The 57671-nt window shown below is 72.2% G+C and carries 39 protein-coding genes and 1 rRNA gene (1 of these 40 running past the window's edge); 17 read left to right on the forward strand and 23 right to left on the reverse strand.

Going from position 1 to position 57671, the window contains the following annotated elements; all coding sequences use genetic code 11:
* The first annotated feature begins 164 nt into the window (after positions 1-164).
* Positions 165-281, forward strand: a 5S ribosomal RNA gene (rrf, locus tag ABT070_RS25880).
* A gap of 110 nt (positions 282-391) precedes the next feature.
* Here the strand turns inward: rrf and ABT070_RS25885 are convergent.
* Genes ABT070_RS25885 through ABT070_RS25905 form a run of 5 tightly spaced genes read right to left on the reverse strand, consistent with a single transcriptional unit; the run spans position 392 to position 6122 of the window.
* Positions 392-1702: a DUF58 domain-containing protein gene (locus ABT070_RS25885; protein ID WP_351764258.1), complete on the reverse strand. Its 1311-nt coding sequence runs from the start codon at positions 1700-1702 to the stop codon at positions 392-394.
* A complete protein-coding gene (locus tag ABT070_RS25890; RefSeq protein ID WP_351764259.1) occupies positions 1702-2691 on the reverse strand; it encodes an AAA family ATPase in 990 nt (329 codons plus the stop codon). Before ABT070_RS25890 ends, ABT070_RS25885 begins: the two co-directional genes overlap by 1 nt.
* On the reverse strand, positions 2691-3887 hold the full coding sequence (locus tag ABT070_RS25895) for a DUF4350 domain-containing protein (RefSeq protein WP_351764260.1): 1197 nt from the start codon (positions 3885-3887) through the stop codon (positions 2691-2693). Before ABT070_RS25895 ends, ABT070_RS25890 begins: the two co-directional genes overlap by 1 nt.
* On the reverse strand, positions 3884-4735 hold the full coding sequence (locus tag ABT070_RS25900) for a DUF4129 domain-containing protein (RefSeq protein ID WP_451099027.1): 852 nt from the start codon (positions 4733-4735) through the stop codon (positions 3884-3886). The genes ABT070_RS25895 and ABT070_RS25900 overlap by 4 nt, the downstream gene beginning before the upstream one ends.
* A gap of 4 nt (positions 4736-4739) precedes the next feature.
* The gene (locus ABT070_RS25905; protein ID WP_351764261.1) at positions 4740-6122 is read right to left on the reverse strand and encodes a glycerophosphoryl diester phosphodiesterase membrane domain-containing protein; all 1383 of its coding nucleotides are present in this window, start codon (positions 6120-6122) and stop codon (positions 4740-4742) included.
* Between the two features lie 140 nt (positions 6123-6262).
* Here ABT070_RS25905 and mtnA point away from each other — a divergent pair, with 140 nt between their 5' ends.
* On the forward strand, positions 6263-7414 hold the full coding sequence (gene mtnA, locus ABT070_RS25910; RefSeq protein WP_351764262.1) for an S-methyl-5-thioribose-1-phosphate isomerase: 1152 nt from the start codon (positions 6263-6265) through the stop codon (positions 7412-7414).
* Between the two features lie 91 nt (positions 7415-7505).
* Here mtnA and ABT070_RS25915 read toward each other — a convergent pair whose 3' ends face one another.
* Positions 7506-8432 carry a GNAT family N-acetyltransferase gene (locus ABT070_RS25915; RefSeq protein WP_451099029.1) on the reverse strand — a complete coding sequence of 309 codons (927 nt, stop codon included), beginning with the start codon at positions 8430-8432 and terminating at the stop codon, positions 7506-7508.
* Positions 8433-8804: 372 nt separating this feature from the next.
* The gene (locus ABT070_RS25920) at positions 8805-9143 is read right to left on the reverse strand and encodes a carboxymuconolactone decarboxylase family protein (RefSeq protein WP_351764264.1); all 339 of its coding nucleotides are present in this window, start codon (positions 9141-9143) and stop codon (positions 8805-8807) included.
* Positions 9144-9590: 447 nt separating this feature from the next.
* Here ABT070_RS25920 and mtrA point away from each other — a divergent pair, with 447 nt between their 5' ends.
* The 6 genes from mtrA (at position 9591) to ABT070_RS25950 (ending at position 17641) form a co-directional block, all read left to right on the forward strand.
* On the forward strand, positions 9591-10280 hold the full coding sequence (mtrA, locus tag ABT070_RS25925) for a two-component system response regulator MtrA (protein ID WP_187281934.1): 690 nt from the start codon (positions 9591-9593) through the stop codon (positions 10278-10280).
* A gap of 1 nt (position 10281) precedes the next feature.
* Complete coding sequence (mtrB, locus tag ABT070_RS25930) at positions 10282-12519, forward strand: MtrAB system histidine kinase MtrB (protein ID WP_351764265.1); 2238 nt, start codon at positions 10282-10284, stop codon at positions 12517-12519.
* A complete protein-coding gene (locus tag ABT070_RS25935; protein WP_351764266.1) occupies positions 12509-14344 on the forward strand; it encodes an LpqB family beta-propeller domain-containing protein in 1836 nt (611 codons plus the stop codon). Before mtrB ends, ABT070_RS25935 begins: the two co-directional genes overlap by 11 nt.
* 393 nt (positions 14345-14737) lie before the next feature.
* Positions 14738-15682, forward strand: coding sequence for a ComF family protein (locus tag ABT070_RS25940; protein ID WP_351764267.1), 945 nt, complete (start codon positions 14738-14740; stop codon positions 15680-15682).
* A 313-nt stretch (positions 15683-15995) separates the two neighbouring features.
* On the forward strand, positions 15996-16688 hold the full coding sequence (gene hpf, locus ABT070_RS25945; protein ID WP_351764268.1) for a ribosome hibernation-promoting factor, HPF/YfiA family: 693 nt from the start codon (positions 15996-15998) through the stop codon (positions 16686-16688).
* Between the two features lie 206 nt (positions 16689-16894).
* On the forward strand, positions 16895-17641 hold the full coding sequence (locus ABT070_RS25950; protein ID WP_020133042.1) for a response regulator: 747 nt from the start codon (positions 16895-16897) through the stop codon (positions 17639-17641).
* A gap of 84 nt (positions 17642-17725) precedes the next feature.
* Here ABT070_RS25950 and ABT070_RS25955 read toward each other — a convergent pair whose 3' ends face one another.
* Positions 17726-18925 carry a winged helix-turn-helix domain-containing protein gene (locus ABT070_RS25955; RefSeq protein WP_351764269.1) on the reverse strand — a complete coding sequence of 400 codons (1200 nt, stop codon included), beginning with the start codon at positions 18923-18925 and terminating at the stop codon, positions 17726-17728.
* 248 nt (positions 18926-19173) lie between these two features.
* Positions 19174-19794 carry a GNAT family N-acetyltransferase gene (locus tag ABT070_RS25960; RefSeq protein ID WP_351764270.1) on the reverse strand — a complete coding sequence of 207 codons (621 nt, stop codon included), beginning with the start codon at positions 19792-19794 and terminating at the stop codon, positions 19174-19176.
* 281 nt (positions 19795-20075) lie between these two features.
* Here ABT070_RS25960 and secA point away from each other — a divergent pair, with 281 nt between their 5' ends.
* Positions 20076-22922 (forward strand): preprotein translocase subunit SecA, encoded by a 2847-nt coding sequence (gene secA / locus ABT070_RS25965; protein WP_351764271.1) that lies wholly within the window; start codon positions 20076-20078, stop codon positions 22920-22922.
* Positions 22923-23135: 213 nt separating this feature from the next.
* Here secA and ABT070_RS25970 read toward each other — a convergent pair whose 3' ends face one another.
* Complete coding sequence (locus tag ABT070_RS25970; protein WP_351764272.1) at positions 23136-23843, reverse strand: Rv3235 family protein; 708 nt, start codon at positions 23841-23843, stop codon at positions 23136-23138.
* A gap of 332 nt (positions 23844-24175) precedes the next feature.
* On the opposite strand from ABT070_RS25970, the gene ABT070_RS25975 reads away from it, so the two are divergent.
* Both ABT070_RS25975 and ABT070_RS25980 read left to right on the forward strand, forming a co-directional pair.
* Entirely contained in the window at positions 24176-24691 is a 516-nt protein-coding gene (locus ABT070_RS25975; RefSeq protein ID WP_351764273.1) for a DUF6912 family protein, read from the forward strand.
* Positions 24692-24917: 226 nt separating this feature from the next.
* Complete coding sequence (locus tag ABT070_RS25980; RefSeq protein WP_351764274.1) at positions 24918-25589, forward strand: HAD family hydrolase; 672 nt, start codon at positions 24918-24920, stop codon at positions 25587-25589.
* 213 nt (positions 25590-25802) lie between these two features.
* Here ABT070_RS25980 and ABT070_RS25985 read toward each other — a convergent pair whose 3' ends face one another.
* The gene (locus ABT070_RS25985; RefSeq protein WP_351764275.1) at positions 25803-26369 is read right to left on the reverse strand and encodes a DJ-1/PfpI family protein; all 567 of its coding nucleotides are present in this window, start codon (positions 26367-26369) and stop codon (positions 25803-25805) included.
* Positions 26370-27160: 791 nt separating this feature from the next.
* Between ABT070_RS25985 and ABT070_RS25990 the strand changes: the two genes are divergently transcribed.
* Complete coding sequence (locus ABT070_RS25990) at positions 27161-32119, forward strand: NAD-glutamate dehydrogenase (protein WP_351764276.1); 4959 nt, start codon at positions 27161-27163, stop codon at positions 32117-32119.
* 103 nt (positions 32120-32222) lie between these two features.
* Here ABT070_RS25990 and ABT070_RS25995 read toward each other — a convergent pair whose 3' ends face one another.
* Positions 32223-33074: an ABC transporter ATP-binding protein gene (locus ABT070_RS25995; RefSeq protein ID WP_351764277.1), complete on the reverse strand. Its 852-nt coding sequence runs from the start codon at positions 33072-33074 to the stop codon at positions 32223-32225.
* On the reverse strand, positions 33067-33984 hold the full coding sequence (locus ABT070_RS26000; RefSeq protein WP_351764278.1) for an ABC transporter permease: 918 nt from the start codon (positions 33982-33984) through the stop codon (positions 33067-33069). Before ABT070_RS26000 ends, ABT070_RS25995 begins: the two co-directional genes overlap by 8 nt.
* 173 nt (positions 33985-34157) lie before the next feature.
* Between ABT070_RS26000 and ABT070_RS26005 the strand changes: the two genes are divergently transcribed.
* Positions 34158-34796, forward strand: coding sequence for a TetR/AcrR family transcriptional regulator (locus ABT070_RS26005; RefSeq protein ID WP_351764279.1), 639 nt, complete (start codon positions 34158-34160; stop codon positions 34794-34796).
* A gap of 34 nt (positions 34797-34830) precedes the next feature.
* Positions 34831-35475, forward strand: a complete 645-nt coding sequence (locus ABT070_RS26010; protein ID WP_351764280.1) for a response regulator — start codon at positions 34831-34833, stop codon at positions 35473-35475.
* A 147-nt stretch (positions 35476-35622) separates the two neighbouring features.
* On the opposite strand, the gene ABT070_RS26015 is transcribed toward ABT070_RS26010, so the two are convergent.
* Entirely contained in the window at positions 35623-36120 is a 498-nt protein-coding gene (locus tag ABT070_RS26015) for a MarR family winged helix-turn-helix transcriptional regulator (RefSeq protein ID WP_351764281.1), read from the reverse strand.
* Positions 36121-36262: 142 nt separating this feature from the next.
* On the opposite strand from ABT070_RS26015, the gene ABT070_RS26020 reads away from it, so the two are divergent.
* On the forward strand, positions 36263-36676 hold the full coding sequence (locus ABT070_RS26020; RefSeq protein WP_351764282.1) for an organic hydroperoxide resistance protein: 414 nt from the start codon (positions 36263-36265) through the stop codon (positions 36674-36676).
* Positions 36677-36763: 87 nt separating this feature from the next.
* On the opposite strand, the gene ABT070_RS26025 is transcribed toward ABT070_RS26020, so the two are convergent.
* From ABT070_RS26025 to ABT070_RS26065, 9 genes are all read right to left on the reverse strand, one after another.
* On the reverse strand, positions 36764-38323 hold the full coding sequence (locus ABT070_RS26025) for a hypothetical protein (protein WP_351764283.1): 1560 nt from the start codon (positions 38321-38323) through the stop codon (positions 36764-36766).
* A 192-nt stretch (positions 38324-38515) separates the two neighbouring features.
* Positions 38516-39775 (reverse strand): hypothetical protein, encoded by a 1260-nt coding sequence (locus tag ABT070_RS26030; protein ID WP_351764424.1) that lies wholly within the window; start codon positions 39773-39775, stop codon positions 38516-38518.
* A gap of 26 nt (positions 39776-39801) precedes the next feature.
* Positions 39802-42021, reverse strand: coding sequence for a bifunctional glycosyltransferase/CDP-glycerol:glycerophosphate glycerophosphotransferase (locus tag ABT070_RS26035; protein ID WP_351764284.1), 2220 nt, complete (start codon positions 42019-42021; stop codon positions 39802-39804).
* 8 nt (positions 42022-42029) lie between these two features.
* On the reverse strand, positions 42030-44234 hold the full coding sequence (locus ABT070_RS26040; protein WP_351764285.1) for a bifunctional glycosyltransferase/CDP-glycerol:glycerophosphate glycerophosphotransferase: 2205 nt from the start codon (positions 44232-44234) through the stop codon (positions 42030-42032).
* Positions 44235-44454: 220 nt separating this feature from the next.
* Positions 44455-46731: a bifunctional glycosyltransferase/CDP-glycerol:glycerophosphate glycerophosphotransferase gene (locus ABT070_RS26045; protein WP_351764286.1), complete on the reverse strand. Its 2277-nt coding sequence runs from the start codon at positions 46729-46731 to the stop codon at positions 44455-44457.
* Positions 46732-46893: 162 nt separating this feature from the next.
* On the reverse strand, positions 46894-47745 hold the full coding sequence (locus ABT070_RS26050; RefSeq protein ID WP_351764287.1) for a carbohydrate ABC transporter permease: 852 nt from the start codon (positions 47743-47745) through the stop codon (positions 46894-46896).
* Complete coding sequence (locus ABT070_RS26055) at positions 47742-49085, reverse strand: carbohydrate ABC transporter permease (RefSeq protein WP_451099040.1); 1344 nt, start codon at positions 49083-49085, stop codon at positions 47742-47744. The genes ABT070_RS26050 and ABT070_RS26055 overlap by 4 nt, the downstream gene beginning before the upstream one ends.
* Positions 49086-49092: 7 nt before the next feature.
* Entirely contained in the window at positions 49093-50475 is a 1383-nt protein-coding gene (locus ABT070_RS26060; RefSeq protein WP_351764289.1) for an ABC transporter substrate-binding protein, read from the reverse strand.
* 346 nt (positions 50476-50821) lie between these two features.
* Entirely contained in the window at positions 50822-54457 is a 3636-nt protein-coding gene (locus ABT070_RS26065) for an FHA domain-containing protein (RefSeq protein WP_351764425.1), read from the reverse strand.
* A 334-nt stretch (positions 54458-54791) separates the two neighbouring features.
* Between ABT070_RS26065 and ABT070_RS26070 the strand changes: the two genes are divergently transcribed.
* Together ABT070_RS26070 and ABT070_RS26075 are read left to right on the forward strand one after the other, a co-directional pair.
* Positions 54792-56498, forward strand: a complete 1707-nt coding sequence (locus ABT070_RS26070; RefSeq protein ID WP_351764290.1) for a serine/threonine-protein kinase — start codon at positions 54792-54794, stop codon at positions 56496-56498.
* 158 nt (positions 56499-56656) lie between these two features.
* A protein-coding gene (locus ABT070_RS26075) for a serine/threonine-protein kinase (RefSeq protein WP_351764291.1) crosses the window boundary here: on the forward strand, positions 56657-57671 show its 5' portion. Its footprint extends 233 nt past the window's final position; only the first 1015 of its 1248 coding nucleotides appear in the window; its start codon is at positions 56657-56659; the stop codon falls past the right edge of the window.

Raw genomic sequence — 57671 nt, forward strand, 5'->3', positions numbered from 1 at the left:
GTTGATAGGCCGGATGTGGAAGCCCAGTAATGGGTGAAGCTGACTGGTACTAATAGGCCGAGGGCTTGTCCTCAGTTGCTCGCGTCCACTGTGTTGGTTCTGAAACCACGAACGGCCCCATGCCATGGTCACGGTATGGTGCGGCTGTATGTGTTTCACAGTGTTTCGGTGGTCATAGCGTGAGGGAAACGCCCGGTTACATTCCGAACCCGGAAGCTAAGCCTCACAGCGCCGATGGTACTGCAGGGGGGACCCTGTGGGAGAGTAGGACACCGCCGAACAAATATTACGGGAAACCCCCGCACCTTATGGTGCGGGGGTTTTCTGCGTTTAGGGGTATGGATATTTCGACGGGCTCTTCGGGCTCTCTCCGTGAGAGAGCCCGTTTGATCTACAGGCGTCCCGCTGCCTTGAGGGCCAGGTAGGCGTCTGCGAGTGCGGGGGCCAGTTGGTCAGGTGTCGCGTCGACGACGGTGACGCCGTGCCGGCGGAGTTGGTCGGCTGTGCGATGGCGTTCTGCCTGGGCCTGGGCTGCCGCCGCCGCCTCGTAGACCGCCTCGGTGTTGCCGCGGGCGGTGGCCATACGGGCGATGTGGGGGTCGGCGACCGACGCCACCAGGACCGTATGGCGCTGGGTGAGCGGGGGGAGGACGGGGAGAAGGCCTTCCTCGACCGGGGCGGCGTCCAGGGTCGTCATGAGGACGATGAGGGAGCGTCGGGGGGCCGTGCGGAGGGCTGTGGCGGTGAGGCCGCGGGCGTTCGTCTCGACCAGTTCGGGTTCGAGCGTGGCCATGGCGTTGACCAGGGACGGGAGAACATCGCGTGCTGTGCGGCCCTGGACGAGGGCGCGTACTCGCCGGTCGTAGGCGAGGAGGTCGACGCGGTCGCCGGCGCGGGATGCCAGCGCGGCGAGGAGGAGCGCCGCGTCCAGGGAGGAGTCGAGGCGGGGGGCGTCGCCGACGCGCCCGGCGGAGGTGCGGCCGGTGTCGAGGACCAGGAGGATGTGGCGGTCGCGTTCGGGGCGCCAGGTGCGGACCGCGACCGATGCGTGGCGGGCCGTGGCACGCCAGTCGATGGAGCGGGTGTCGTCGCCGGGGACGTATTCGCGCAGGCTGTCGAACTCCGTGCCCTCGCCTCGGGTGAGGACGCTGGTGCGACCGTCCAGTTCGCGCAGGCGGGCCAGCTTCGACGGGAGGTGCTTGCGGCTGGTGAACGGGGGGAGGACACGCACGGTCCAGGGGACCTTGTGGGTGCCTTGACGGGAGAAGAGGCCGAGGGGGCCGAAGGAGCGGATCGTGACGCGGTCCGTCCGGTGGTCGCCGCGGCGGGTGGGGCGTAGGCGGGTGGTGATGCGGCGGCGTTCGCCGGGCGGGACCGTCAGGCGGTGGCGGGAGGCCTCCGTCTCCGTCCCTGGTTGCCAGCTGCTGGGGGGCCAGGCGTCGCGGAGGTGGGCGCGCAGGGGGCGGCGGGACGGGTTGGTGAGGGTGAGGGTGACGTCCGCCGCTTCGCCGAGACGGGCGGAGGTGTCGCCTGAACGGGTGAGGCCCAGTCGGCGTACCGGGGCGGCCAGGGCGAAGTCGCAGGCGCAGGCCACCGCCAGGGGGGCGTTGACGGCGAGGATGCCCGTCCAGCCGGGGTCCCAGATGCCGACGGGGAGGGAGCCCAGGGCCGCGAGGAGCGCGGTGCGTCCGGTGAGCGCCATCAGCGGGGTACGGGGACGTGGGCGAGGATCGCGGTGATGACGGAGTCGGCCGTCACGCCTTCCATCTCGGCTTCCGGGCGGAGCTGTACGCGGTGGCGGAGAGTGGGGAGGGCGAGGGCTTTGACGTCGTCGGGGATGACGTAGTCGCGGCCGGTGAGCCAGGCCCAGGCGCGTGCGGTGGCGAGGAGGGCGGTCGCGCCTCGGGGGGAGACGCCCAGGGTGAGGGACGGGGACTCGCGGGTGGCGCGGCAGATGTCGACGACGTAGGCGGTGATCTCGGGGGAGATCGTCGTCTTGGCGACGGCGGCGCGGGCCGCTTCGAGGTCGGCCCGTCCTGCGACGGGGCGTATGCCGGCGGCGTGCAGGTCGCGCGGGTCGAAGCCCTCGGCATGGCGGGTGAGGACGTCGATCTCCTCCTGGCGGGAGGGGAGCGGGATCGTCAGTTTGAGGAGGAAGCGGTCCAGCTGGGCTTCGGGGAGGGGGTAGGTGCCCTCGTACTCGACGGGGTTCTGGGTCGCCGCGACCAGGAACGGGTCGGGGAGCGGACGCGGGATGCCGTCGACGGTGACCTGGCGTTCCTCCATGGCTTCGAGGAGGGACGACTGGGTCTTCGGCGGGGTGCGGTTGATCTCGTCGGCGAGGAGGAGGTTGGTGAAGACCGGGCCGGGCTGGAAGGAGAACTCGGCGCTGCGGGTGTCGTAGACGAGGGAGCCGGTGATGTCGCTGGGCATGAGGTCGGGGGTGAACTGGACGCGCTTGGTGTCGAGTTCGAGTGCCGAGGCGAGGGCGCGGACGAGCAGCGTCTTGGCCACTCCGGGGACTCCTTCGAGGAGAACGTGTCCGCGGCACAGGAGGGCGACGACGAGGCCGGTCACGGCGGGGTCCTGGCCGACCACGGCCTTGGAGATCTCGGCGCGCAGGGCCTCCAAGGAGGCGCGGGCGCGGCCCGGATCCCCGGTGCTCCCGGCGATGTCAGTGGTCGGGTCCATCATGGACGGCGTACCTCTCTTTCGAGGGCGTCGAGTTGGTCGGCGAGCGCGATCAGGGCCGCGTCGTCGCCCGGCGGTGGGCCGAAGAGAAGGAAGTGCAGGGGCTGTCCGTCGCCGTGGAGATGGGCGGACAGGGCGGGGACGAGTGCCTCGGGCGCGTGCGCCTGGGTGACGGGGACGCCCAGGAGAGGGGCGAGGCGGATGCGGGTGGTGGAGCGAAGAGCGGCGGCCGCGCGGTCGCGGGCGTCGGCTTTGCGGTAGAGGCGGGCGCGGCCTTCGACGGTTTCGGAGGCGCGGATCGCCACGGGGAGTCTTTCGGGCACGAGGGGGCCGAGTCGGCGTGCCCGCCAGAGGGCGGCCAGGGCTGCGGCGACGAACAGCTGAAGTGTGCCCCAGAGCCAGCCGGAGGGGAGCAGGTCGAAGAAGCCCTTCTCGTCGTCCGGGTCGGTGGCGGCGGTGTCGGAGAGCGAGGGGAGGTACCAGACCAGATGGCTGCGGGAGCCGAGGAGTTGGAGGGCGAGCGAGGCGTTGCCCTGTTCGTCGAGGCGGTTGTTCTGGAGGATGTCGGGCGCGCCGAGGACCACGGTGTCGCCGTCGCCGGAGGTGTCCGGGATGCGGAGCAGGGTGGCAAGGCGCTCGCTGGGGTAGCACTCGTCGGCGTCGAGGTGGCGGGTGGTGTAGCGGATGCCGCCGGTCTCCGCGGTGCCGGCGCGGCGGGCGGCGGGCAGCGCGCAGTCGGGGGAGAGCGCGGAGCCGCGGCTGGTGGCGGGGTCCGCGGTGACGCCGGGGGCGAGGGTTCCCACGGACCAGCCGCTGGGGGCGACGAGGACGGTCCGGCCGCCGGAGCCGGCGAGCGCCGTGTGCAGCAGCCGTTGTTGACGTTCCGCCAGGAGATCAGGGGCGGCGACCAGGAGAGTGGTGTCCGGGCGTGCCGCGGCGCGGGCCTCGGCCAGGGTGGTGACCACGCGGGTGGACACGCCGCGGTCGGCGAGGAGTTCGGCTGCCGCGCGGCTGCCGTAGGGGTCGGCGGAGCGCGGGTCGAGGGCGCCGTGGCGGGCGTCGGACTGGAGCGCGGCGAGTGTGACGGCCCCCGCCAGGAGCAGTACGAGCGCGAGAGCGATGCCCCGCGCGCGGGTCCACAGCCGCAGGGCGGTGGGCGAGGCCGAGGTGGACGGGAGCGTGGCCTCGGTCGTCATCCGGCGGCTCCCCGGTGGGCGGGGTGGTTCGTCGTGGTGTGGGTGCTGCTCGCCGTCAGCCGGGGCTTGGCGCGTTCCAGGTCGAGGTCGAGTTCGGCCATGCGTCCGTACGCCTGCTGGGTGGCGCGGCGGCCGCCGTACGTCACGTCGTCGAAGTCGCGGGCGGCGGCGCGGAGTCGGTCGGTGTGGGCGGGCAGGGTGCGGCCTGCGTCGGCGGCGGCCTCGTCGGCCGTGCGGCCGGGGCGGGTGTCGAGGAGGGCGCGTTCCTCCAGGGAGCGGACGATGGCGCGCATGCGTTCCTTGACGGCCTGGTTCCAGTGGCCCTGGGCGGCTTGTGCCTCGGCGGCCGCGCGGTGTTCGGCGGCGCTGCGGGGACGGTCGTCGAAGAGGGCGGAGGCGGAGGCGGGCGGGCGGCGCGGGGAGCCCAGGCGCCACCACAGGGCGCCCACGACGGCCGCCAGGGCCAGGACGACGACCACCAGGCCGAGTGTGCCGCCGGGGGTGGCCGTCGAGGCGGTGTCGAACAGGTCGCCGATCCAGTCCCAGAGGGCGTCCAGGGCGCGCTGGAACGGGCTCGGGTCGTTCTGGTGGTACAGGTCCTTGGACAGTTCACGGCGGGCCGCCTCGCGCGCGGGGTCGCGCGGGACGGTGAGCGGCGGTTCGTCGTCCGAGCGGGCCGCCAGGGACAGCGTGGCTGCGTCGCCCGCTCGGAGCAGCGCCGCCACGGCCCTTGCGGCGACGCCGGGCAGGGCCGCCGGGCCGGCGTCGGTGAAGCCGGGCAGCGGTGCCCTCACGGGCAGGGCGCCCGGGAGCGGTACCGCTGTGAGAACTCCCCCCGCCAGGCTCACCGCATCAACTCCCCGGGGTCGTGCCGGGAGCGGAGGCGCCGTAGCCCTGGAGGCCCGCGGCGCGGGCCAGGTCGAGGTCGAGGGCCTCGCGGCGGATGCGCTGGTCGACGTAGAGGAGCACGGTGACTCCGGCCGAGATCGGGAAGGTGATCATGGAGCCGATGACCGAACCGATGCCGCTGACGATCAGGTAGGTCCAGCCGTAGTCGCTGGTCGCGTCGACCATGCCGCTGACTCCCCCGTCGCTCAGGGCGGCGCCGAGGAGTGCGAAGGGGACGACCACGATCATCGCGACGATGTTCGCGATGATCAGGGCGAGCAGCTGAATGCCGAAGACGCGCCACCAGGAGCCGCGGGTGAGCTTCAGGGAACGGCCCAGCGCCTTCTTGATGCTCTGCTTCTCCAGCATCAGTGCGGGCGAGGCGAGGGAGAGGCGGATCAGCAGCCACAGCACCAGGACGATCGAGCCGAGGATGCCGAGGGCCTTGAGCGCGGCCCCCGCGTCGGAGTTCCCGGCGGCGCTCACGAGGATGCCCGGCAGCAGGCATACGAGGACGGTGGCGGCGGCGGCGACCATCAGCAGGAAGATCAGGCCGAACAGCTTGAGCACCTGGGGGCGGGCGTCGCGCCAGGCCTCGCCGAGGGCGACCGGTTTGCCGAGCACCGCCCGGCTGGTGACGGCGGTGAGCAGGGCGGTCGCCGTGATGGTGCCGATGAGGGTGATGAGGAGGACGGGACCGGAGGCGCGCAGGGCGTCGCCCATGGCGTTGAGCTGCTCGTCGGCGGTGGCGCTCGGGTCGCCGAGCGCGGTCGTGTCCGTGGTGGCGTCCAGGACGAGGCCCTGCAACAGGACGACGAAGATCTCGGTGATGACGGCGACGGTCAGCGAGATGCCCAGGACCGTGCGCCAGTAGGTGCGCATCGTGGCGACGGCGCCGTCGAGGATCTCGCCCACGGCGAGCGGACGCAGCGGGATCACGCCGGGCTTCGCCGCGGGCGGAGGGCCGCCCCAGCCCGTGCCCCAGCCGGGAGCGCCGTAGCCGCCCGGCCCGGGGCCCGTGGGGCCGCCGGGGTATCCGCCGCCGGGGCCGGCGGGCGGGTAGGTGCCCCAGCCGGGGCCGGGCGGCGGAGGCGGTGGGGGCGGCGGGGTCTGGCCCGTGCCGCGGCCCGGGTTCTGGGGGCCTGCGGGCGCGGACCACTGGCCGGGGCCGGGCGGGGGCTGTTCCTTGGACCACTTCGTGCCGGGGCTCTGCGGGTTCGCGCCCGGCTGGTCCGCGGGCTGGGCGTCGGCGGGGCGGTCCGTGGGCTCGGCGGGGTGGGACGCGCCGGGCTCCTGTCCGTCGGACGGGGCGGATCCGGGCGAGGCCCAGCCCGGAGTGTCTTTCATCGTCGCTCCTTCACGGTGCCCGTCCGCGGGCGCGGCGGCAGGTTGGGAGCCATCGTGCCATGGGGCGTTGATCGGGTGACCGGCCGCGGTAGGGGCTGCACACCTTCAATTGTCCGCCGGATCGGGGGCAGACTGACCGCATGGCTGATCAGTACGCGCAATCCGGCGAGGACAAGCGGCCGGCCGAGATACCTGCGATCCGTTGGGAGGAGCTACCGGAAGGTCCCGTGCTGGTCCTGCTCGACCAGACGAGACTGCCGGCCGAGGAAGTCGAGCTGGTGTGTACGGACGCGTCCGCGCTGGTCGAGGCGATCCGTTCGCTGGCCGTGCGCGGGGCACCGCTGCTCGGGATCGCCGGGGCGTACGGTGTCGCGCTCGCCGCCGCACGCGGCTTCGACGTGGACGAGGCCGCGAACGCGCTCGCGGGCGCCCGCCCCACGGCGGTGAACCTGTCCGTGGGTGTGCGCCGGGCCCGGGCCGCGTACCGCGCGGGGATCGCCGAGGGCGGCGATCCGGCGCAGGGCGCGCGGGCCGCGCTGGCGGCCGCGCGGCAGCTGCACCGGGAGGACGCCGAGGCCAGTGTCCGGATGGCCGGGCACGGGCTGGCGCTTCTCGACGAGCTGCTGCCGGGCGGCGGGCACCGGGTCCTCACCCACTGCAACACCGGTGCGCTGGTGTCGGGCGGGGAGGGGACGGCGTTCGCGGTGGCGCTCGCGGCGCACCGGGTGGGCCGGCTTCGCAGGCTGTGGGTGGACGAGACGCGTCCGCTGCTCCAGGGCGCCCGCCTCACGGCGTACGAGGCGGCCCGCAACGGCATGGCGTACACCCTGCTGACGGACAACGCGGCGGGTTCGCTCTTCGCGGCGGGGGAGGTGGACGCGGTGCTGATCGGGGCGGATCGCATCGCGGCCGACGGGTCGGTGGCGAACAAGGTGGGGAGCTATCCGCTCGCGGTGCTGGCGCGGTATCACCATGTGCCGTTCATCGTGGTGGCGCCGGTGACGACGGTGGACCTGGAGACGCCGGACGGGGCGTCCATCGAGGTGGAGCAGCGACCCGGGTTCGAGGTGACGGAGGCCATGGCGGCCCAGGCGCCGGTGACGGGAGCGGGCGGCGGGATTCCGGTGGCGCCGCTGGGGACCCAGGCGTACAACCCCGCGTTCGACGTGACGCCGCCCGAGCTGGTGACGGCGATCGTCACGGAGGAGGGCGCGGTGTCGCCCGTGACGGCCGACGCGCTCGCCGAGCTGTGCGGCAGGGCGCGCCAGGGAGGTGCGGGGGCGGCACTCTGACCGCCCGTCGACGCCCCGTCGGTCACCCGCCGGCCGCCCGTGGATCAGCTGTCGATCAGCCGTCGGCCGGCCGGGTGTGCCGGGCTCGGACCTACGAGCGTGCGGGCTGGTCGGCGATCAGGAGGGTCGTGCCCGCGGGGCGGAAGCCGAGGCGGGCGTAGATGCGGGCGACGGTCTCCTCCGCGTAGGCGAGGAAGATCGTCTCGACGCCGTGGGCGCGGGCGTGGGCGACCAGGGCCGCTGTCACGGCGGCGGCCAGTCCCTGGCGGCGGGCGGAGGGGAGGGTGCCGACGCCGCCGATCTCCGTGGTGGCGTTCGCCGGGTGGTAGTGGCCGGTGGCCAGGGGGGTGCCGTCCGGGGCGAGGGCGGCGACGAGGGTCTTGTGGCCGGCGCGGATCGTGGAGCGGACCGCGGCCACCGTGCCGTCCCCGGTCAGCACCTCGGACCGCCTCGACAGGGCCGCGCGGTCCCTCTGGCCCGCCGCGGGGGCGGACTCCTCGGCGAGGGGCTCCCCGGCGAGGCGCTCCTTGGCGGAAGACTCCTCGGCGAGAGGCTTCCCGGCGAGGCGCTCCTTGGCGAAGGCCAGGTGCGGGACGGCGAGTGCCGCGGGCAGGGCGGGGTCGTCCGCGGTCAGCGCGCGCACTGTCACGCCGTCCGGCACGGGTTGCGGGGGCAGCGGACGGTGCGGCGGCAGCACCATCAGCGGGCGTCGCAGCACCACGAGGCCTGCGGCCTCGAGCCGGGCCCGCAGCGCGGGTGCCGACTCGGCCAGCCATTCGAACGCCTCCGGCACACCGAGCTCACGCTGCCGGGCACGCACCCGGGCGATGTCGGCGGCGTCCACGGGGGCCGCGCCGGTGGGCCGGGCATGGCTCGGGCCGCCGTAGTACGGGGCGCCGGGCTCCTTGCGTACGAACAGGCACAGGGGGCCGAAGTCCTCGGCGTCGGCGAACAGAAGGGGCACGGTGGCGTAGTACCGCTCGATGCGGTCGCGCAACGGGTCGCTCATGCGGCGCATCCCACCATTGGACGGCGCCGACCGCACCGAGATTTCCCGCCGGGGCCGCTGTCACACCGGCGGCGGCGGAGGGCGGGGCGGGCGGGGCGCACTGGGCGGGGGCGGGGCGGACGGGGGCGGACAGTGACCGCTCCGCAGGACCGTCGTCACTGGCAGGTGCCCTTGCTCGACCCGTTCACCTGCGTGTCCTTCACGGTGATGAGACGTGGTGAGAAGGGGATGCGCCGGGCCCGACAGCCGCACACCGTGCGCAGCACCGTCGGTTCCGGCGACGTCAGCCCCGCAGTGAACCGGCCCTGCCCCGTTGCCGGCCACGGGGCACAAGGCGATGAATCTGCTGCGGATCGGTGTCGCGGCCCGGCTCCTGGTACTTCAGCTTCCGGCCTCGATCTCGGCCTCGATCTCCGCGTCGGCCACCGCGATGGCGATGCCGAGCGCCGCGGTGAGGTTGCCCGCCGCCGTCATCACACGGGCCGTGCCCACGATGGGGGCGATGGCGACCAGGACGTCCTGTACCTGAGCGGCGGTCAGATCGGCCCTGAGCGCGGGGTCGACGTGGGCGAGGTAGGAGACGGGGGGCGCGTCCGAGGCCGCGAGCGCGGCGATGCGGGTCAGGATGAGCGTGTCCGGGGGCAGACCGCATCGCTCGAGTGAGTCGATCGTCATGGCGGCGAGGGTGTCCAGGACCGGGGTGTCGGATGCTGTGGACATGCCGAATGGCCTCCTTAGGCGCCTGCGACGCCGAGATGGTGTGCGGCGGAGGCGGACGGAAACGGGCATCCGCGGGCGCCACGTCCTCGTTCAACCGTAGGAGCGTTCGGGGCGGCGCGCGCGTGGGAACTCCCTCCGGGCCCGATGCCACCGGCTCTCCCGGGAGCCCCGGAGCCCGGGGCGGATCGGCGGATCCTCACCCGGCTCGCCCCGGTGGATCCTCACCCGGCTCACCCCGGCCCCTCGGAGCCCCGCGTCGTCACGCGACGGCTGCGTAGGCTTGCGCTGAGTCACGACGTCCCTGTGCAGTCGTGTGTCCGGACCGCCTGACACCGGTGCTGACATCGACGTCGGCGGCCCCGGGCAGACAGTGACCGCCTCGTACGACTATCGTCACTGGCCGGTGAGCCTTCTCACCTGCGCTGCCTTCACCGTTATGAGAATGGGATGATGTCGTTTATGAAGGGACGAGTCCTTGTCGTCGACGACGACACCGCACTGGCCGAGATGCTCGGCATTGTGCTGCGTGGTGAAGGTTTTGAGCCGTCTTTCGTAGCCGACGGTGACAAGGCGCTGGCCGCTTTCCGTGAGGCGAAACCCGACCTGGTGCTGCTGGACCTGATGCTGCCCGGCCGGGACGGCATCGAGGTGTGCCGCCTGATCAGGGCGGAATCCGGCGTGCCGATCGTGATGCTCACGGCGAAGAGCGACACCGTCGACGTCGTCGTCGGTCTGGAGTCCGGCGCCGACGACTACATCGTGAAGCCGTTCAAGCCGAAGGAGCTGGTCGCCCGGATCCGGGCGCGGCTGCGGAGGTCCGAGGAACCGGCGCCCGAGCAGCTCGCCATAGGCGACCTCGTCATCGACGTGGCCGGTCACTCCGTGAAGCGGGAAGGTCAGTCGATCGCGCTGACGCCGCTGGAGTTCGACCTGCTGGTCGCGCTGGCGCGCAAGCCCTGGCAGGTGTTCACCCGCGAGGTGCTCCTCGAGCAGGTGTGGGGCTACCGGCACGCCGCCGACACCCGCCTGGTGAACGTGCACGTCCAGAGGCTGCGCTCCAAGGTCGAGAAGGACCCCGAGCGACCGGAGATCGTGGTGACCGTCCGTGGCGTCGGATACAAGGCAGGACCGAGCTGACATGTCCGGAGACAGTGCCGCTTCGGCCCCCGGTCGCTCCGGGGCCCGTCCGGAGCGGCCTGTCGGCCGTAGGACGCCGCGTTCGCGCTTCGCACGCCTCCTCGAAGGGGGGCTGTTGCAGGGCGGGGTGCAGGGCAGCCCCGTCCTGAGGCTGCTGCTGCGCTGGGTGCGCCGGCCGCTGCTGCCCGTCATGCGGCTGTGGCGGCGCAACATCCAGCTCAAGGTCGTCGCCACGACACTGCTGATGTCGCTGGGCGTCGTCCTGCTGCTCGGCTTCGTCGTCATCGGACAGGTGCGCAACGGACTGCTGGACGCCAAGGTGAAGGCGTCCCAGAGCCAGGCCACCGGCGGATTCGCCGTGGCCAAGCAGAAGGCCGACGAGGCCGCCGGCGCGGGCGCCGACGACGGGACCCCGGCCGACGGCGGCGCCTCGCAGAACGTCATCGAATGGATGAGCGAGCTTGTGCTGTCGCTGTCCAGCGGCGGCCAGGGCGCCTTCGACGTGGTCACCCTGCCCCCCGGCGACGTCAGCGGCGTCGCCCGCGGGCCACGCGCCTCCGGCTTCGTCGACCCCGACAAGAGCGTCCCGGAGAAGCTGCGCGAGCAGGTCTACAGCAGCACCGGCGCGGCCCAGAGCTACTCCCGGATCATCTACCTCAACGACAAGGAATCCCAGCCGGCCCTGGTCATCGGCAAGCAGGTCAACGACCCCAACGGCGATCCGTACGAGCTGTACTACCTCTTCCCGCTCACGCAGGAGGAGAAGTCGCTGAGCCTGGTCAAGGGGACGCTGGCGACCGCCGGGCTGTTCGTCGTCGTCCTCCTCGGGGCCATCGCCTGGCTCGTGGTGCGGCAGGTCGTCACACCGGTGCGGATGGCCGCCGGGATCGCCGAGCGGCTGTCCGCCGGGCGGCTCCAGGAACGGATGAAGGTCACCGGCGAGGACGACATCGCCCGCCTCGGCGAGGCCTTCAACAAGATGGCCCAGAACCTCCAGCTGAAGATCCAGCAACTGGAGGACCTGTCACGGATGCAGCGACGGTTCGTGTCCGACGTCTCGCACGAGCTGCGGACGCCGCTGACGACCGTCCGCATGGCCGCCGACGTCATCCACGACGCCCGGGTCGACTTCGACCCCATCACCGCGCGGTCCGCCGAACTCCTCGCCGACCAGCTCGACCGGTTCGAGACACTGCTCGCGGACCTGCTGGAGATCAGCCGCTTCGACGCCGGCGCCGCCGCCCTCGAGGCCGAGCCGATCGACCTCAGGGAGGTCGTCCGGCGGGTCGTCAGCGGGGCCGCGCCGCTCGCCGACCGCAAGGGGACGAACGTACGCGTCATCGGCGACCAGCAGCCCGTCGTCGCCGAGGCCGACGCCCGGCGGGTGGAGCGGGTGCTGCGGAACCTGGTGGTCAACGCCGTGGAACACGGCGAGGGCAAGGACGTCATCGTCAAGCTGGCCGCCGCGGGCGGGGCCGTCGCGATAGCCGTGCGCGACTACGGCGTCGGCCTCAAGCCCGGCGAGGCCACCCGTGTCTTCAGCCGGTTCTGGCGCGCCGACCCGGCACGCGCGCGTACCACCGGCGGTACCGGTCTGGGGCTGTCCATCGCCCTGGAGGACGCACGACTGCACGGCGGCTGGCTGCAGGCCTGGGGAGAGCCCGGCGGCGGCTCGCAGTTCCGGCTGACGCTGCCCAGGACCGCCGACGAGCCGCTTCGGGGTTCGCCGATACCCCTCGAGCCCAAGGACTCCCGTCGCAACCGGGGAGACCTCGACGACGCCGGTCTGCCGCGCGGCGGCGGCCAGAAGAGCGCGACGGTGCCGATACAGCCCGTCGGCGAACAGCTGTCGGCCGCCCGGAGCACGCTCACCCCCCGGATGGGCGCCGCGACCCCCACGGCCGACCCGACGGCACTGCCCGGCAACGGCGCGCGCGTGGTGCCCCGGCCCGCCCCGGGCACGGGCGGCGGCGGACGCGGGGAGGACGAGTCCCGGGATGCGGGGATCGGCGGGACCGGCGGGACCGGCAGGGCCGGCAAGGCTGATGGGGAAGTGCACGGCGAGAACCCGGAACAGCCGGAAACGGGCGGTACGGGGGAAACGGCCGGCCCGGATGACGCGCGGGAAACGCGGGACACGCAGGACACGCGGGAAACGGCGCTGAGGGGGACTTCGGACCGGCAGAGCGCCGGGGCGAAGGGCTCGAACGAGCAAGGGGAGGCATTTCGTGGGCGCTGAGTGGCGCGAGGGGGGAACCCGGCGCACGCCGGTGCGCGCGGTGGCGTACGCCACCTGTGGCGTCGTCCTGCTGGCCGGGTGCGCCTCGATGCCCGACAGCGGGGATCTGCGCGGCGTCGAGTCCACACCGCGCCAGGACACCCAGGTACGGGTGTTCGCGATGCCGCCCCGGGACGACGCCCAGCCCCTGGAGATCGTCCAGGGCTTCCTCGAAGCGCTCACCAGCGACGACCCGGGCTACGCGACGGCCCGCCAGTACCTGACCGACAGAGCCGCCCAGAAATGGGAGCCCGAACGGTCCACGACGGTCCTCACGGACGGGCCGGCGACCGACGCCGGACCCACCGGGACCCGGGACGACGGCGACGACTACTCGTACACCCTGACCGGCACACGGGTCGCCACCGTCGACGCACAGCAGTCGTACGCGCCTGCCTCGGGCAACTACGGCCAGGTGGTCCACCTCAGCCGCGACAAGAAGAACGGCCAGTGGCGCATCGACGCCCTTCCCCAGGGCGTCGTCATGGGCAAGTCGGACTTCCAGCGCAACTACGTGTCCGTCAACAAGTACTACTTCGCCTCCAACAGCACGGCCGACGGCTCCCGGCAGCCCATGGCCGTCGCCGACCCCGTCTACGTCCGCGAACGCGTCGACCCGATGACGCAGATGGTGCGCTCCGTGCTCACCGGACCCACCAGCTGGCTCCGCCCCGTCGTCAGATCCAGCTTCCCCACCGGAACCGCGCTGCCCAAGGGCGTCACCGCACTGGCCCTCGACGACCAGAACAAGCTCACCGTGCCGCTGAACGACAAGGCCGCCCACATCGGGCAGGGCAAGTGCGACGAGATGGCCGCCCAGCTGCTGTTCTCCCTGCGCAGCCTGACCCCCGCCGTCGACGAGATCGCGCTGCGCGCGGGCGGCACCCAGCTGTGCTCCCTCAGCGAGGAGCGGGCCGGGGCCGTCGCCGCCCGCGGCTCCGAGACCAACCCCGGCTACCTGTACTTCATCGACGGCCAGCACCGCCTCGCACGGATGACGAGCGGCAGCGGCAACACCAAGGGCGACCCCGTGCCCGGAGCGCTCGGCGACGGCACCAAGGCACTGCGCTCGGTGGCCGTGGCCCGCGACGAACACAGCGCCGCCGGAGTCGCCCTCGACGGCAAGACGCTCTACGTCACCTCCACCGTCTCCGGCAGCTCCATCGGCGACCCCGTACTCCAGAGCAAGGGCAAGACGGAGACCGACCGGCTCACCACCCCCAGCTGGGACGCCCAGGGCGACCTGTGGGTCGCCGACCGCGACCCCGCCGCGCCCCGGCTGCTCCTGCTGGAGAAGGGCGGCGGCCAGCCCCTGGAGGTGCTCACGCCGGGACTCGACGGCCGTATCAACGCCGTACGGGTCGCCGCCGACGGGGTGCGGATCGCGCTCATCGTCGACAAGGGCGGCAAGCAGTCCCTGCTCATCGGACGGATCGAACGAGGCCCGGGCACCGGCGAGCAGCAGTCCGTGTCGCTCCAGGAACTGCGGTCCGCGACACCGGAGTTGGAACAGGTCACGGCCATGTCCTGGGCCGGGGACAGCCGGCTCGTGGTCGTCGGGCGCGAGGCCGGCGGCGTGCAGCAGGTGCAGTACGTGCAGTGCGACGGCTCGATCCCCGAGGCGGGCACCCTCCCCGGCCTCACGGAGGTCACGAGCATCGCCGCCTCCGAGGACAGCGACATCCCGCTCTTCGCGACCTCCAAGGACGGGCTGCTGTGGCTGCCCGGCGGAAGCGGGTGGCGGACGCTGAAGGAAACCGCCTCGGTCGCGTTCTACCCCGGGTGATCTTTGCCCCGGGTGCGGGGCTTCAGGTGGTGGGTGCCGGGTGCGGGGCTTCAGGTGGTGGGCATCGGGCGCGCGAGGCGGGGGTGCAGGGCGGCTCGGGGCGGCCTGGGGCGGCCTGGGGTGCGGAACTCGCGGGGCTGGAGTGGGCCAGGGGTTCGGGGAGAACTCCTCGGACTCCTTCTGCCTTTGGGCCGGGGTTTCCCGGGGGCCGTATTTCGCCTGCTGCTTTTGGTGTTCCGAGGGCCATCGGTCTGTCTTCGGTCTGTCTTCGATCGGCCTTCGGTCTGTCTTCGGGCCGCCCTTGTTCCCGTTCCCGAAAGTTTTCCACAGGGCTCTCCGGGTGGTTTTCCACAGGGGTGGCGGGCCGCTTCCCGCATCGGCACAGTAGGGGGCGTGGAAGGCGTTCGCAGGTGGTGGCAGGAGCTCGCCGGCTTGGTGCTGCCCGCCGAGTGCGGGGGCTGCGGAAGCGCGCGTACGGTGCTCTGCCCGCAGTGCCGTGCGGCGCTGAGCGGGGCCGCGCCGTTCCGGGTCCGCCCGGTGCCGGAACCGCCCGGGCTGCCCGCCGTGCACGCGGCGGCCCGGTACGCGGACGAGGTACGGGCGGCGCTGCTGGCCCACAAGGAACGCGGCGCGCTGACACTGGCGCGACCGCTGGGCGCGGCGTTGGCGGGGGCTGTGCGGGCAGGGGTGGGGGAGGTGGGGTGGGGGGAGGGGGAGGGCCCCCACCCCCTCGGAGACCTCCTGCTCGTCCCCGTCCCCTCCACCCGGGCGGCGGTGCGGGCGCGTGGGCATGATCCGGCGCGGCGGATCGCGTTGGCGGCGGCCGGGGAGCTGCGGCGGGCCGGGGTGCCGGCGCGGGTGGCCGCGGTGCTGCGGCAGCGGCGGGCCGTGGCCGACCAGTCGGGGCTCGGCTCCAGGCAGCGCCTGGACAACCTGGTGGGCGCGCTGACGGTGGTGCCCGGGGGCGCGCGGGTGCTGTGCGGTGGGCCGGTGGTTCTGGTCGACGACGTGGTCACGACGGGCGCCTCGCTGGCGGAGGCTGCGCGGGCGGTGCGGGAGGTGCGGGCGGTTCGGGTGCCTGCGGCGGCGGAGTGGGCGGGACAGGGGGAGAGTGTGCGGTGTGGGGAGGAGACGAAGGGTGCGTTGTGTGGTGAAGGGGCGACTGCCGGGTACGTGGGTATCACTCGGGAAGACAGTAGGAAGCTGTCGGGAGCGGAGGAGGGAGGCGCGGACGTGGTGTCGGTGAGACCGCCGGACGACGTCGGCGGAGCCGGTGACGTGCTCTGCGCGGCCGTGGTCGCCGCGTCGCCGGACTCTTTCGAAATAAACCGGAACTGAGCGGGAAGTTGCGTCGTTGCAGGTAATGAGAGGGCCAATTCGCCTGAACGGAGGTACGCCGCAGTAGAGGGTGACGACATCCGTCCGGGCGAGATATGTTCGGTTGTGAGGGAAAGCCGCAGGCCACACCTCTCATATCCGAATGCCGTGCTGCGGTTTTCGTAATCTTCCGCAGCACCTGGGGTGTAGATCTCGCCCATGGGGGAGGAGGAGGTGGAAGTCACCGAGTCCGAGGTTCCGGTGCTCACCGGAGCCTGGTGCAAAAGGGAGACGCTCCGCACCGAAGCGGAGTGATCCGGGAACGGAGTTCTGCGTGGACATCGTCGTCAAGGGCCGCAAGACCGAGGTGCCCGAGCGGTTCCGCAAGCACGTGGCCGACAAGCTGAATCTGGAGAAGATCCAGAAGCTCGACGGCAAGGTGATCAGCCTCGACGTGGAGGTGTCCAAGGAGCCCAACCCCCGACAGGCCGACCGGTGCGACCGAGTGGAGATCACGCTCCGCTCCCGCGGCCCTGTGATCCGGGCGGAGGCGGCGGCCAGCGACCCGTACGCGGCACTCGACCTGGCGGCGGAGAAGCTCGATGCCCAGCTGCGCAAGCAGCACGACAAGCGTTACACGCGCCGCGGCGCCCGCAGGATCTCCGCGGCGGAGGTTTCCGACTACGTCCCGGGTGTGGCGACGCTCAACGGCAACGGCCGTCCCGTCCCCGCCGGTGAGTCGGACAGCGTGCCGACGAAGCGGATCGGCTCGCTTGAGGTGCAGGGCGACGGCCCCCTCGTGGTGCGCGAGAAGACCCACGTCGCCGCTCCGATGACCCTCGACCAGGCCCTCTACGAGATGGAACTGGTCGGACACGACTTCTATCTGTTCGTCGACTCCGAGACCAAGCAGCCCAGCGTCGTCTACCGACGTCACGCCTACGACTACGGCGTGATCTACCTCGACACCGACCCGATGGTGGCCCAGGCGCACGCGCCCGAGGCGGGCGGCACGTTGGGCGGCTGACGCTGCCCGGTGACAGCTGAGCGGTGTGCCCCTGGAGCGCTGTGTGCGCCCCCAGGGGCACCCGTGTGCGACCCCTTGGGGCCCCACTCTGTCACCGCGTTGTCGTCCGGGCATGGAATCATGGCCAGGGCGGCTCAACCGGTGGGCCGCTGCCTTGGGTTGGCGACGGCACAGGACCACGGCCACAGCCTTCAGGGGGAGGAACGATGGCGGACAGCTTCGGACCGATGCGGGACGACGATGCCGACGACGGCGTCGTCGGCATGGGCCCGGACGGGGGCACCTCACGCAAGGAGCCGATCAGAGTCCTTGTCGTGGACGACCACGCCCTGTTCCGCCGTGGACTGGAGATCGTGCTCGCGGCCGAGGAGGACATCCAGGTCGTCGGCGAGGCCGGTGACGGCGCCGAGGCCGTGGACAAGGCGGCCGACCTGCTGCCGGACATCGTGCTGATGGACGTACGGATGCCCAAGCGCGGCGGTATCGAGGCGTGCACCTCCATCAAGGAGGTGGCTCCCAGCGCGAAGATCATCATGCTGACGATCAGCGACGAGGAGGCCGACCTCTACGAGGCGATCAAGGCCGGCGCGACCGGCTATCTCCTCAAGGAGATCTCCACGGACGAGGTCGCCACCGCGATCCGCGCGGTCGCCGACGGGCAGTCCCAGATCAGCCCCTCCATGGCGTCGAAGCTGCTCACCGAGTTCAAGTCGATGATCCAGCGGACCGACGAGCGTCGCCTCGTCCCCGCGCCGCGGCTGACGGACCGGGAGCTGGAGGTGCTCAAGCTGGTCGCCACGGGGATGAACAACCGTGACATCGCCAAGGAGTTGTTCATCTCCGAGAACACCGTGAAGAACCATGTGCGCAACATCCTGGAGAAGCTTCAGCTGCACTCCAGGATGGAGGCGGTCGTGTACGCGATGCGGGAGAAGATTCTCGAGATCCGGTGAGCCGGGTGAGCCGGGTGAGCCGTCGAGCGAGGCGGTCCGTCGAGCCGGGCCCGGGCCCGAGTCCGAGTCCGGCTCGGACCCGGGTCAGGCCAGTGCGCGGGTGAGTTCTCTGGCGAGGGGCTCGCGCAGTTCCGGGGCGTCCACACGCTCCACGCGTACGTCCGTGCAGTCCACCCAGGTCGCCGCCTCCAGCAGGGCCTGGGCCACCGCCGAAACCGCCTTCGGGCCGTCCAGGGTGACCTGTCTGGCGATCAGGGTGCGGCCCTCGCGGGCCGGGTCCACACGGCCGACGAGCCGGCCGCCGGCCAGGACCGGCATCGCGAAGTAGCCGTGGATCCGCTTCGGCTTGGGGACGTAGGCCTCCAGGCGGTGGGTGAAGCCGAAGATCCGTTCGGTGCGCGCCCGCTCCCAGATCAGGGAGTCGAAGGGCGACAGGAGCGTGGTGCGGTGGCGCCCGCGCGGGGGCGCTTCCAGGGCCGACGGGTCGGCCCAGGCGGGCTTGCCCCAGCCTTCGACCGTGACCGGGACCAGGCCCGAGTCGGCGATCACGGTGTCGACCTGTTCGCCCTTGAGACGGTGGTAGTCGGCGATGTCCGCGCGCGTGCCCACGCCGAGCGACCGGCCGGCCAGGCGGACGAGGCGGCGCAGGCACTCGGTGTCGTCCAGCTCGTCGTGCAGCAGGTCGGCGGGTACGGCGCGTTCGGCGAGGTCGTACACGCGCTTCCAGCCGCGGCGCTCCACGCAGACCACCTCGCCGTACATCAGCGCGCGTTCCACGGCGACCTTGGTGCCGGACCAGTCCCACCATTCGCTGGTCTTCTTCGCTCCGCCCAACTCGGTCGCGGTGAGGGGGCCTTCGGTGCGGAGCTGCTTGACGACCTGTTCGTACGTGCCGTCCGGGAGCGCGTGGTTCCAGTGCGGGCGGGCCCGGTAGGCGCGGCGGCGGAAGGCGAAGTGGGGCCACTCCTCGATGGGAAGGATGCAGGCGGCGTGGGACCAGTACTCGAAGGCGTGCGGTCGTGCCGCGGGGGTGCCCGCCGACTCGGGCTTCCAGTACGCGTCCTCGATCGTCCTGCGGCCTACCGCTCCCAGTCGGGCGTAGGGGATCAGCTCGTGGGAGCGGGCGAGGACCGAGATGGTGTCGAGCTGGACCGCGCCGAGGTGACGGAGGACGCCGCGGACGCCGGTCTTGCGGTCGGGTGTGCCGAGGAAGCCTTGCGCGCGCAGGGCGATGCGGCGGGCTTCGTCTGCCGAGAGCGCGGTGTCGGGGCGCGGGGTCGTCATGGCTCGCACGATAGGGGGTGGGACTGACAGTGCGGGGTGAGCTGGGGGTTGGGGGTGCAGGGGTGGGAGCGAGGGCGGCTTCGCCGCGGTCTTCTCCCCCGTCGCCGCCCCCGCCCTTTCCGTCCCTTGGGGCTGCCGCCCCCCAGGCCCCAGCCGCCCCCAGGCCTCAGCCGCCCCCGGGCTCCGGCCGCCCCTCCCAGACCCCAGCCGCCCCCAGGCCCCCGCTTTCGGCCTGGACGGCCTCGTCCTCAGACGGCGGACGGGCCGGCTGGGCCCCCGGACGCTCCGGGCGGGCTGGAGAGTGCCGGAACATACGGCGCCGTCGAGGGCAGTCCCAGGTCCGACGGGAGCAGTGAGGCCAGCCAGCAGTCGCGTCGTACGCCCTTGTTGGCGATGGCGGAGCGCAGGGTGCCTTCCAGGGTGAAGCCGGCGTTCTCGGCGACCGCGCGGGAGGCGGTGTTGCCGAGCTCGGCCCGCCATTCGACGCGGTCGACGGGGAGCGTGGTGAAGGCCCAGCGGGCCGCGGTGAGGGTGGCCTCGGTGGTGTAGCCGTGGCCGCGGTGTTCCTTGGCCGACCAGAAGCCGACCTCGGCCGTGCCCGGGGAGCGCATGGTGAGGCTGAGGACGCCGGTGAGGGCGCCGTCGGGGAGGAAGACGCCGAAGGTGAACATGGAGCCGCTCGTCCAGCCTTCCGGGGCGAGCAGTTCGACGAAGCTTCGGGCGTGCTCGGGGAGGTAGGGGGAGGGGATCGTGGTCCAGCGCTGGATGTCGGGGTCCTGGGCGGCGGTGTACACGGCGTCGGTGTCCCGCGGGCCGAGGGGGCGCAGGACGAGGCGGGGGGTGGTGAGGGTGACGGGCTCGGGCTCCATCGGCCGATTCTGCGCGGGGTGCCCCGGCGGCGCCATCTTTTTCGCCGCGTGTGAGCGCGTGATCACAATTCGCGCAATTCGTCCGGCGGGCGCGGCACCATCGGCGGGGCCCGGCCGTTGTCCTGTTTGAAGAAGATTTTGGAGCAGGCGCGCAGCAGTGTGTGGTCCTCGTGGCGGCAGGCCTCCCGGGGCGGCGGGGTCCTCGCATACGATGGCCGTTGCTCAGCAAGTCCACTGGAAACCGACCGTCCCAGGCCCGACCGGCAAGGAGACCAACCCCCGTGTCCGTCCTCTCGAAGATCATGCGTGCAGGCGAAGGCAAGATCCTGCGCAAGCTGCACCGCATCGCGGACCAGGTCAACTCCATCGAAGAGGACTTCGTCGACCTCTCCGACGCCGAGCTGCGGGCCCTCACCGATGAGTACAAGCAGCGGTACGCCGACGGTGAGAGCTTGGACGACCTGCTGCCCGAGGCCTTCGCCACCGTGCGCGAGGCCGCCAAGCGTGTCCTCGGCCAGCGGCACTACGACGTGCAGATCATGGGCGGTGCCGCACTGCACCTCGGCTACGTGGCCGAGATGAAGACCGGTGAGGGCAAGACGCTCGTCGGCACGCTGCCGGCGTATCTGAACGCGGTGTCCGGCAAGGGCGTCCACCTGATCACGGTCAACGACTACCTGGCCGAGCGCGACTCCGAGATGATGGGTCGCGTCCACAAGTTCCTGGGCCTGGAAGTCGGCTGCATCCTCGCCAACATGACGCCGGCGCAGCGCCGTGAGATGTACGCGTGCGACATCACGTACGGCACGAACAACGAGTTCGGCTTCGACTACCTGCGCGACAACATGGCGTGGGCGCAGGACGAGCTGGTCCAGCGAGGCCACAACTTCGCCATCGTCGACGAGGTCGACTCCATCCTGGTCGACGAGGCGCGTACGCCGCTGATCATCTCCGGTCCGGCCGACCAGGCCACCAAGTGGTACGGCGACTTCGCGAAGCTGGTGACGCGCCTGAAGAAGGGCGAGGCCGGCAACCCGCTCAAGGGCCTCGAGGAGACCGGCGACTACGAGGTCGACGAGAAGAAGCGCACGGTCGCCATTCACGAGACCGGTGTCAGCAAGGTCGAGGACTGGCTGGGCATCGACAACCTGTACGAGTCGGTGAACACCCCTCTGGTGGGCTACCTGAACAACGCCATCAAGGCGAAGGAGCTCTTCAAGAAGGACAAGGACTACGTCGTCATGGACGGCGAAGTCATGATCGTCGACGAGCACACGGGCCGTATCCTCGCCGGCCGCCGCTACAACGAGGGTATGCACCAGGCGATCGAGGCGAAGGAAGGGGTGGACATCAAGGACGAGAACCAGACGCTCGCGACGATCACCCTGCAGAACTTCTTCCGCCTCTACAAGCGTCACGATCATGACGAGAAGGAACAGCCCGGCCTCTGCGGCATGACCGGTACGGCGATGACCGAGGCCGCCGAGTTCCACCAGATCTACAAGCTCGGCGTGGTCCCGATCCCGACGAACAGGCCGATGGTCCGCAAGGACCAGTCCGACCTGATCTACCGCACCGAGGTCGCGAAGTTCGAGGCGGTCGTCGACGACATCGCGGAGAAGCACGAGAAGGGCCAGCCGATCCTCGTCGGTACGACGTCGGTCGAGAAGTCCGAGTACCTGTCGCAGCAGCTCTCCAAGCGGGGTGTGCAGCACGAGGTGCTGAACGCCAAGCACCACGAGCGTGAGGCGTCGATCGTCGCCCAGGCCGGCCGCAAGGGCGCCGTGACGGTCGCGACCAACATGGCCGGCCGTGGTACCGACATCAAGCTCGGCGGCAACCCGGACGACCTCGCGGAGGCGGAGCTGCGTCAGCGCGGCCTCGACCCCGAGGAGCACATCGAGGAGTGGGCCGCCGCGCTGCCCGCCGCTCTGGAGAAGGCCGAGCAGGCGGTCAAGGCCGAGTTCAACGAGGTCAAGGAGCTGGGCGGCCTCTACGTGCTGGGTACGGAGCGGCACGAGTCGCGTCGTATCGACAACCAGCTGCGCGGTCGTTCCGGCCGTCAGGGCGACCCGGGCGAGTCCCGTTTCTACCTGTCGCTGGGCGACGACCTGATGCGGCTGTTCAAGGCGCAGATGGTCGAGCGCGTGATGTCGATGGCGAACGTGCCGGACGACGTGCCGATCGAGAACAAGATGGTCACGCGCGCGATCGCGTCCGCGCAGTCGCAGGTGGAGCAGCAGAACTTCGAGACGCGTAAGAACGTCCTGAAGTACGACGAGGTGCTCAACCGTCAGCGTGAGGTCATCTACGGTGAGCGGCGCCGCGTTCTGGAGGGCGAGGACCTCCAGGAGCAGATCCACCACTTCATGGACGACACGATCGACGCGTACGTCGGCGCGGAGACCGCCGAGGGCTTCCCGGAGGACTGGGACCTGGACCGGCTGTGGGGCGCCTTCAAGCAGCTCTACCCGGTGAAGGTCACCGTCGAGGAGCTGGAGGAGGCGGCCGGTGACCGGGCGGGTCTGACCGCCGAGTTCATCTCCGAGTCCATCAAGGACGACATCCGTGACCAGTACGAGTCGCGGGAGTCGCAGCTCGGTTCCGAGATCATGCGTGAGCTGGAGCGCCGGGTCGTGCTGTCGGTCCTGGACCGCAAGTGGCGCGAGCACCTCTACGAGATGGACTATCTCCAGGAGGGCATCGGCCTGCGGGCGATGGCGCAGAAGGACCCGCTGGTCGAGTACCAGCGCGAGGGCTTCGACATGTTCTCCGCGATGATGGACGGCATCAAGGAGGAGTCCGTCGGCTACCTGTTCAACCTGGAGGTCCAGGTCGAGCAGCAGGTCGAGGAGGTCCCGGTGGAGGACGCCGCGCCGGTCGACATGGAGAAGCAGGACGTGGTGCCGGCGCAGGCGGGTTCGCGTCCGGAGATCCGGGCGAAGGGGCTGGACGCTCCGCAGCGTCGTCAGCTGCACTTCTCGGCTCCGACGGTGGACGGCGAGGGCGGCACGATCGAGGGCGACTTCGACAGTGACGAGGACGAGCCGGTGCGCTCCGAGGCCGATGGCCTCACGCGCGCGGAGCGCCGCAAGCAGGCGAAGGCCGGGCGGCGGCGCAAGAAGTAGGGCACGAGTAGGGCACGGCTGCCTGCGGCGCCGTCTGCCGGGCGTGACGTGTGATGCGTGGCGTACGGACGCGGCGTACGACGTGACGGACGCGGCGTATGACGTGACGGACGCGGCGTATGACGTGACGGCGCTGTGGGCTCCGTAGCGGCTTGAGGGCCGGGTCACCTTCGGGTGGCCCGGCCCTCTGCCGTTCGGCGGCCGCAGGGCGGTTCAGTCGTCCTGGGGGTGGGGCCTGCGGGTGCCGTCGAGTTCCACCGCGGTGCAGCGCCAGCGGTGGTCGGTGCCGAGTTCCAGGCGGAAGGCCATGGCCCGTACGCGGTCGCCGGCGCCGATGCGGGCGAAGGCCTCGATGGCGCCGGGGCGTGGGACGTAGTAGCCGATGTCCCGGACGACGGGACGGACGCCGTGGGTGGTGCGCAGGGGGCCGCGTTCGGCGAGGTGGGCCAGGTCGTCGTAGGCGTGGCCGAGGGTGTGCCGGAGCATGAAGTGCACGGGGCGCCGGCCGGTCAGGACCGCGAGGAGGCGGTCGGCGAAGAGGTCGGTGGGGCGGGGCTGGGAGACGGGGCGGCGGGGGGTCTGGGCGGGGACGGACGGGGAGCCGGTGGGGGCGTTGGCATCGGCGGGGGCGACTGTGCCCGTGCCCGTGCCCGTGCCGGTGCCCGTGCCGGTACCGGCCCCGGGGTGGGTCGTCGGGTGGTGGGTGAGGGACCGGGGGGTTGTGGGGCGGCCGTCGGCCGGGCGGGTGCGGGTGGGGGAGCCGGCGCCGGGGGGACCGGGTGGGCGGCCGCCCGCGGGTGCCGTACGGGGGGCGCCGCCGCTCGGGGTGCGGGGTGGGGCGGCCGCGGGGCGGCGGGTGTCGCGGCGGCCGGGAGGGCGGGCGCCTGGGTGGTGCTGCGTCCGTGTCATGACCTTGTCCATGGGTGTCCCCGTTCGCTGGGCTCGGCTCTACCGGTCGGTAACTTGCCGTTGCGGATCTTGTACGGGGTCACGGTCCGTGACGGCAAGGAAGCGGGGCGTCCGTGGCGGGGGCGGGGAAAGTTCACCTATCAGGGTGGCCGGCGGTGGTGGGAGACCGGCGTGGCGGGGGTGGGCAGGGTGAATCGGGCGGCCCGGGTTGACGCCGGTGAGGGTGTGGGCGGGGGCCCGAAAGGGGACGGCCGCACGTATCCTGAAGGCTCTCGGGGAGACGCGGAACCGCCCCTCCCCGGAGCACCGAGTCCGAGCCTGCGACCACGAAAGAGCGGCCACCCATGCGCGTCTACGTCCCCCTGACCCTCCCCGGTCTCGCCGAGGCGCACAAGACGGGTGAGCTGGGGTCCGGGCCGCTCGTCGCGTACGCCGTCACGCCCGCGTTGCGCGAGTGGTATCTCTCCGAGGACATCGAGGAGCTGGAGTACGCGGCGCTCAGCAGGGCCGCGCTCGCCTCGCTGCGGTTGCTCGCGGCGGATCAGGGCGCCCCGCGGCGCCGGGTCGTCGTCGCCGTGGACGTACCCGACCGTGTGGCCGCCGTGGACCCCGACCGGGGGCTCGATCCGGCGGCGCTGGGCGAGGTGCGGGTGACGGGCGCCGTGCCGCTGGCCAAGGCGGCCGCGGTCCACGTCGACGCCGGGGAGGCGGAGGCGGACGTGACGGCCGCGGCGGAGGCGCTCGCGGCGGCGGACGGCGGGGACGACGACGCGCAGTTCGTCGTGGACGGGGCCGAGGACCATGAGCTGTTGTGGTTCGCCAGGCAGGAGATCCCGACTCTGGTGGGGTCGGGCGACTGAGTTCGCCAGGCCGGCTGCTGATTGTCGGCCGACGGCTGCTGCTGCCGCCGCTGCCGCTGCTGGCGTTGCCACTGTCACTGCCACTGGTGCCGACTGCCGACTGGCGACCGCTGACGTGCTTGTTTTTGTCGGCTGTCCGCCTGCCTGGTCAGGTGGCTTCGAGGGCGATCGGCCGTCGCTTCGGTCGGTCACTTGATTGTCGGTGGTGGCGGGTACGTTTGCAGGTATGGGGAAGCAGGAAGCGGCGCACATCGTCTGGGACTGGAACGGGACGCTGTTCCACGACAACGACGCGATCATCGGGGCGACGAACGCGGCATTCGTCGAGCTGGGGCTGGAGCCCATCACGCTGGAGCGGTACCGGGCGCTGTACTGCGTTCCGGTGCCGAAGTTCTACGAGAGGCTGATGGGAAGGCTGCCCACCGATGCCGAGTGGGAGGTCATGGACGACGTCTTCCATCGGTACTACGCCGAGCACCGGGTGGGGTGCGGGCTCACCGAGGGCGCGGTGGAGCTGCTCGCGGGGTGGCGGTCGGCGGGGCACAGCCAGTCCCTGCTGAGCATGTACGTACACGATGAACTCGTGCCGCTGGTCCGGGGATTCGGGATCGAGCCGCACTTCGTACGGGTCGAGGGGCGGACCGGGCCCTCCGGGGGCAGCAAGGCCGAGCACATGGTGCGGCACCTCGAGGCGCTGACCGGGGTGCAGGCGGCACGCACGGTGGTGATCGGGGATGCCGCCGACGACGCGGTGGCCGCGTTGCATGTGGGCGCGCGGGCCGTCCTGTACACCGGCGGGTCGCACAGTCGGGCCAGCCTGGAGGGGGTGGGGGTGCCCGTGGTGGACACGCTGGGGGAGGCGGTGGAGCTCGCGGGGCGGTTGGCCACGGCCGCGTAGGGGGCTCCAGGGTTTGGCGTAGGCGTCTCAAGGGTTTGGCGTAGGGGTCTCAGGGGTTTTGTGGGTGGCCGCATCCAGCGTCGGATCGGGTGCGGCGTCCTGAGGGCGCCGCACCTGTTGAGGCCTGGGGGCTTGGGGGGCCGGGGGCCAGGGGGTCGCAGTCCCGGGACCCGGGGGCCTGGGGTCGGGCCGCGTGGGGTGGGTCAGGTCAGGTCACGTCACCGGTGCCTTGCTGCGCAGCACCTTCAGGAACTCACGCATCCAGGCCGGGTGGTCCGGCCAGGCGCGGGCGGAGACCAGGGTGCCGTCGACCACCGCCTCGGCGTCCTGGAAGGTGGCGCCCGCCGACTGCATGTCGAGCTCCAGCGCCGGGTACGCCGTGACGCGTCGGCCATGGAGCGCGTCGGCGGCCGCGGTGAGCAGGGGGCCGTGGCAGATCTGGGCGACCGGTTTGTCGGCGTCGAAGAACGACTTGAGGATCTTGCGGAGCTCGGGGTCGTTGCGGAGGTACTCGGGGGCCCGGCCGCCGGGGATGACGACGGCGGCGTACTGGCCGGGGTCGACCTCGGAGAAGGCGAGGTCGGCGGGCCAGGTGTACCCGGGCTTCTCGGTGTAGGTGTCGAAGCCGGGTTCGAAGTCGTGGACGACGAACTGGAGCTTCTTGCGGGCGGGGGCGGCGATGTGGACCTCGTAGCCCTCCTCGCGCAGACGCTGGTAGGGGTAGAGGACTTCCAGGGATTCCGCTGCGTCGCCGGTGACGATGAGGATCTTCGCGGTCATGGTGGGTGGCTCCTCTCGGGCGGGCGTTGCCATGGGGCAACGTGCCTCTTGGGGGGTGGGCTTGCCAAGAGGGCGCTTTCAGCGTCCCGCGGGGTGGGGTCGGCGTCGACTTTTCTCGCCCCCGCCGCCCCTACCTGTCCCATCCCAGGGGCTCCGCCCCAGCGACCCCACCAGCGGCTCCGCCCCTGCACCCCTGCGGGGACTGCGTCCCCCGCACCCGCGGGCGGCCTCTGTGCCGTGCACCCCTGCGCGACTCCGTTCCTCCGTCTCCCCCCGTCCACTCCCCCCGTCCACTCCCCCCGTCCCCCCCGTCTCCCCGTCCCCTTGCCACCCGCCCCATCCCACGTCTCACCCCGGTTTGGCTCTGTGCAGAACGGCAAAGTTGGGGGCTCTGTTTTGTACACATACGGCTCATGACGGGAGGCCCGGGAGGGGCGATAGCCTTGGTGGCGTGATCAGCGCGATAGCTCGCGGGGGCGTTGTTGCCCCTGCCCTGCGCCCGGTGTGTGCGGACCATCTCCGCAGCCGGGCGGCGGACGCTGGTCGGCGCGGGCGGGACGGGGCCGAAAGGGCCCCCAGGACGCCGTGCACCCCCCGGATGCATCTGGCGCGGAGAGCAGCGTCACACCCGGGAGCGGTGTCGAGAATGGCTGATAACCCCCCGCTCATCTCACCTTGCGGCATAGCGTCGGAGCAGACCGGAGACCCCGGGCCGTGGCGTCGAGCCGCAGGGGAAGAGACCGTACTTCCTTCTACGTCACGCAACGGCGCGCGACAGGAGCCAGAGGACAATGCAGACCAAGCTGGACGAAGCCAAGGCCGAGCTGCTCGAGAGGGCGGCGCGGGTCGCTGAGAACAGCCCGGTCGGGGGGCATCTACCGACTGGGACGACGGGCGAGGGTGGCGTTGCTCCGGGGACCCCGGACCACGACTCCCTCCTCGCGTTCCTGCAGCGCTACTACCTGCACACCGCCCCGGAGGACCTGAGCGGCCGTGACCCGGTCGACGTCTTCGGAGCCGCGCTCTCGCACTACCGGCTGGCCGAGAACCGGCCGCAGGGGACGGCCAACGTAAGGGTGCACACCCCTACCGTCGAGGAGAACGGGTGGACGTGCAGTCACTCGGTCGTCGAGGTCGTGACCGACGACATGCCGTTCCTCGTCGACTCGGTCACCAATGAGCTGACCCGGCAGGGGCGGGGGATCCACCTCGTCATCCACCCGCAGGTCGTCGTGCGGCGGGATGTGGCCGGCAAGCTCATCGAGGTGCTCAGCACCCCGCCCGCCGTGGGGGACCTGCCGCACGACGGGCATGTCGAGTCGTGGATCCACGTCGAGATCGACCGTGAGACCGACCGTGCCGACCTGAAGCAGATCACCGCCGACCTGGTGCGCGTCCTGTCCGACGTGCGGGAGGCCGTCGAGGACTGGGAGAAGATGCGGGACACCGCGATGCGGGTCGCCGATCAGCTCCAGGAGGAGCCCGTCCCCGGTGATCTGGCGCGGCCGGAGGTCGACGAGGCCCGCGAGCTGCTGCGCTGGCTGGCCGCCGACCACTTCACGTTCCTCGGCTACCGGGAGTACCAGCTGCGCGGGGACGACTCCCTCGCCGCCGTCCCCGGTACCGGGCTCGGCATTCTGCGTTCCGACCCGCAGCACGCCGACACCGACAGCCACCACAGCCACCCCGTCAGCCCTTCCTTCGAGCGGCTGCCCGCCGATGCCCGTGCCAAGGCGCGTGAGCACAAGCTGCTGGTGCTGACCAAGGCGAACAGCCGGGCCACCGTGCACCGGCCCTCCTACCTCGACTACGTCGGAGTGAAGAAGTTCGACAAGGACGGGAACGTCGTCGGGGAGCGTCGGTTCCTCGGGCTGTTCTCCTCCGCCGCCTACACCGAGTCCGTGGTGCGGGTGCCGGTCGTGCGGCGCAAGGTCGCGGCGGTGCTGAAGGGCGCCGGCTTCTCGCCCAACAGCCACGACGGGCGCGACCTGCTCCAGATCATGGAGACCTACCCGCGCGACGAGCTCTTCCAGACGCCGGTGGACGAACTCCGGGCCATCGTCACGTCCGTGCTCTATCTCCAGGAGCGGCGCAGGCTGCGGCTGTACCTGCGGCAGGACGAGTACGGGCGCTACTACTCGGCGATCGTCTACCTGCCCCGCGACCGCTACACGACGGGTGTGCGGCTGCGGATCATCGACATCCTGAAGGAGGAGCTGGGCGGGACGAACGTCGACTTCACCGCCTGGAACACCGAGTCGATCCTGTCCCGGCTGCACTTCGTCGTCCGGGTCCCGCAGGGCACCGAGCTGCCGGAGCTGTCCGACACCGACAAGGAGCGCATCGAGGCGCGACTCGTCGAGGCGGCCCGTTCCTGGGCCGACGCCTTCCAGGAGGCGCTCAACGCCGAACTCGGCGAGGAGCGGGCCGCGGAGCTGCTGCGCCGCTACAACAGTGCCTTCGCCGAGGGCTACAAGGCCGACCACAGCCCGCGTTCCGCCGTCGCCGACCTCTGCCATCTGGAGCGGCTCACGGAGGAGCGGAACTTCTCGCTCAGCCTGTACGAGCCGGTGGGCGCCGCGCCCGGCGAGCGCCGTTTCAAGATCTACCGCAAGGGTGACGCGATCTCCCTGTCGGCCGTGCTGCCGGTCCTGAACCGGCTCGGTGTCGAGGTGATCGACGAGCGGCCGTACGAACTGCGCTGCTCGGACCGCAGCAACGCCTGGATCTACGACTTCGGTCTGCGTATCCCCAAGTCGCTGGCGGGTCCCGGCGGGGGGCTCGGTGACGACGGGCGTGAGCGGTTCCAGGAGGCGTTCTCGGCGACCTGGACCGGCAAGGCGGAGAACGACGGGTTCAACGCGCTGGTGCTGGGCGCCGGGCTGCACTGGCGGCAGGCGATGGTGCTGCGCGCGTACGCCAAGTACCTGCGCCAGGCCGGGTCCACGTTCAGCCAGGACTACATGGAGGACACCCTCCGGACCAACGTCCACACCACGCGGCTGCTCGTGTCGTTGTTCGAGGCGCGGATGTCGCCCGACCGGCAGCGTGCCGGGCACGAGATCGTCGACGCGCTGCTCGAGGAGCTGGACGCCGCTCTCGACCAGGTGGCGTCGCTCGACGAGGACCGGATCCTGCGGTCCTTCCTCACCGTCATCAAGGCGACCCTGCGGACGAACTTCTTCCAGGAGCGCGCGGGCGGCGAGCCGCACGACTACGTGTCCATGAAGTTCGACCCGCAGGCCATCCCGGATCTGCCGGCGCCCCGGCCCGCGTTCGAGATCTGGGTGTACTCGCCGCAGGTGGAGGGCGTGCACCTGCGGTTCGGGAAGGTCGCGCGCGGTGGTCTGCGCTGGTCCGACCGGCGTGAGGACTTCCGTACCGAGGTGCTCGGGCTGGTGAAGGCGCAGATGGTGAAGAACACCGTCATCGTGCCGGTCGGCGCCAAGGGCGGCTTCGTCGCCAAGCAGCTGCCCGACCCGGGTGTGGACCGTGACGCGTGGCTGGCCGAGGGCATCGCCAGCTACAGGACGTTCATCTCGGCGCTGCTCGACATCACCGACAACATGGTCGGCGGGGAGGTCGTGCCGCCGGCCGACGTCGTGCGGCACGACGAGGACGACACCTACCTGGTGGTCGCCGCCGACAAGGGCACGGCGACGTTCTCGGACATCGCCAACGAGGTCGCCGAGTCGTACAACTTCTGGCTCGGCGACGCCTTCGCCTCCGGCGGCTCGGCCGGCTACGACCACAAGGGCATGGGCATCACCGCCCGCGGCGCCTGGGAGTCCGTGAAGCGGCACTTCCGGGAGCTGGGCGTGAACACGCAGGCCGAGGACTTCACGGTCGTCGGCATCGGTGACATGTCCGGTGACGTGTTCGGCAACGGCATGCTGCTCAGCGAGCACATCCGTCTGGTCGCCGCCTTCGACCACCGGCACATCTTCATCGACCCGAGGCCGGACGCGGCGACCTCCTACGCCGAGCGCCGCCGGCTGTTCGAGCTGCCCCGCTCCAGCTGGGCGGACTACAACGGCGATCTGATCTCCGCCGGCGGCGGTGTCTTCCCGCGTGCGGCGAAGGCGATCCCGGTCAACGGTCACATCCGGGAGGCCCTGGGCATCGAGGCGGGCGTCACCAAGCTGACCCCGGCCGACCTGATGAAGGCGATCCTGCGGGCGCAGGTGGACCTGCTGTGGAACGGCGGCATCGGCACGTACGTGAAGTCCGGCGCGGAGTCGAACGCGGACGTCGGTGACAAGGCCAACGACCCGATCCGGGTGGACGGCGCCGATCTGCGCGTCAAGGTCGTCGGCGAGGGCGGCAACCTGGGACTGACCCAGCTCGGCCGGATCGAGTTCGCGCTGCACGGCGGCAAGATCAACACGGATGCCATCGACAACAGCGCGGGCGTGGACACCTCCGACCACGAGGTGAACATCAAGATCCTGCTGAACGGTCTGGTCCGTGAGGGCGACATGACCGTCAAGCAGCGCAACAAGGTGCTCGCGGAGATGACCGACGAGGTCGGCGCTCTGGTCCTGCGCAACAACTACGCGCAGAACACGGCGATCGCCAACGCCCTCGCCCAGTCCAAGGACATGCTCCACGCCCAGCAGCGCTTCATGCGTCACCTGGTGAGGGAGAAGCACCTGGACCGGGCCCTGGAGTTCCTGCCCACCGACCGGCAGATCCGTGAGCGTCTCGGCGCCGGCCAGGGCCTCACCAGCCCGGAGACGGCCGTCCTGATGGCCTACACGAAGATCACGGTGTCGGACGAGCTGCTGCACACCTCGCTGCCCGACGACCTGTACCTGCGCGGTCTGCTGCACGCGTACTTCCCGACGGCGTTGCGCGAGCGGTTCCCCGAGGGCATCGACAGTCACCCGCTGCGCCGTGAGATCACCACGACCGTCCTGGTCAACGACACGGTCAACACGGGCGGTACGACGTATCTGCACCGGCTGCGGGAGGAGACCGGCGCCTCGCTGGAGGAGATCGTGCGGGCCCAGACCGCGGCCCGGGCGATCTTCCGCTCGTCGCCGGTGTGGGACGCGGTGGAGGATCTCGACAACCAGGTCGAGGCCGAGGTGCAGACCCGTATCCGGCTGCACTCGCGGCGGCTCGTCGAGCGCGGTACGCGCTGGCTGCTGAACAACCGGCCGCAGCCGCTGCAGCTCGCCGAGACCGTCGACTTCTTCGCCGAGCGGGTCGAGCAGGTGTGGTCGCAGCTGACGAAGCTGCTGCGGGGCGCGGACCTGGAGTGGTGGCAGCGGATCCACGACGAGCTGGCCGACGCCGGTGTCCCGGACGAGCTGGCCACCCGGGTGGCCGGGTTCTCCTCGGCCTTCCCGGCGCTGGACATCGTCTCGGTGGCCGACCGTATGGGGCGGGACCCGCTGGACGTCGCCGACGTCTACTACGACCTCGCGGACCGTCTGCACATCACCCAGCTCATGGACCGCATCATCGACCTGCCGCGTGCCGATCGCTGGCAGTCCATGGCCCGCGCCTCCATCCGTGAGGACCTGTACGCGGCCCATGCGGCGCTGACGGCGGACGTGCTGGCCGTCGGCAACGGCACCTCGACGCCCGAGCAGCGTTTCGAGGCGTGGGACGAGAAGAACGCGGCGATCCTGGGCCGGGCGCGTACGACGCTGGAGGAGATCCAGAGCTCGGAGACGTTCGACCTGGCCAATCTGTCGGTGGCCATGCGGACGATGCGTACGCTGCTGAGGACGCACTCGTAGGCGCCGCCCGTAAGCACGCGTAAGGGCAGGTCAGCACACGGGAGACAGGGGTGCCCCCGAGCCGTCGAGGCTCGGGGGCACCCCTCGTGTGTCCGTCGTTCCGTCAGGCGGGCTTCGGCCTGGGCTTCTTCTTCTTGTCCCCGGTGAAGTCCTCGTACGCCTCGAGGACTTCCTCCGTCGGGCCGTCCATGCGCAGTTCGCCGCGCTCCAGCCACAGCACGCGGTCGCAGGTTTCGCGGATCGCGGCGTTGCTGTGGCTGACCAGGAAGACCGTGCCGGCGTGCGCGCGCATCTCCTGGATGCGCTCCGCCGACCGTGCCTGGAACCGCGCGTCGCCGGTCGACAGCGCCTCGTCGATGAGGAGTACGTCGTGGTCCTTGGCGGCGGCGATGGAGAAGCGCAGCCGGGAGCCCATGCCGGAGGAGTAGGTGCGCATCGGCAGGGAGATGAAGTCGCCCTTCTCGTTGATGCCGGAGAAGTCGACGATCTCCTGGTAGCGCTCCTTGATCTGCTCGCGTGTCATCCCCATGGCGAGCCCGCCGAGGTAGACGTTGCGTTCGCCGGTCAGATCGCCCATCAGGGCCGCGTTGACGCCGAGGAGCGAGGGCTGGCCGTCGGTGTAGATCTTGCCGTTCTCCACCGGCTGCAGGCCCGCGATCCCCTTGAGCAGGGTCGACTTGCCGGAACCGTTGGTGCCGATGAGGCCGATCGCCTCGCCCTTGTACGCGACGAAGGTGACGTTCTTGACGGCGTGCACCACGCGCATGCCGGCGGCCTTCTGGGCCTGCCCGGGGCGGATGATGCGGTTGAGGGCCGCCGTCGCGCTGCCCCGGCCGCTGCCGGTGCCGTTGATCCGGTAGACGATGTCGACGCCGTCCGCGATGACGGTGGGGGCCCGCTCGTCGACGGGCTCGGTGGGCGCGGTGGGCGCGGTGCGCGTTGCGTTCTCAGCCACGGCCGTACGTCTCCTCAGCCTTCCAGAAGTAGATGAAGCCGCCGACGCCGGCGAGCAGCGCCCAGCCGGTCGCGACCAGCCACACGTGGGGCGGCAGCTGGCTCGCGTGGAAGCTGTCGATCAGCGCGAAGCGCATCAGGTCGATGTAGACGGCGGCGGGGTTGGCCCGCAGCAGGTCGGCGACCCAGGCGGGCATGCCCTGGTGCTTCTCGAGCAGGTTGTCGATGCTCCACATCACGCCCGAGATGTACATCCAGGTGCGCAGGATGAACGGCATCAGCTGGGAGATGTCCGGGGTGTTCGCGCCGAGCCGGGCCAGGATCATCGAGACGCCGGCGTTGAAGACGAACTGGAGCGTCAGGGCCGGGATGACGAGGACCCAGGACAGCGCCGGCGGCACGCCCACGGCGAACAGGATGATCAGCAGGGCGGCCATCGAGAACAGCAGCTGCTGGAGCTGCTGGAGGCAGAACGAGATCGGCAGGGCGGCCCGGGGGAAGTGCAGGGCCCGCACCAGACCGATGCTGCCGCCGATGGCCCGGGTGCCCGCCATGATCGAGCTCTGGGTGAACGTCCAGACGAACACGCCCGTGACCAGGAACGGGATGAAGTCCGCCACGCCCTTCTTGGTCTCCAGCAGGACACCGAAGATGAAGTAGTAGACCGCCGCGTTCAGCAGCGGGGTCATCACCTGCCAGACCTGGCCCAGCTTCGCCTGGCTGTACTGGGCGGTGAGCTTGGCGGTGGCGAACGCGGTGATGAAGTGGCGGCGCGCCCAGAGCTGGCGGATGTACTCGGGCAGGGACGGGCGGGCACCGCTGACCGTGAGGCCGTGACGGGCGGCCAGAGCCGCGAGGTCGCCGTGGGGGGCGGCCTGTGTCTGGGGCGGTGTGTGGAGGACCTGACTCACATCCGCTGCTTTCGCTCGGGGGAAGGGGGTGCGGGCGGCGGCGTTTCCGTGGCCGCTCGACGTTTCCTTACGCTTTTCTTTACGTTTTCTTACGTCGGAACGGGACCGTATCGTCGCAACGTGAGAGTAGGCCGATTCGTCGTCGGAACGCAACCGTTTCGTCGTAACGCCCTATGCTGGTACGCATGACGACGAACGCCGATGGACCCCAGGTGCGCCCGCGCCGCCGGGCCCCCGCGGGCGCGGCCGTGCTCCGCGAGGACGTGACGGAGGCCATCCGGGCCGCCGTGTTCGAGGAACTCGCGACCGTCGGCTACGCGCGGATGTCCATCGAGGGCATCGCCCGGCGCGCCGGGGTGGGCAAGACCGCGGTGTACCGGCGCTGGCGCTCCAAGCTGCACCTGGTCCTCGACATCGTCTCGGTGATCGCCGTGCAGGGGCTGCCGGCCCCGGAGACGGGCAGCCTGGAGGGTGATCTGCGCATGCTCTACGAGGTGAGCTCCCGGGCTCTGCGGCATCCGGTGGCCTCGCAGATCATCCCCGACCTCCAGGCCGAGGCGGCCCGCAACCCGGAGATCGCCGAGGCCCTGCAGAAGGCGCTGAAGCAGGGGCAGGAGGAGGTCGCCCTGAAGATCGTGGCCGCCGCGGAACAGCGCGGCGAGGTCCGCCAGGGCCTGAACGAGGAGCTGGCGCTCGATCTGATCTCGGGTCCGCTTTACTGGCGTTCGGTGGTGATCCGCAGCCCGAAGCTGCCCAAGGGGTACCTGGGCGCGCTGGCTCGTGCGACCACCGAGGCGATCAAGGCGCTGTGAGCGGCGCGGACGCCGTGACGGGAGTCGAGGTGGCATGAGAGTCGTTTTGGCCGAGGACAACGCCCTGCTGCGGGAGGGTCTGGTCCTGCTGCTGACATCGGCGGGACACGAGGTGGTGGCCGTCGTCGGCTCCGGCCCCGAGGTCCTTCCGGCGCTGCTCCAGCACCGGCCGGACGTGGCGGTGCTCGACGTACGGATGCCGCCGGGCTTCCGCGACGAGGGGCTGCGGGCCGCGCTGGAGGCCCGCGAGAGGATTCCCGGCCTGCCGGTGCTGGTGCTCTCCCAGTACGTCGAGGAGTCCTACGCCGCCGAGCTGCTGGGCGGGGGCGCGAGCGGGGTCGGCTATCTGCTGAAGGACCGCGTGGGCCGGGTCGACGAGTTCCTCGACGCCCTGGAGCGGGTCGCCTCCGGCGGTACGGCGCTCGACCCCGAGGTCGTCACGGAGCTGATGTCCCGCCGCCGCGACTCGCCGCTGGACTCGCTCACACCGCGTGAGCGCGAGGTGCTGAAGCTCATGGCCGAGGGCCGCGACAACACGACCATCGCCGGCGCCCTCGTCATCACCGAACGGTCCGTCAGCAAACACATCGGCAACGTGTTCCTGAAGCTGAGTCTCCCCCCGAGCGACAGCGGCCACCGACGCGTGCTGGCCGTACTGGCGTATCTGAACAACGCCTGACCCGGGTGGACCGTCGCTCGGTTCGGACCGTCGCTCGGCTCGGACCGGCGCTCGGTTCGGACCGCCGCGGCGCTGTCGGTCCCGGCGCTGTGGGTCCCGGCGGCCACGGCGTCCGGCCGCCGGAGCCGCGCGGTGCGGGCCGGGGCGTCACGCGTTCTCCGGCTCCTCCTCCAGGGCCGCCGCGTCGAGGGCCGAGGTGAGCTGGTCGAGGTGTTCGCGCAGGTCGCGGATCTCGTCCAGGTCGAACCCGGTCGCCGAAACGATCCGGCGCGGCACCCGCAGCGCCCGCTCGCGCAGCGCGACGCCCTCCTCGGTGAGCCGGATCTCCACCGAGCGCTCGTCACGGGAGCTGCGCTCCCTGCGCACCAGGCCGGCCGTCTCCAGCCGCTTGAGCAGCGGGGAGAGCGTGCCGGAGTCGAGGCGCAGGTGCTCGCCGAGCTTCTTGACGGGCAGCTCGCCGTGCTCCCACAGGACCAGCAGCACCAGGTACTGGGGGTAGGTCAGTCCGAGTTCCTTGAGGATCACGCGGTAGACGCCGTTGAAGGCGCGCGAGGCGGCGTGCAGGGAGAAGCAGATCTGGCTGTCCAGGCGGAGCCAGTTCTCCTCGGCGTTCTCCTGCGCTGCGGGTGTGGGCGTCGCGGTCATGTCTCCAGGGTAGCTCCAGCGAGCCATTTAGTTGTGCACAACTTAATTGTGTGCTCTACTTATCTCCGTGAGGCGGTCCGGACGCGAACGGCGCGAGGGCCGGCCACCCCCCGACACGACTTCCGAGAGGGATGGTTCATCCATGGACGCGCTCTACACCGCAGTCGCCACCGCCACCCACGGCCGCGACGGTCGCGCCGTCTCCTCCGACGGCAAGATCGACCTCCAGCTGGCCCCGCCGGTGGAGCTGGGCGGCAACGGTCAGGGCACCAACCCCGAGCAGCTCTTCGCCGCCGGTTACGCGGCCTGCTTCGGCAGCGCCCTTGGTCTCGTCGGCCGTCAGGCGAAGGTCGACGTCACCGACGCCGCCGTGACCGCGGAGGTCGGCATAGGCAAGCAGGGCGAGGGCTTCGGCCTCAAGGTGACGCTGCGCGTCGAGCTGCCCGAGGGCCTGGACGAGGCGACCGGCCGCAAGCTGGTCGAGACCGCCCACCAGGTCTGCCCCTACTCCAACGCCACCCGCGGCAACATCGAGGTCGACCTCGTCATCGAGTAGTCACCGGCCGCTGTGACCGCCGACCCGCATCCGAACGGTACGGCGGTCCAGCGGCTCAGTGGTGCGGCGGTTCAGGGACGCAGCGATTCAGTGGTTCCCGACCCGTGCCAGCACCTCCCCCGTCCGCCGGCTCCACGCCACCACCACGGCCTCCTCGGGCACCGGGTGCCAGCGCGTCAGGAGCAGCCAGCGGATGCGGTAGCGGTGGGCGATCCCCACCCGCTCGGCGCGGGTCGACCCGCGGGAGAGGTAGGTGTGCACGTCGTCGAGCCGCCGTAGCCGCTCCCGTTCGTCCAGGGCCGCGTCCGGCCAGGCCGGCGCGGCCAGGTTCGGCCCGTACCCGGCGATCGTGTGCACCGCGTAGTACCCGTCGGTGACCACCACCTCGCCGGGCCCGATGTACCGCGCGGCCCAGTCGTACGAGGGCCAGCGCGGCGGCGGTTCGAAGCCGACCGGGTCCAGCGCGCGCGGCACGACCGCCCCCGCCTGCACCGTGAGGAAACCGAGGCAGGCCGCGCCCGCCGCGACCGCGCCCAGCACCCGCCGCCCAGGCCGCCACGGCCGGGGCGCCGCCAGTGCCACGGCCGGGGCGAACTGGAGCGGCACCAGGGTGAGCCCGAGGATCCGCCCGTAGGTGTAGTGGCCGCTGACGAAGCCGTACGCCACCACCAGGCACTCCAGGACGAACATCAGCACCAGTGGATCGCGCACCGAGCGGCGGCCCCGCGCCCACAGCGCCGGCAGTCCCAGCAGCGCCAGCCAGAAGTGGCCGGCCAGCCCGTCGTACAGCCGCCGGTGCATCGCGTCCACGCTGCCGTCCCCGGCCAGCTCGAACACGTCGAAGTACGGCCAGACCGCGGCCACCAGCAGCGCCGCGGCTCCTGCCGCCGCCCACCGGGCGGCAACCGCGGCCCGCCGGCCCCGCTGCCACCCCACGACGAAGGCCGCGCCCCCGGCCCCCGCCGCGACCGCCGTGATCGGATGCACCAGCAGGATCACCCCGTACAGCAGGCCCAGGGCCACGTACCCGGTGTAGCCGCGCAGCCCGCTCGGCCCCACGTACCGCACCCGACGCGCGTCACGCGCGCGCGTGCCCGTCAGCGCCCACGCCCAGAAGGCGAGCCCGATGGCGAAGGTGGACGGGTAGCCGAGGTTGCCGGTCATCGACATCAGACCCAGGTAGCCGCTCCACCAGGCCCGCTCGGTGCCCCACAGCAGTGTCATCGCCGCCAGTGCGAGCACCGGCGCCCACGGCCTCGGCGTCAGCACGCGCGTGAAGCGGCCGATGCCGGTCAGCAGCACCAGCAGGTTCACCGGGCCGGCGACCCGCAGCACCTCCCAGCCCGTCAGCCCGGTCACCCGGGCGAACGCGCCCTCCGCCACCGCGTACGGCGAGTAGTACGGGCTGCCCGCACCCGGCAGATCGCCCATGGGGTGCCGCGGGTCCAGCAGGCGGTCCTTCAGGCGCTCGACGACCGCCGCGTGCTGGCCGGCGTCGCAGCACTGCGGCACCCGCCAGTACGCCAGCGACATCACCAGCCAGAACAGGAAGCCGAGGGCCTGGTACGGGGTCGGCCGCCACCCCCGCCCGCCGTGCAGCGCCGTCACGCCGAGCGCGGGCCGCCGGGTCAGGACACCGGTGCTCAACGGACCGCACCGGACCGGACCGCACCGGACCCGGCCGGGCCGCATCCGGCCGTACCGGACCGGGCCGCGCCGGGGAGGGAGGGGAACAGGGAACCGGGCAGGGAACGCGACCGCGCACCGTACCGGGGTCCGAGCTGGGCAAAGAGGGGCATTGGCCGTATCTTCCCGCCCGGTCAACGGCCTTGCCGAAAGTCACCTCAAGGAGTGAGCCCGATCGGCCCCTTCCTGGACCGGCAGGGCCACCCGCCCCCGCAGCACGGGCTCGAGCAGCAGCGGCACCCCCAGCACCGGCAGCAGCCACGCCAGCACGATCAGCCGGTCGCCCCAGATGGTGATGTCCGGGTGTCCGGCCTGGGTGAGGACCCCGGTGCAGGCGGCGCCGAGCACGAACACGCCGAACGCCCGCCGCCGTCCCCGGGCCACACCCCGGGCCCCGGCCGCCAGCGCGGCCACGAACAGCGGCTCCCACAGCTGCCGGCGCAGCCACTCCCGCCAGAAGTTTCCCTCGAGGCTCAGGAACTCCGGCCACACGCGCGTGCGGTCGGGCCGGTCGAAGTGGTGGGTCAGCAGATCCTGGAGGCTCTCCGCCTCGGACGGATAGTGCAGCAGCCTCGCCAGTACCAGCGTCCCCAGCACCCCGAAACCACCCGCGACGGTCACCGCGACCACCCCGGGCCCCGGCGGCCGGCCGCGCCGTGATCGCCGTACGGCGATCAGCGCGCCCGCCCCCGCGAGACACAGCCCGAGGAACAGCGCCTGCGAGTGCTTGACGGTGAACAGGGCGGCCAGCGAACCGCCGACCAGCCACGCCCCCGCACGCACCGCGCCGTCCAGTGCCAGCGCGCACCCCCACACCGCCGCCAGGGTCAGCGCCAGCATCAGACCCTCGGTCATCGGACGCATCGCGGTCGTGCCGCACGGCAGCACGTAGTACAGGGCCTGCCCGGTCAGACAGACGGAGGCCGGTGCGCGCAGGGTGCGCAGGATCAGGAACACCAGCACCCCGCCCGCCGCCGCCACGGCGACACCCGCCAGCCACACGCCCCAGGTCACGCCGAACAGCGTGATGAACGGCAGCAGGAACACCGGGTAGCCGGGGCGCGCCTCGAAGATCCGCATGAAGCGCTCCGGCATGAACGGCACGGTGTGCCCGCCGGTCTGCCCCGCCCTCAACCGCGCGTCGACGTTGCGCCACTCCCGCTTCCGGCATGCGGCGGCGACCCGGCGGCCGGGGTCGGGAGCGTCGAAGCGGAGCACGTCCACGCTCTGTCCGCGGGCCGCGGCCGAGGCCTCACCCGCGCAGGCGTAGTCGATGGTCACGGCCGCCGCCGCGCGTTTGCTCTCCCCGCGCAGACCCAGCGCGTACGACAGGTAGTTCTTGCTGTCCGGCGTGTCCCGGCCGGTCACGTTCGCGAGCTGGAGCAGCGCGAACACGGCGACCAGGACCAGCACCCAGGTGCGCGGCCGCGGGGGAGTCCTCACGTCGACGTGAGCAGATCGCGGGCCCCGGCCGGGCCGGGCACCTTCGCGAGCGCGGTCCTCTCCGGGAACTCCTCGCCCAGCAGCAGCCGCCGGACGACCCGCTCGGCGGCCCGCCCGTCGTCGTAGGCGCAGAACCGCTCCCGGAAGCCCGCGCGCAGCCGCGCCGACTCCTCGTCGCGCCAGCTGCCGGAGGTGAGCAGCCACGACAGTTCGCGGTAGGTGCGCGAGACGTGGCCGGGGGCGTCGGCGGTGATGTCGAAGTAGGCGCCCCGGGCGGCCGTGTACGCGGCCCGGTCGTCGGCGTGGACGACGATCGGCCGGTCCAGGTTGGCGTAGTCGAACATCAGGGCCGAGTAGTCGGTGACCAGGACGTCGGAGGCGAGCATGACGTCCTCGACGCGCGGCTCGTCCGTCGCGTCCACCAGCACCCCGCGCCGGTGCAGGTCGGCCAGGCCCATCCCGCGCGCCGGGCCGGCCGCCAGCGACGGGTGCAGCCGTACGACGAGGGTGTGTCCCGCGCCGAGGTCGGCGGCGAACCGGGCCAGGTCCAGCCGGTCGACGTGCCCGCCGCGCACGTAGTCGCGGCGGGTCGGCGCGTACAGCACGACCGTGTCGCCGGCCGGGATCCCGAGCCGCGCGCGGACCGCGAGACCCGCCTGCGCGCCGGCGTTCACCAGCACGTCGTTGCGTGGGCTCCCGGTCCGCACCGAGGCGAAGTGACAGGGGTACGCCCGTTCCCACACGAGTTCGGAGTGCTGGTTGGCGACGAGGCTGTAGTCCCAGCGGTCGGCGCGGCGCAGCATCTGCGGCACGTCCACGCCGTGCCGGGCGCCGGGCCGCTGGAGCAGGTCGGCCGCCATGTGCTTCAGCGGGGTGCCCTGGTGGGTGTGGATGTGGACGCTGCCGGGCCGTTTGGCGAGGGTGCCGGGCCAGTTGACGTTGTTGACGAGGAACCCGGCCCGCGCGCCGACCCGGCGGTAGGCGGGGGAGTCGAGCAGCACGTGCTCCACGTCCGCCGGGAGCCGCTCGGCCGTCTCCTCGTCGCGCACCACCCACACCCCGCGCAGCTGCGGTGCGATCTCCCGCGCCTTCTCGTAGACGGCTCCCGGATCGCCGAGCACGCCCCGGTGCGAGAACGCCGAGTACAGGACGAGGTGCGGATCCGGCGGGCGGTGTCCGCGCACGGCGCCCGGCGCCCGGCGCAGCCGCCCGCCCGCCGCCCGGCCCGCCTGCCCGCCGCGCCGGGCGAGTTCCCGGCCCGCCTGACCGGCCTTCCGTTTGATCCGGTAGGCCGCGTAACCGCCCTCCAGGACCCGGAGTTCGGCGGGCACCGGCTCACCGGCCGGCTTGTGGCGGGCGAACAGAACGGCCGTACGGCGGAAGAACTCGCCCTTGTCCGAAGGCGGCAGCCGGTCCGGCTTGGAGAGGATGTCGAGACAGTGCTCGCCCATCTTGCGGTGCAGGTACGCCCGCCAGTCCGCGAGCTCGGGACGGGAGCCGACGAAGGCGAAGACCCGCTCGTACTGGTCGTGGACGTCGAAGTGCTTGCGGCTGGTGGTGGACAGGATGTTGCCCTGCCGCCGCTGGCGGTAGTTCAGGCAGATCCGGTCCAGTGTGGCGATCCGCTCCGCGCTGAGCATGACCGGGAACGTCCAGGGCGTGTCCTCGTAGTAGCCGGGCGGGAACGAGAAGTCGTTCCGCTCGACGAACTCCCGCCGGTAGACCTTGTTCCACACGACCATCAGCAGGTCGAGGATCTCGGGGCGTTCGACGGCCGTGAAGGTGCCGTCGCCGGCCTCCGCGAGGACGTGGGCGAGGGCGTTCCTGCGGGTGCCGCCCCACCAGTAGGTGCGCGCGTAGTCGAAGACCAGCACGTCGGGGTCGCCGGCCTCGTCGAGCCGGTCGGCCATCGCGCCCAGCGCGCCCGGGGTGAGGGTGTCGTCGCTGTCGAGGAAGAACAGGTAGTCGCCGCCCGCGAGCGGCATACCGGCGTTGCGGGCGCGGCCGAGGCCGGCGTTCTCCGGCAGGTGCAGGACCCGGACGCGGTCGTCGCGGGCCGCGTACTCGTCGAGGATCGCGCCGCAGCCGTCGGGCGAACGGTCGTCGACGGCGATCACCTCGATGTCCCGGTACGACTGCTCCAGGACCGAGTCGAGACACTCGCGCAGGAAGCCCTGCACCTTGAAGCAGGGGACGATGATGCTGAAGCGGGGCACTGCGGAGGTCAGCTCCTTACGAGGGTGGAGGCGGCGGGGGCCGGGACGCGCTCGGCGAGGGGCCGCACGGGCTCGATCGCCTCGGGGGGCTCGCCGAGCAGCACCCGGCGCACCACGCGCTCGGCGGCCCGGCCGTCGTCGAACTGGCAGAAACGGGACCGGAACGCGGCCCGTCGGGCACCGGATGCGGCGTCCGCGTACGAGCCGTCGCGGAACACCCGGGCCAGCTCCTGCGGTGTGCGGGCGACCGGTCCCGGCGGGGCCGCCAGCAGGTCGAAGTAGACGCCCCGGGTCTCCCGGTAGACGTCCCAGTCGTCGGCGTACACGACGATCGGGCGGTCCAGGTTGGCGTAGTCGAACATGATCGACGAGTAGTCGGTGACCAGCACGTCGGCGGCCAGGCAGACCTCCTCGGAGGAGCGGTGGCCGGTGACGTCGATGATCCGGCCGGTGCCGCGCCGGCCGCCGCCGTCGTAGAAGTAGTGCGCCCGCAGCAGCACGACGACGTCCTCGCCGGCCGCCTCGCAGAAGGCCTCCAGGTCCAGGCCCGGCTCGAAACCGGTGTGGTGGTCGCGGTGGGTGGGCGCGTACAGGACGGCCGTGCTGCCCTCCGGCACGCCCAGCTCCCGCCGGACCCGGGCCACGTCGGCGGCGGTCGACGTGTAGAAGACGTCGTTGCGCGGATAGCCGTACTCCAACTGCTCGTACGAGCCCGGGAAGGCGCGCTCCCACATCTGGGTGGAGTGGGTGTTGGAGGAGAGGTTGTAGTCCCAGCGGTCCACGCGGCCCAGCAGCTTGGTGAAGGAGCCGGTCGCGGCGGCGACGACCGGGTACGTCGACTGGTCGACGCCCATCTTCTTGAGCGGGGTGCCGTGCTGGGTCTGCACATGCACACTGCCCTCGCGCTTGACCACGCCCTCCGCGAAGTTGGCGTTGTTGACGAGGTACTTGGCGCGGGCCAGGACCTGCCAGTAGCGGCGGCTGCCGATGACGGCGTGGTCCACGCCCTGCGGCATCGCGTGCGCCTGGTCGGCCTCGACGAGGAACACCGAGCGGATGTGCGGGGCGAGTTCGGCCGCCTTGGCGTGGATCGCGGCCGGGCTGCACGCGTAGCCGCGCCCCCAGTAGGCGCAGTACACCGCCAGGTTCGGGTCGATACGGCGGCGCAGCGCACGCCGGTAGAGCAGGCGGGTGCGCAGGCCCTGGGGGCGCGGGAGGCGCTCGACGGCGCCCGCCGCCTTCTGGTTGGCGCCGCGCAGCGCGCGGAACGCCGTGTAGGCACCGGCCGCCAGCAGCCGGTGCTGCACCCCGAGGCTGCCGCCCGGCCCGCGGAAACCGGCCGGGCGGTGGCGCCGGTACAGCCGGCCCGCGCGGCGGAAGAAGGCCCGGCGGCGGCGCCCGGTCAGCCGGGCCGGATGCGCGGCCGTCTTCAGCACGGCCGCGAAGAGCTGCTCGAAGAGCGGACCCGACCGGTCCACGGGCAGCCCGAGTTCGGCCGCCCGGGTCAGCACCGCGTCGGTCCGGTCCAGGAGCTCCGGATGGTGGTCGCCCGGCAGGTTCAGCCGGTTGCCCTGCCGCCGCAGCAGATGCCGTACGACGACCGAGCGCAGCACCGCGATCCGCTGGGCGTGCACGGTGACCAGGCCGCCGAAGCCGACGTCCGTGAAGTGCCCGTCGGGGAAGACGAGCCGGTGCTCGGCGACGAAGGAGCGCCGGTAGGCCGTGCCCCAGGCGGGCAGCTGCACGCCGGTGAGGTGCGGGGCCTCGGCGGGGGCGAAGGCGCCCTTGGGGGTCCTCGCGAGCAGCGGGGCGGCCGGGTTGGTCGGCTCGCCGTCCCACCAGGGGGTGCGCTCGTGCTCGGTGTACAGGACGTCGACGTCGCCGGTCTCGGTCAGCCGGGCGTCCAGTGTGGCCAGGGCGCCCGGGGCGAGGACGTCGTCCCCGTCGAGGAACAGCAGATAGGCGCCGGCCGCCGCCCGGATCCCGGTGTTGCGTGCCCCGCTCAGCCCGGCGGACGGCGGCGAGTGCACCGGGGCCACCCGGGAGTCCCGCCGCGCGTACCCGGCGGCGAGGACCGCGGCCGGGGTGCCGGGCGCGTCGCTGACCGGGATCAGCTCGAAGTCGCCGAAGGACTGGGCCAGGACGGAGTCCAGCGCCAGGGACAACCGGCCCGCGACCCCATGGGACGGGACGATGATGCTGAAGCGGGGCATTCTGCTCTTTCTCTGTCGGTCCGCGGCGGTCGGTCTGCGGCGGTCGGCCTGTGGGGGTCGGGCTGTGGGGGTTCGTCTGCGGGGCGAGGGGGGGCGTCCGGGGCGGTGTTCTTCAGGCGGTACGGCCGGGCCGTCCGGCCGGCCGGCAGGTGGACGGCCGGGTCGGCGTGGGCCGCGACGAGCCGAAGGGCATGGCAACTCCCGGAAGGGTGAACGAGGTTCAGCGCCGGTCGGTGACGGGGTGGACCGGTCCCGCGGGCGGTGGCACATGGTCGAGCGCCGGGCGCCCCGCGGGCATCGCCGCCGAGGCGGCGGCCGACGGCACCGGACGGCGCTCGGCGAGCGGCACCACCGGGGGCAGCAGCGTCTCGCCCAGCACGACCCGCCGTACGACGCGCTCGGCGGCGCGGCCGTCGTCGTGCGGGCAGAACCGCTCGCGGAACGCGGCCCGCAGCTGGGCCGAGCGGGAGCCGCGCCAGTGGCCGGTCGTGAAGATGTCGATCAGCTCGTCCTCGCTGCGCGCGACCGCGCCCGGCGGGCAGGCGCGCAGGTCGAAGTAGGTGCCGCGGGCCGCCTCGTAGGCCTCCCAGTCGTCGGCGTGGATCACGATCGGGCGGTCCAGGCCGGCGTAGTCGAACATGAGGGACGAGTAGTCGGTGACCAGGGCGTCCGAGGCCAGGCAGAGGGACTCCACGCTCGGGTGGTCGGTGACGTCGATGACGCCGGGCACCGGCCGGCCGGCCGGCGCCTCCTGCCAGTAGTGGGCGCGGGCCAGGATCACGAAGCGGGGCCCCAGGCGGCGCAGGACCCGCTCCAGGTCGACGTGGGAGCGCTGGACGCGGCGGTAGTCGCGGTGCGTGGGCGCGTAGAGCAAGGCGACCGTGTCGCGGGGGATGCCGAGGGACTCGCGCAGCCGGGCCACGTCCGCCGAGGTCGCCCGCTGGAAGACGTCGTTGCGGGGGTAGCCGTACTCGAGGGTCTCGTAGCGCCCGGGGTAGACACGCTCCCAGGTGAGGGTGGTGTGGCGGTTGGCCGACAGGACGTAGTCCCAGGTGTCGACGCCCCTCAGCAGATCGGCGAAGTCCATGTCTCGGGCGGCCGCCGGGCGTTCCTGGAGGTCGAGGCCCATGTGCTTGAGGGGTGTGCCGTGCTGGGTCTGCACGAAGACCTGGCCGGGGCGCTTGACCAGCCGCCGGTCGAAGTTGACGTTGTTCACCAGGTACTTGGAGCGGGCCAGCGCCGTCCAGTAGGCGGCCGTCCCGGGACGCACCTGACGGGGGCCCGGCGGGACGGCCGCCCGGTGCTCGGGACGGGCGATCCACGCGGTGCGCACCTGCGGCGCGAAGGTACGGAACGCGGCCTCCAGCGCGCCCGGGTTGCAGCTGTGCCCGCGCCCCCAGTACGCGGCGAACACGGCCCGGTCGGCGCGCAGCGGCAGCCGCAACTGGACGCGGTAGTGGGCCTGGAGGACGACCGCCCTCAGCGCGCGGGCCAGTTTCGAGACGGCCTTGTGTGTGCGCCGACGCACGGTCATGGACGCCTGGAGCGCCCGGTAGGTGCGGTGCACGCCGAAGTGGACCAGCGTGTGGCGCAGCCGGGAGCGCAGCGGGACCGGGACGCCCGGGGTGCGGTAACGGCGGTAGTGGGCGCGGGCCCTGCGCAGGAACTCGGCGCGCGAACCACGCGGGAGCCGGTCGCGCTTGGTGAAGACCGTCGAGAGGTGGTCGACCATGCGGCGGAACAACACCGGCCGCCAGCAGGCGAGTTCGGGCCGCTGCTCGACGAACGCGAAGACCCGGTCGTACTGCTCGAAGACGTCGAAGTGGCCCCGGCTGACGGTGGACAGGATGTTGCCCCGACGGCGCTGCCGGTAGTGCACACAGACCCGGTCCAGCGTCGCGAGCGACTCCGCCGCCATCAGCGCCGGGTACGTCCACGGCGTGTCCTCGTAGTAGCCGGGCGGGAACGTCAGGCCCACGCCCTCGACGAACTCCCGCCGGTAGGCCTTGTTCCAGGCCACCATCAGCACCCTGAGCAGGCCCGGCCGGTCCTCGAGCCGGAAGGGGGCCTCGCCCTCCTCGGTGAGCTGCGCCGCGAACTGGTTGCGTACGGTCTCGCCCGACCAGTACGTGCTCGCGTAGTCGTAGACCAGGACGTCCGGCTCGCCCGTCTCCCTCACCCGGTCGGCGATCGCGCGCAGGGCGTCCGGGGTGAGGGTGTCGTCGGAGTCCAGGAACAGCAGGTAGTCGCCGGTCGCCCGCTCCAGCCCGGCGTTGCGGGCCCGCCCCAGGCCGACGTTCTCCGGGAGGTGCACGGCGCGCACGCGCTCGTCGAGGGCCGCGAACTCGTCGATGATCTCGCCGCAGGCGTCCGGGGAACGGTCGTCGACGACGATCAGTTCGAGATCGGTGAACGACTGGGACAGCACCGATTCGAGGCACTCGTGCAGGTACGCCTGAACCTTGTACGCGGGGACGATGACACTGAACCTGGGCAAGGGACATCCATGGGTCGGCGCGGGCGGAAGACAGGGCCTTGCCCGGGAACGGCCGATGGAGTGAATTGGTTACGGTTCATACGGCATACGGGGGATTGTGGGTGAACGGGAAGGGGCGGGCCGATGACCCGGCCCGCCCCTGATGTGTCGGCTGCCGGACGGCTACTTGACCGCGCCCGCCATCACGCCGGACACGAACTGCCGCTGGAACGCGAAGAACACGGCCAGCGGGATCACCATCGAGATGAACGCGCCGGGCGCGAGCACGTCGATGTTGTTGCCGAACTGCCGTACCTGCGTCTGGAGCGCGACCGTGATCGGCTGGCTGTCGGCGTTGGTGAACACCAGCGCGACGAGCATGTCGTTCCACACCCACAGGAACTGGAAGATGCCCAGGGACGCGATCGCGGGGCCGCCCAGCGGCATCACGACCCGTGCGAACAGGCGCAGTTCACCGGCTCCGTCGAGGCGGGCCGCCTCCAGCAGCTCACGGGGGATCTCCGCGAAGAAGTTCCGCAGCAGGAACACCGCGAAGGGCAGTCCGAACCCGACGTGGAACAGGATCACGCCCAGGATGTTCCCGAACAGGCCGATCTTGCCGAACAGTTCGGCGATCGGGATGAGCGCCACCTGCACGGGCACGACCAGCAGTCCCACGACGGCCAGGAACCACCAGTCCCGGCCCGGGAACTCCATCCACGCGAACGCGTAGCCCGCGAGCGCGCCGATGACGACGACCAGGACGGTCGCCGGCACCGTGATCAGCACGGTGTTGACCAGGGAGCTCGTGATGTCGCCGTTCTCCAGCAGCTTCTGGTAGCTGTCGAAGGTGAGTTGGGAGGGCTTGCTGAACACCTTCCACCAGCCGTCGGCGCTCATGTCCTCGGGGGAGCGGAGGGAGGAGACGAGCAGTCCGACGGTCGGCACCAGCCAGAACAGGCCTACGACGATCAGGAAGGCGCGCACCAGCCCGCCGTTGAGCTTCTCCATGATCCATTCGAGTCGCCCGCTCATCGCCTGACCTCCCGCCTGAGTCGACGCACGTTGAACCACATCACCGGGATCACCAGCAGCAGCAGGAACACCGCGATGGCGCTGGCGATGCCGGGCTGGTCCTCGGAGAAGCCCTTGCGGTACAGCTCCAGGGCGAGCACGTTCGCGTCGTCCTGCGAGGAGCCGGGGGCGATGATGAAGACCAGGTCGAAGACCTTCAGCACATTGATCATCAGGGTGACGGCGACGACCGCGAGGACCGGCGCCAGGAGCGGGACGGTGACTCTGCGGAACACCTGCCACTCGTTGGCGCCGTCCACCCGGGCCGCTTCGAGCAGTTCCCGCGGGATCCCCGCGAGGCCGGCCGCGATCAGCACCATCGCGAAGCCCGCCCACATCCAGATGTACGAGCCGATGATCGCCGGTGTGACCAGCGAGGGGCCGAGCCAGTCCAGGCCGTTGTACGCCTCCTTGAAGTTGCTCGCGGGCAGCCGGAGCAGGGCGCCGTCCGCCTCGGCCGGAAGCGCGAAGGTGCCGTCGGCGGCCGCCTTCGTCGAGGCCACCACCTTGCCGTCCTGCACCGCCTCGATCCGCATTCCGGCGTAGCCCAGTTCGGACGGATCGGGCGCGCCGAGCGTGCCGACGCCCTTGCCTCGGGTGAAGTCCTGCCAGGCCGTCCCGGTGATCTCACCTTGTTCGGGCCGCGCCCGCACCGCCTTCTCCGCGCTGCCGGGCATCTGGTCGGGGGCGACGCCGACCAGGGGCAGGGCCACGGGGACGCCGGTGCGGACCGGGGTTTCGGTGATGAAGCCGCCGTTCTCCGGCCGCAGCGGCGAGTCACGGCCCGGGTGGGCCTTCGGGAACGCCGACGACTCGGCGAACGTGTCGTGGACGCCCACCCACACCGCGTTGGCGACGCCCTTGTCCGGGTCCTGGTCGTAGACCAGCCGGAAGATGATGCCGGCGGCGAGCATCGAGATCGCCATCGGCATGAAGACGACCAGCTTGAACGCGGTTCCCCAGCGCACCCGTTCGGTCAGCACCGCGAAGATCAGGCCGAGCGCGGTCGCGACCGTCGGCGCGAACACCACCCAGATCACGTTGTTCTTCAGGGCGGTACGGATGCCGTCGTCCGTGAAGAGGGCCTTGTAGTTGTCGACGCCGGCGAAGCCGTCGCCGGACTGGTCGTAGAAACTGCGCACGACCGAGTACCCGATCGGGTAGACCACGAGCGCGCCGAGCAGCACCAGGGCGGGCAGCAGGAACAGCGCGGCCACCGTCCTTCGGGTGCCGGTCACACTCCTGCGCGAGCGGGGAGGGGTGGGGGCCCGAGGAGCCCCCGCCGCCGCGGGCGTTGTCATCGCCGCGTCAGTTCCCGTACGCCGCTGCCGCGTCCGACTCCAGTTTCGCCTGGATGCCGGCCACGTCCGTCGGGTTCTTCAGGAAGTCCTGGAGGTCCTTCCACTCGCCCTTGCCGGGGGTGCCGCCGAAGGCCTGGGGGGCCTGGTCGGACATGTCGAAGCGGAAGTCGTCGCCGGCCGCGATCAGCGCCTTGGCGATCGTCCGCTGGACCTCGTTGGGATACACGGAGACGTCGACGTTCTTGTTCGGCGAGAGATAGCCGCCGAGCTTCGCCTGGATCTCCGCCGCGTCCGGCGAGGCCAGGAAGGTCGCCAGCGCCTGCGCGCCCTTGGAGTCCTTCAGGATGACGGCCGCGTCACCGCCGGAGACCACCGGCGCGGTGTCGCCGGCCTTCGGGAACGGGAACACCTTGGCGTCCGTGCCGACCTTCGACTTGGTGTCGGCGATGTTGACCTGCACGAAGTCGCCCTCGTAGACCATGGCCGCCTTCGGCTGCTCGCCGCCGGTGAAGGTCTGGGTCACCGAGGCGGGGAACTCGGTCTGGAGCGCGCCGCTCGCGCCGCCCGCCACCCAGTCCTTCTTGCCCCAGACCTGGGCCAGGGTGGTCAGGGCCTCCTTCACCGAGGGGTCCGTCCACTTGATCTTGTGCTGGGCGAGCTGGTCGTACTTCTCCGGGCCCGCCTGGGAGAGGTAGACGTTCTCGAACCAGTCGGTGAGGGTCCAGCCGTCGGCACCGCCGATCGAGAACGGGGTGACGCCGGAGTCGTAGACGGTCTGCGCGGTCGTCAGCAGTTCCTGCCAGGACTTGGGTTCGGCCGCGCCCGCGTTCTCGAAGACCTTGGCGTTGTACCAGATCAGCGACTTGTTGGCGGCCTTGTAGTAGACGCCGTACTGCTTGTCGCCCACCTTCCCGATGTCCTGCCAGCCCTGCGAGTAGTTCTTCGAGAGCTCCGCCTGGGCCTCGGCGCCCAGCGGCTTGGCCCAGCCCTTGTCGGCGGCCTGCTTGATGGCGCCGGGCTGCGGCAGCATCGCCACGTCCGGCGGTGAGCCGCCCGCGATCTTCGAGCCGAGGAAGTTGATGATCGGGTCCTGCGCGGGTACGAAGGTGATCTTCGCGCCGGTGCGTTTCTCGAACTCGGCGAGGACCTTCTTGAAGTTCGCCTGTTCGGTCCCCGTCCATACGGCGGCCACTTCGAGCGTGGTTCCGTCGAGCTGGGGGAGGGTGAGGGTGTCGCCGGACTCCTTGCTCGCGGTGCTGCTGTCGCTTCCGCCGCTCTTGTCGTCGTCGCTGCCGCACGCCGTGAGCGAGAGCGCGAGGGCTCCCGCAAGGAGTGTGGCGGCCGCCTTCACGGTCCTGCGTGTCCGCATGGTGTTGCTCGTGCTGCGCATCACTGCCCCGTTCTTCGTCCTCGTCGACTCGTGAACGTTCGAGCGCTGTCCCGTGGCACTGGTCTACGCCGGGTGCCTGGGCTCGGCAAGGGCGCCTGTGCCGTCGAGCGGGGGATCGTGACCGCGTCGTGATCGCAACGCGCACGCGATGGCCGGTGCGAGGCGACGCGTCGCCTCGCACCGGCCACCGGTGCGCGTCGGCCCGCGCGGGCGTCGGCCCGGGCCACCGCCCCGGCCGCCCGCTCCGGACTTGCGCGGGCCGGACTTGCGCGGGCCGGACTTGCGCGCTCCGGACTTGCGCGGGCCGGACCCGTTCGAGCCGGCCCGGGCCCCGAAGGGCCTCCGCTCAGGCTCCCCCGGCGGGCGCGCCCCCGGACGGGCTGAGTTGCCGCGCGGCTCGCTCCAGGGCGCTGGCCAGCAGGGCCAGGTCCGTCGGGCCGTTGCCCAGTTCCCGTACCGGGCGGCGGGCCGGGGGGTCGCCCATGCGATGCCACTCCAGGGGGACCACCGTGGGCCGCAGGGTCGCCGTACGGGGGATGCGGCCCGTGACACGGCCGCCCTGGAAGGGGGTGAGGCGGCCGTCCGCGCCCTTGAGACGGCCGCGGCCGGGCGCCGGTTCGTCCGTGCCGGAACCCGGCGGGTCCAGAGTGATCCGTACGGTGGACAGCCGGGCCGGTTCCGACTCCGCCGTACGGCCCCCGGGCCCCGCCGCGACCACCAGGTGCACGCCGAGCCGCTCGCCCTCGCGGGCCACCGCCTCCAGCGCGCGCATGACCGAGCCGGCGGCCGGCCGGCCGGGCGAGCCGAGGGCGGGGGAGACGAGAGCGTCCAGGTCGTCGACGACCACCACCAGACGGGGCAGCGGGGACACCGCCTCGGCCCGCTGCCGGGCGGCCGCTCCCGGGCGCAGCCGCAGGGTGGTGCTGGGCGGTGCCTCGATGTCGGCGGCGCCACCGGTGGAACCGCCGCCGAGCCCGGCACCGGGCGGCGGCGTGTTCGGGGTGCGTTGCGGGACGATACGGCCGGACACCGTGCGCTGCGTGTGCCACTCCGCGAAACCGGAACGGCCCAGCAGTTCGGACCGCCGCTTCAGCTCGGCGCTCAGCGACTGAGCGAACTCCCGCATGCGGACCGGGTCGTTGGCGGTGAGGTGGGTGGTGACATGCGGTACGTCCGTACAGATCCGCAGGCCGTCACCCTGCCCGCCGCCGCCCTTGCCGACGGTGTCGCGGCCGTCCAGCAGGATGATGCCCAGCCGGTCGGGCCGCTCGGCTGCGGCCAGCGAGGCCACGACGGCCCGCAGCAGCTCCGTACGTCCGCTGCCGGTCGGGCCCTCGATCAGCAGGTGCGGGCCCTCGGCGACCAGGTCCACGCCGACCGGGCCGCGCGGCCCGGCGCCGAGGACGGCCCACGCCCGTCCGCCGAGCGCCTCGGCGTCGTCCGCCGCGTCCGCCCAGCGGGCCATCAGCGAGGCGGGCGTGGCCCGGGCGAGGCCCAGTTTGTCCAGCAGCCGGGCCGACTGGGGCAGCGGCGCCGACACCCGCGTGGGCCGCTCACCGCCGCCGCCCGCGCCGTCCGGGCGCAGCGGCGCGAGGGCCCGTGCGAAGCGTTCGGCCCAGGCGAGGGAGACCGCGTCCACCGCGCCGACCGTGCCCGGTCCCACCGGGCCCGGCCGCTCCGTCTGTGCCCCGGCCGGCGCGACCCGCAGCAGCCGCAGCGCCGTCGCCACGTCTCCGCTGAGCAGCGCGACGGCTCCGCACGCGCGGAAGGTCGGCGCCGCCGCGCAGGCCGCTTCGTAGGTCTCGGTCACCGGTGAGGACGGGGAGGCGGCGGGCGTCTCGGCCAGACAGACGAGGTGTATCCCGGCGCGCGGTCCGGCCACCGCCAGCCGGGCCACCGCCTCGCGCAGGTCGGCGCCGCCGGGATCGCCGTCCACGACGACCACCGTGTACGGGCCGGGGAAGCCGCCGTCGCCCGTCTCGTCCGGCACGGCCCAGGAGGGACGGCGGCCGGCGCCGCGGGGTGCGGGCACCTGGACGGTTCCCGCACCGCTCGGGCCGCCCGCGCTGTCGGCCAGATGGTCCTCCAGCCGGCGCAGCAGCTCCTCGGCGCGGGCCGTGGCCTGGTCGCGGTCGTAGGCGAGCAGGAGACGGCAGTCCTGGCCGTGCCCCGGGCGCAGCTGCGGCAGCCAGCCCAGCCAGGACCACTCGGCGACCCGCTCCTCCTCGGAACGCGCGCGGTCCGTGCTGATCAGGACGATTTCCAGGGTGTCGGGCGAGTGCAGCGCGGCGAGCTGGGCCAGCACCGCGCGCGCCAGCCCGGACAGGCGCGGGCGCGGGCCGGCCAGACCGAGCGCGCCGACCTCGCGCAGCCCCGTCGTCACCGGGACCGCGGGCAGCAGACCCGAGCCGTCGGGGGCCGGCCGGTCGGCGGTGCCGAGCCGCACGGTGAGCGCCTCCGGGTGCCCCGCGCCGCGTTCCCACAGCCGGGGGCCCGGGCCCAGCGCCGTCAGCAGCAGCGCGGCCGGGTCCGGCCAGGTCTCGGGGGCGGGCGGCACGGCGGCCGACGGATACGTCCGCGCTCCGGCCGCCTCCTCGTCGTGGGTCCCGGGTACGTCCGTGTCCTGCGCGTCCCCGCGACCGCCGGCCAGCCGCCGCGCCCACGCGGAGAGACCTCCGCGCCTGCGCACGCCCGGGGGCACGTCGGTGCCGCGCAGCGGGGTGCCCTTACGGCGGGCCGCCCCGCGCGGATCGGCTTCGGGGGCGTCGTCGTAGTGGGAGGCGGACGGGGTGGTGGCGGAGTCGGGAGCGGAGTCGGCGGGGTGGTGCGGGGCGCCCGTGTCCTCAGGCGCGCGGTGCGGTCCACGGACGTCGTCGTACGCGCCCGTGAACGAGCCGAGACCCGAGTGCCCGGCGTGGGTGGTCATGGAGCCCTCACCCGCCCCGGGCACACCACCGGGGGCAGCGGTGCCGGGCGGGGTCCGGCGCACCGGGTCGGCCGGGCGTGCCGTGCCGCCGTGCCGGCTCTCGATGCGCGGCGCCGTGCCCTGGCCCGGAACCACCGGGGGCGCCGAGTGGTTCTCCGCGCCGCGCGCCCGCCCGCCCCGGTCCTGCGACGCGCCGTTCCAGTCCACCGTGCCGTAGGCGTGGCCGGTCGGGCCCGAGGGGCCTTCCCGGTCGCCGGCGCCGCCGCCCGCACGCGTGTGTGCCGCGCCCGCGACCGGGCCGCCGGGACGGTCGCCGGACGGGTCGCCGCCCGTCGCGGGGGCCGGGCCCGCACAGGGCACCCGGACGTGCCCCTCGCCGTCCGGAGTGGTCGCCGCCCGGGGACCCGGGCCGCCGGGCGGGGCCAGGCGCAGGGCCGACTCGCCGACCCGCAGCAGGGCGCCGGGGGAGAGGCGGACGGGGCGGTCCTGCACCCGGGAGCCGTCCAGGGTGGTGCCGTTGGTGGAGCCGAGGTCGGCGACCGTGACCCGGCCCTCGGGGGACAGCGTCACCGTGCAGTGCAGGCGGGAGACGTCCGGGTCGTCGAGGGGCACGTCGGCGTCGGCGGAGCGGCCCACGCGGACCTGGCCGCCGTGCAGCAGATGGACGCCGCCCGCGTCGGGCCCGGCCACCACGTGCAGCCGGGCGGGGGCTTCGTCGACCTCGGGATGCGGCTCGGGGTCGGCCGGGGCGCCCAGGGAGAGCACGGCGCCGTCTATCAGCGGCGGCTCGCCGAGCGTGCAGCGCTGGGTGTCGAGCCGCTCCACGCCCGCGTAGAGCACGACCGCGGCCGCGGACGAGGCCGACGGCGCGCCCTCCCCGGAGACCGCCGCGGCCAGCGCGGACGCCACCGCGGCCAGGGCCGTGCCGGCGGGCGCCGTGACCAGCACGTCGCAGCTCGCGGAGCGGGCCCGCGCCTGAGGTCCTCCCGCACGAGCGGAGCCCGGCGCGGGGAAGGGCGCGCCCGTCGGGTCTACGACGGTCAGCCGGATCTGCATCGCCGTCAGCGGTCCCTTCTGCACGGGCGCGGTTCCCCCCACCCCACACGAGCACAGCGGCCAGTACTGAAGGCATCCTCGCACCTGTCACTGACAACGCGCCCCACACCCGGGGACAAGTGATCTTGATTGGTCGGCTCTGCCCGCAAAAGTGCCGGACAAGTGCGTCACCGGCGATCAGTTGAGATCGGTCACGTCCGGCCAGGGCAACCAGGAAGACCGGGCCGAGCGTCTTTCCTTCGGATAAAGACGACAGCCCGGTGTCCGCACTGCGGCACTACAGTGGGTCGGAACACGGACAGGACAGGCAAGCAAGCAGCAGGGAGCGCGTGACGTGCGGCCAGTCGGCAGCAAGTACCTGCTCGAGGAGCCGCTCGGACGCGGCGCCACGGGCACCGTCTGGCGAGCCCGCCAGCGCGAGACCGCGGGCGCCGAGGCGGCCGTGGCCGGCCAGCCCGGAGAGACCGTCGCGATCAAGGTCCTCAAGGAGGAGCTCGCGAACGACCCCGACGTCGTGATGCGCTTCCTGCGCGAGCGGTCCGTGCTGCTGCGCCTGACCCACCCGAACATCGTCCGGGTCCGCGACCTGGTCGTCGAGGGCGATCTGCTGGCGCTGGTCATGGACCTCGTCGACGGCCCCGACCTGCACCGCTACCTGCGCGAGAACGGCCCCTTCACCCCCGTCGCCGCCGCCCTGCTCACCGCCCAGGTCGCCGACGCGCTCGCCGCCAGCCACGCCGACGGCGTCGTGCACCGCGACCTGAAGCCGGCCAACGTCCTGCTGATGCAGAACGGCGGCCAGATGCACCCGCTGCTCACCGACTTCGGCATCGCGCGCCTCGCCGACTCCCCGGGCCTGACCCGGACCAGCGAGTTCGTCGGCACGCCCGCCTATGTCGCGCCGGAGTCCGCCGAGGGCCGCCCGCAGACCTCGGCCGTGGACATCTACGGCGCCGGCATCCTGCTGTACGAGCTGGTCACCGGGCGTCCGCCGTTCTCCGGCGGCTCCGCCCTGGAGGTCCTGCACCAGCACCTGAACGCGGAGCCGCGCCGCCCGTCCACGGTCCCCGACCCGCTCTGGACGGTCATCGAGCGCTGCCTGCGCAAGAACCCCGACGACCGGCCGAGCGCCGAGAACCTCGCGCGCGGGTTGCGCATCGTCGCCGAGGGCATCGGGGTGCACGCGAACTCGATGCAGATCGCCGCCGCCGACGGCGTCGGCCACCTGCTCGCGCCCGACCCGGCGCCCGCGGCCGTGCCGGGCGGCGCCTACGACCCGAACGCAGCGACCAGCGTCCTGCCGCACACGAGCGGTCCCGCGGGCGCCGCCGACGCCACCGCCGTGCTGCCGCACACGAGCGGCCCCTCGGGTGCCGCCGATCCGACGGCCGTCCTGCCGCCGGTGCCGCCGCACCAGCCCGGACAGCAGGGCCAGGAGCCGCATCCCTGGCAGTCCCAGATGCGGGCCGCCCGCGACCGCAACGAGCCCACGCAGGTCCAGCAGTACCTCGACCCCGGCGAGGACCCGTTGCGCCGCCGCCCCCAGCGGCAGGTCTCCCGCCAGCAACAGCAACAGCAGCAGCCGTATCCGCAGCAGAACCAGCAGCAACAGCGGCCTCAGCAGCGCCAGCAGCAGCCCCCCGGCTACGGCTACCAGGGGCAGCCGCCGCAGCAGCAGTACGCGCCGCCGCAGCACCAGCAGCCGCAACACCAGCCCCAGCGGTACGCGCCCGCGCCCGCGCCTCAGCAGCAGCCGAGGCAGCGGCCCGAGCCGGAGCCCCGGCAGCCCCGGGAGCCGAGGCAGCGCAGCGCCAACCCGATGAAGATCCCCGGGCTGGGCTGCCTGAAGGGCTGCCTGTTCACGATCGTCATCCTGTTCGTGGCCGGCTGGCTGATCTGGGAGCTGAGCCCGCTCCAGGGCTGGATCGGCACCGGCAAGAACTACTGGCAGCTGATCAGCGGCTGGTTCAACGACGTCACCGGCTGGATCGGCGACCTGGCCGACTCGGGCGGCAGCGGCACGGGCGGCACCGGCAACTGAGCCACCGCCGACCGAGCCACCGGCGACCGCACGGGCTCCGGTCCTGACCGCGATTTTGTGTACTTGTCGACATCCGGCGGGTGATTTCCGTCTCCGCGGTGAAGGTTGGCTCCTCGGACGCGTACTTTGATGGGCAACACGCGTCTGTAGGAGCAGCCTTGGCACGGAAGATCGGCAGCCGGTACACCGCCCACCAGATCCTGGGACGGGGCAGCGCCGGCACGGTGTGGCTGGGCGAGGGACCGGACGGGCCCGTCGCCGTCAAGCTGCTGCGCGAGGACCTCGCCTCCGACGAGGAACTGGTGGGCCGATTCGTGCAGGAGCGCACGGCACTGCTCGGCCTGGAGCATCCGCACGTGGTGTCCGTCCGGGACCTGGTGGTCGACGGCAACGACCTCGCCCTGGTCATGGACCTCGTCCGCGGCACGGACCTGCGCACCCGCCTCGAACGGGACCGGCGGCTCGCGCCCGAGGCCGCCGTGGCGATCGTCGCGGACATCGCCGAGGGACTGGCCGCCGCGCACGCGGCCGGGATCGTGCACCGGGACGTGAAGCCCGAGAACATCCTGCTCGACATGCAGGGCCCGCTCGGCCCCGGCGGCTCGCACCGCGCGCTGCTCACCGACTTCGGCGTCGCGAAACTGATCGACACCCCCAAACGGACCCGCGCCACGAAGATCATCGGCACGCCGGACTACCTGGCGCCGGAGATCGTGGAGGGCCTCCCGCCGCGCGCCTCGGTGGACATCTACGCCCTGGCGACCGTGCTGTACGAGCTCCTCGCGGGCTTCACACCGTTCGGCGGCGGCCACCCGGGCGCGGTGCTGCGCCGGCATGTCACCGAGTCCGTCGCCCCCCTGCCCGGCATCACGGACGAGCTCTGGCAGCTCATCGTGCAGTGCCTGGCGAAGGCGCCGGCGTCCCGGCTGCGGGCGTCCGAGCTGGCGGCGCGGCTGCGGGAGCAGCTGCCGGCACTGGCTGGGATGCCGCCGCTCGACGTCGACGAGCCGGACTCCGAGCAGGAGGAGGGCGAGCCGGCCGAGGCCCAGCCCTTCGTGTCCTCTCCCGCGGCTCCCTCGGGCAAGGCGCGGCGCGGGTCGGTCCCGCTGGTGCCCGGCGCGAAGCCGGACTCCAACCGGGACACCCACACCTCGATGCGGGTGCCCGCGCCGG

The sequence above is a fragment of the Streptomyces sp. NPDC002884 genome, from assembly GCF_040295245.1.
Lineage (GTDB): Bacteria > Actinomycetota > Actinomycetes > Streptomycetales > Streptomycetaceae > Streptomyces.

Excerpts from the sequence above, each read along its gene's own strand:
- ABT070_RS26060 (WP_351764289.1), bottom strand. The coding sequence starts at position 50,475 with ATGCGCAGCACGAGCAACACCATGCGGACACGCAGGACCGTGAAGGCG.
- mtnA (WP_351764262.1), top strand. The coding sequence starts at position 6,263 with ATGGCTGATCAGTACGCGCAATCCGGCGAGGACAAGCGGCCGGCCGAG.
- mtrB (WP_351764265.1), top strand. The coding sequence starts at position 10,282 with ATGTCCGGAGACAGTGCCGCTTCGGCCCCCGGTCGCTCCGGGGCCCGT.
- ABT070_RS25970 (WP_351764272.1), bottom strand. The coding sequence starts at position 23,843 with ATGGACAAGGTCATGACACGGACGCAGCACCACCCAGGCGCCCGCCCT.
- ABT070_RS25885 (WP_351764258.1), bottom strand. The coding sequence starts at position 1,702 with ATGGCGCTCACCGGACGCACCGCGCTCCTCGCGGCCCTGGGCTCCCTC.
- ABT070_RS26005 (WP_351764279.1), top strand. The coding sequence starts at position 34,158 with ATGCTGGTACGCATGACGACGAACGCCGATGGACCCCAGGTGCGCCCG.
- ABT070_RS25890 (WP_351764259.1), bottom strand. The coding sequence starts at position 2,691 with ATGGACCCGACCACTGACATCGCCGGGAGCACCGGGGATCCGGGCCGC.
- ABT070_RS25960 (WP_351764270.1), bottom strand. The coding sequence starts at position 19,794 with ATGGAGCCCGAGCCCGTCACCCTCACCACCCCCCGCCTCGTCCTGCGC.
- ABT070_RS25895 (WP_351764260.1), bottom strand. The coding sequence starts at position 3,887 with ATGACGACCGAGGCCACGCTCCCGTCCACCTCGGCCTCGCCCACCGCC.
- ABT070_RS25950 (WP_020133042.1), top strand. The coding sequence starts at position 16,895 with ATGGCGGACAGCTTCGGACCGATGCGGGACGACGATGCCGACGACGGC.
- ABT070_RS25975 (WP_351764273.1), top strand. The coding sequence starts at position 24,176 with ATGCGCGTCTACGTCCCCCTGACCCTCCCCGGTCTCGCCGAGGCGCAC.
- ABT070_RS26015 (WP_351764281.1), bottom strand. The coding sequence starts at position 36,120 with ATGACCGCGACGCCCACACCCGCAGCGCAGGAGAACGCCGAGGAGAAC.
- ABT070_RS25990 (WP_351764276.1), top strand. The coding sequence starts at position 27,161 with ATGCAGACCAAGCTGGACGAAGCCAAGGCCGAGCTGCTCGAGAGGGCG.
- ABT070_RS25980 (WP_351764274.1), top strand. The coding sequence starts at position 24,918 with ATGGGGAAGCAGGAAGCGGCGCACATCGTCTGGGACTGGAACGGGACG.
- ABT070_RS25920 (WP_351764264.1), bottom strand. The coding sequence starts at position 9,143 with ATGTCCACAGCATCCGACACCCCGGTCCTGGACACCCTCGCCGCCATG.
- ABT070_RS25955 (WP_351764269.1), bottom strand. The coding sequence starts at position 18,925 with ATGACGACCCCGCGCCCCGACACCGCGCTCTCGGCAGACGAAGCCCGC.
- ABT070_RS25915 (WP_451099029.1), bottom strand. The coding sequence starts at position 8,432 with ATGCGCCGCATGAGCGACCCGTTGCGCGACCGCATCGAGCGGTACTAC.
- ABT070_RS25905 (WP_351764261.1), bottom strand. The coding sequence starts at position 6,122 with ATGAAAGACACTCCGGGCTGGGCCTCGCCCGGATCCGCCCCGTCCGAC.
- ABT070_RS25985 (WP_351764275.1), bottom strand. The coding sequence starts at position 26,369 with ATGACCGCGAAGATCCTCATCGTCACCGGCGACGCAGCGGAATCCCTG.
- ABT070_RS26040 (WP_351764285.1), bottom strand. The coding sequence starts at position 44,234 with ATGCCCCGCTTCAGCATCATCGTCCCGTCCCATGGGGTCGCGGGCCGG.
- ABT070_RS26050 (WP_351764287.1), bottom strand. The coding sequence starts at position 47,745 with ATGAGCGGGCGACTCGAATGGATCATGGAGAAGCTCAACGGCGGGCTG.
- ABT070_RS26055 (WP_451099040.1), bottom strand. The coding sequence starts at position 49,085 with ATGACAACGCCCGCGGCGGCGGGGGCTCCTCGGGCCCCCACCCCTCCC.
- ABT070_RS26020 (WP_351764282.1), top strand. The coding sequence starts at position 36,263 with ATGGACGCGCTCTACACCGCAGTCGCCACCGCCACCCACGGCCGCGAC.
- mtrA (WP_187281934.1), top strand. The coding sequence starts at position 9,591 with ATGATGTCGTTTATGAAGGGACGAGTCCTTGTCGTCGACGACGACACC.
- ABT070_RS26065 (WP_351764425.1), bottom strand. The coding sequence starts at position 54,457 with ATGCAGATCCGGCTGACCGTCGTAGACCCGACGGGCGCGCCCTTCCCC.
- ABT070_RS26010 (WP_351764280.1), top strand. The coding sequence starts at position 34,831 with ATGAGAGTCGTTTTGGCCGAGGACAACGCCCTGCTGCGGGAGGGTCTG.